The 57671-nt window shown below is 64.6% G+C and carries 29 protein-coding genes (1 of these 29 running past the window's edge); 20 read left to right on the forward strand and 9 right to left on the reverse strand.

The genetic code is table 11. The features are described from left to right. The first annotated feature begins 289 nt into the window (after positions 1-289). The 9 genes from ACNQPL_RS13000 (at position 290) to ACNQPL_RS13040 (ending at position 36007) form a co-directional block, all read left to right on the forward strand. Positions 290-973, forward strand: a complete 684-nt coding sequence (locus ACNQPL_RS13000) for a response regulator transcription factor (protein WP_346615606.1) — start codon at positions 290-292, stop codon at positions 971-973. Next, positions 970-2292, forward strand: a complete 1323-nt coding sequence (locus ACNQPL_RS13005; RefSeq protein ID WP_346615607.1) for an ATP-binding protein — start codon at positions 970-972, stop codon at positions 2290-2292. Before ACNQPL_RS13000 ends, ACNQPL_RS13005 begins: the two co-directional genes overlap by 4 nt. A gap of 185 nt (positions 2293-2477) precedes the next feature. Continuing rightward, positions 2478-3872 (forward strand): aspartate aminotransferase family protein, encoded by a 1395-nt coding sequence (locus ACNQPL_RS13010; RefSeq protein ID WP_416466967.1) that lies wholly within the window; start codon positions 2478-2480, stop codon positions 3870-3872. Between the two features lie 12 nt (positions 3873-3884). Further along, complete coding sequence (locus ACNQPL_RS13015; RefSeq protein ID WP_346615609.1) at positions 3885-4541, forward strand: thioesterase II family protein; 657 nt, start codon at positions 3885-3887, stop codon at positions 4539-4541. Positions 4542-4784: 243 nt separating this feature from the next. After that, positions 4785-16907 carry an amino acid adenylation domain-containing protein gene (locus tag ACNQPL_RS13020; RefSeq protein ID WP_416466968.1) on the forward strand — a complete coding sequence of 4041 codons (12123 nt, stop codon included), beginning with the start codon at positions 4785-4787 and terminating at the stop codon, positions 16905-16907. Further along, on the forward strand, positions 16904-20098 hold the full coding sequence (locus tag ACNQPL_RS13025; protein WP_416466969.1) for an amino acid adenylation domain-containing protein: 3195 nt from the start codon (positions 16904-16906) through the stop codon (positions 20096-20098). Before ACNQPL_RS13020 ends, ACNQPL_RS13025 begins: the two co-directional genes overlap by 4 nt. A 195-nt stretch (positions 20099-20293) precedes the next feature. Further along, complete coding sequence (locus tag ACNQPL_RS13030; RefSeq protein ID WP_346615612.1) at positions 20294-22795, forward strand: TonB-dependent siderophore receptor; 2502 nt, start codon at positions 20294-20296, stop codon at positions 22793-22795. 253 nt (positions 22796-23048) lie between these two features. Then, positions 23049-34877: an amino acid adenylation domain-containing protein gene (locus tag ACNQPL_RS13035; protein ID WP_416466970.1), complete on the forward strand. Its 11829-nt coding sequence runs from the start codon at positions 23049-23051 to the stop codon at positions 34875-34877. Positions 34878-35047: 170 nt separating this feature from the next. Then, a complete protein-coding gene (locus ACNQPL_RS13040; protein WP_416466971.1) occupies positions 35048-36007 on the forward strand; it encodes an alpha/beta hydrolase in 960 nt (319 codons plus the stop codon). A gap of 44 nt (positions 36008-36051) precedes the next feature. Here ACNQPL_RS13040 and ACNQPL_RS13045 read toward each other — a convergent pair whose 3' ends face one another. The 4 genes from ACNQPL_RS13045 to ACNQPL_RS13060 form a co-directional block, all read right to left on the reverse strand. Next, positions 36052-37701, reverse strand: a complete 1650-nt coding sequence (locus tag ACNQPL_RS13045) for a cyclic peptide export ABC transporter (protein ID WP_346615615.1) — start codon at positions 37699-37701, stop codon at positions 36052-36054. A 105-nt stretch (positions 37702-37806) separates the two neighbouring features. Then, positions 37807-38916: an aminotransferase class I/II-fold pyridoxal phosphate-dependent enzyme gene (locus ACNQPL_RS13050; protein ID WP_346615616.1), complete on the reverse strand. Its 1110-nt coding sequence runs from the start codon at positions 38914-38916 to the stop codon at positions 37807-37809. 17 nt (positions 38917-38933) lie between these two features. Further along, complete coding sequence (locus ACNQPL_RS13055; RefSeq protein ID WP_346615617.1) at positions 38934-39812, reverse strand: formylglycine-generating enzyme family protein; 879 nt, start codon at positions 39810-39812, stop codon at positions 38934-38936. Further along, on the reverse strand, positions 39809-41185 hold the full coding sequence (locus ACNQPL_RS13060; protein WP_346615618.1) for a dipeptidase: 1377 nt from the start codon (positions 41183-41185) through the stop codon (positions 39809-39811). The genes ACNQPL_RS13055 and ACNQPL_RS13060 overlap by 4 nt, the downstream gene beginning before the upstream one ends. Before the next feature lie 147 nt (positions 41186-41332). On the opposite strand from ACNQPL_RS13060, the gene ACNQPL_RS13065 reads away from it, so the two are divergent. Next, on the forward strand, positions 41333-42940 hold the full coding sequence (locus tag ACNQPL_RS13065; RefSeq protein WP_416466972.1) for a PvdJ/PvdD/PvdP-like protein: 1608 nt from the start codon (positions 41333-41335) through the stop codon (positions 42938-42940). Positions 42941-42981: 41 nt separating this feature from the next. On the opposite strand, the gene ACNQPL_RS13070 is transcribed toward ACNQPL_RS13065, so the two are convergent. From ACNQPL_RS13070 to azu, 4 genes are all read right to left on the reverse strand, one after another. Next, entirely contained in the window at positions 42982-44385 is a 1404-nt protein-coding gene (locus ACNQPL_RS13070; protein WP_416466973.1) for an efflux transporter outer membrane subunit, read from the reverse strand. Positions 44386-44388: 3 nt separating this feature from the next. Then, complete coding sequence (locus ACNQPL_RS13075; protein WP_346615621.1) at positions 44389-46356, reverse strand: MacB family efflux pump subunit; 1968 nt, start codon at positions 46354-46356, stop codon at positions 44389-44391. A 2-nt stretch (positions 46357-46358) separates the two neighbouring features. Continuing rightward, positions 46359-47546: an efflux RND transporter periplasmic adaptor subunit gene (locus tag ACNQPL_RS13080; protein ID WP_416466974.1), complete on the reverse strand. Its 1188-nt coding sequence runs from the start codon at positions 47544-47546 to the stop codon at positions 46359-46361. Positions 47547-47702: 156 nt separating this feature from the next. Continuing rightward, the gene (gene azu / locus ACNQPL_RS13085; RefSeq protein ID WP_416466975.1) at positions 47703-48152 is read right to left on the reverse strand and encodes an azurin; all 450 of its coding nucleotides are present in this window, start codon (positions 48150-48152) and stop codon (positions 47703-47705) included. A 211-nt stretch (positions 48153-48363) separates the two neighbouring features. Between azu and ACNQPL_RS13090 the strand changes: the two genes are divergently transcribed. The 5 genes from ACNQPL_RS13090 (at position 48364) to ACNQPL_RS13110 (ending at position 51662) form a co-directional block, all read left to right on the forward strand. Continuing rightward, on the forward strand, positions 48364-48852 hold the full coding sequence (locus ACNQPL_RS13090; RefSeq protein ID WP_346615624.1) for a sigma-70 family RNA polymerase sigma factor: 489 nt from the start codon (positions 48364-48366) through the stop codon (positions 48850-48852). 172 nt (positions 48853-49024) lie between these two features. Beyond that, complete coding sequence (locus ACNQPL_RS13095) at positions 49025-49504, forward strand: histidine kinase (protein ID WP_346615625.1); 480 nt, start codon at positions 49025-49027, stop codon at positions 49502-49504. Positions 49505-49570: 66 nt separating this feature from the next. Further along, positions 49571-50896 (forward strand): MFS transporter, encoded by a 1326-nt coding sequence (locus ACNQPL_RS13100; protein WP_416466976.1) that lies wholly within the window; start codon positions 49571-49573, stop codon positions 50894-50896. 92 nt (positions 50897-50988) lie between these two features. Further along, complete coding sequence (locus ACNQPL_RS13105; RefSeq protein ID WP_346615627.1) at positions 50989-51258, forward strand: type II toxin-antitoxin system MqsR family toxin; 270 nt, start codon at positions 50989-50991, stop codon at positions 51256-51258. A 2-nt stretch (positions 51259-51260) separates the two neighbouring features. Further along, entirely contained in the window at positions 51261-51662 is a 402-nt protein-coding gene (locus ACNQPL_RS13110; protein WP_346615628.1) for a type II toxin-antitoxin system MqsA family antitoxin, read from the forward strand. Positions 51663-51730: 68 nt separating this feature from the next. Here ACNQPL_RS13110 and ACNQPL_RS13115 read toward each other — a convergent pair whose 3' ends face one another. Beyond that, on the reverse strand, positions 51731-53395 hold the full coding sequence (locus ACNQPL_RS13115) for an electron transfer flavoprotein-ubiquinone oxidoreductase (RefSeq protein ID WP_346615629.1): 1665 nt from the start codon (positions 53393-53395) through the stop codon (positions 51731-51733). A 556-nt stretch (positions 53396-53951) separates the two neighbouring features. Between ACNQPL_RS13115 and ACNQPL_RS13120 the strand changes: the two genes are divergently transcribed. From ACNQPL_RS13120 to ACNQPL_RS13140, 5 genes are all read left to right on the forward strand, one after another. Next, positions 53952-54701, forward strand: a complete 750-nt coding sequence (locus ACNQPL_RS13120; RefSeq protein WP_346615630.1) for an electron transfer flavoprotein subunit beta/FixA family protein — start codon at positions 53952-53954, stop codon at positions 54699-54701. Beyond that, positions 54702-55646 carry an electron transfer flavoprotein subunit alpha/FixB family protein gene (locus ACNQPL_RS13125; protein WP_416466977.1) on the forward strand — a complete coding sequence of 315 codons (945 nt, stop codon included), beginning with the start codon at positions 54702-54704 and terminating at the stop codon, positions 55644-55646. Positions 55647-55724: 78 nt separating this feature from the next. Then, positions 55725-56546, forward strand: a complete 822-nt coding sequence (locus tag ACNQPL_RS13130; protein ID WP_416466978.1) for a substrate-binding periplasmic protein — start codon at positions 55725-55727, stop codon at positions 56544-56546. A gap of 9 nt (positions 56547-56555) precedes the next feature. Beyond that, positions 56556-56909, forward strand: coding sequence for a DUF4398 domain-containing protein (locus tag ACNQPL_RS13135; RefSeq protein WP_416466979.1), 354 nt, complete (start codon positions 56556-56558; stop codon positions 56907-56909). After that, on the forward strand, positions 56906-57671 hold the 5' portion of the coding sequence (locus ACNQPL_RS13140; RefSeq protein WP_346615634.1) for an OmpA family protein. It continues 47 nt past the right edge of the window; the window shows 766 of its 813 coding nt (coding positions 1-766); it begins with the start codon at positions 56906-56908; the stop codon falls past the right edge of the window. Before ACNQPL_RS13135 ends, ACNQPL_RS13140 begins: the two co-directional genes overlap by 4 nt.

Genomic DNA, 57671 nt, shown 5'->3' on the forward strand with positions numbered 1-57671 from the left:
ACCAAGGCTAACAACTATGGCCTATCAGGCCATGGCACGTTGCAACAAATGTAGGAGCGGGCTTGCCCGCGATGCGCCGCGCGGGCGGCGCTCGATCTCAAGGGCGCTGAAGATCCCAAGGCAAGCGCCCCGCGAAGCGCCGCCCGCGCGGCGCTCGATTTCATGAACGCCAAAAACCTCACATCATGCACCCGGATCCCCACCTCCCATCCCCCCAAAAAAAGCCCATAATCCCCCCTTAATCCCCCCATAGTGCAATGCCAGCCACACCACTCCGGGAGCTCCAACCATGCACGTTCTGCTCTGCGAGGACGACGACCTGATCGCCAGCGGCATCTGCGCCGGCCTCACCGCACAGGGCCTGACCGTGGACCGCGTGGCCAACGCCGCCAGCGCCCGGGCCATTCTCCAGGCCGCGCAGTTCGACGTGATGATCCTCGACCTGGGCCTGCCCGACGAAGACGGCCTCAAGCTGCTGCGCCGCCTGCGCCAGCAAGGGGTGGACCTGCCAGTGCTGGTGCTGACGGCACGCGATGCGGTCACCGACCGGGTGGATGGCCTGCAGGCCGGCGCCGACGACTACCTGCTCAAGCCTTTCGACCTGCGCGAGCTGGCCGCGCGCCTGCATACCCTGCTGCGCCGGGTGGCCGGGCGGGCGGTCAACGTGATCGAGCATGGGCCGCTGCGCTATGACCCCAGCAGCTGCGAAGCAAGCCTGGCCGGCCAACCCGTCGACCTGTCGCGCCGCGAGCAGGCCTTGCTCCAGGCGCTGCTGCAAAACCCCGGCCGCGTGCTCTCCAGCGAGCAGCTCAAGGACTGCGTGTACGGCTTCAGCGACGAAGTCGAAAGCAATGCCCTCAACGTGCACATCCACCACCTGCGCCGCAAACTTGGCAACAGCATCGTCGAGACCGTGCGCGGCCTGGGCTACCGCCTTGGCCCGGCGCAGGCACCGGAGGAAGCGGCATCATGAGCTTGCGGGTACGCCTGAGCCTGATCCTTGGCAGCGCCTTCATCATCATCTGGGTGCTGGCCGCCGCGTGGATGCTGCGCGACCTGCGCCAGCAGATGATGTTCTCGCTCGACCAACGCCTGGTGGCTTCGGCGCGCATGGTCGCCGGGTTGATCGACCAGTTGCCGCAGCCGCTGGCCGCCAAGGGTGAAGATGCGCACTTTTCCGCCGACCAGTTCAGCGTGCCCGACGGCATGGCCTGCCAGGTGAGTTCGCTGCGGGGTGAAATCCTTGCCAGCAACCACAAGCACGATGGCGCCATGGACGACCAGCGCAGCGGCTTTCGCGACCAGACCATCGACGGCGCGTCGTGGCGTACCTTCACCTACAACCATGGCGATGTACGCATTACTACCGCCGACCGCCACATGGAACGCGAGGCGCTGAACCAGTCGATACTGCTGGCGGCCTCGGCACCGGTACTGATGGCCTTGCTCGGCAGCCTGGGGCTGGTGTGGATCGGCCTGGGCAAAGGCCTGGAGCCGCTCAACCGCATGCGCGATGCCCTGCGCAGGCGGCGTGCCGACAGCGTCGAGCCGCTGCAGGTGGCAGGCTTGCCCAGTGAGCTGCAGCCGCTGCTCGATACCCAGAACCAGCTGTTCCTGCGTATCGCCCAGACCCTTGAGCGCGAACGCCGCCTGACTGACGACGCTGCCCACGAACTGCGTAGCCCGCTGACCGCGATCAAGACCCACCTGCAGGTGGCACGCATGACCGACGGCGCAGTGCGCGAGCAGGCGCTGGAACATGCCGAGCAGGGTACTGACCGTATGCACCGCACCCTGGAGCAACTGCTGATGCTGGCGCGTGTCGAGGGCAGCTTGTCGTTCGAGGATGGCCTGCAGTGCAGCGCCGAGCAGGTCGCCCGCCAGGCGGTGCAGGATGCCGGTGGCGGTGACAACCGGCGCATCGTCGTCCGCCTGCCTGAGGACGCCACCCGCATCTACCTGGGTATGCCCGCACCCCTGGCAGTGGCTGCCTTGCGCAACCTGCTGGACAACGCCCTGCGCCATGGCGGTGACACCGAGGTGGAGCTGGAGGTGCAGATGGCCGATGGGCAGGTGGGCTTCATGGTCCGCGACCACGGGCCGGGCATTGCTGCAGACGACCTGCAACACCTCACCGAGCGTTTCTGGCGGCATGGACAGAGCGGTGGTTGTGGGCTGGGGCTGGCGATCGTGCAGGCGATCGTGCAGCGCTGTGCCGGCAGCTTGCGCTTCGACAGCCAGGGCGATGGCCTAAGGGTGTTGCTGCAAGTGCCGGCGCGCTCGGGCGCCTGATCTTCTTAGCCTGTACCGGCTCCCACAGAAGAGCAGCGCTGCGGTCGGCGTGGGAGCCGGCTTGCCGGCGATGGGGCCGGCAACGACCACAAAAAATCCCACAACAACCGCTAAATCCCCCCCGCAGCCAAGCGTTTCCCAAGCGACAACTACCCGCACATTCGCTTGCTTGCGAGGATCTACCCATGTCGACCGCTTCCAGCCTTGCCCAAGTCCCGCCGGCCAGCGCGCCGCAACCGCTGTACGAGTTCAACGACTCGCCCTTGCTGCAACGCCAGCAGCAACAGGAATCCAACGCCCGCAGTTACCCCCGGCGCATCCCGCTGGCGCTCAAGCGCGCCCGTGGCATTCATGTCGAGGATGTCGAAGGCCGCCAGTTCATCGACTGCCTGGCCGGGGCCGGTACCCTGGCGCTAGGCCACAATCACCCGGTGGTGATCGAGGCGATACAGCGGGTACTGGCCGATGAAATACCCCTGCACACCCTCGACCTGACCACGCCGGTCAAGGACCGCTTTGTCCAGGACCTGTTCGGCATCCTGCCCGAAGCGCTGCGCCGCGAAGCCCGGGTGCAGTTCTGCGGCCCCACCGGTACCGATGCTGTCGAGGCGGCACTGAAACTGGTGCGCAGCGCCACCGGGCGTAGCACCGTGCTGGCCTTCCAGGGTGCCTACCATGGCATGAGCCAGGGCGCGCTGAGCCTGATGGGCAGCCATGGCCCCAAGCAGCCGTTGGGTGCGTTGCTGGGTAATGGTGTGCAGTTCATGCCGTACCCCTACGATTACCGTTGCCCATTCGGCCTGGGTGGCGAAGCCGGGGTCAAGGCCAACCTGCATTACCTGGAAAACCTGCTGCTCGACCCGGAAAGCGGCGTGCCGTTGCCCGCTGCCGTGATACTGGAAGTGGTGCAGGGCGAGGGTGGCGTGGTGCCTGCCGATATCGAGTGGCTAAAGGGTGTGCGCCGTATTACCGAACAGGCCGGCGTGGCGCTGATCGTCGATGAGATCCAGAGCGGCTTCGCCCGCACCGGGCGGATGTTCGCTTTCGAGCACGCCGGCATCGTGCCGGATGTAGTCACCCTGTCCAAAGCCATCGGTGGCAGCCTGCCGCTGGCGGTGGTGGTCTACCGCGACTGGCTCGACACCTGGAAACCCGGCGCCCATGCCGGCACCTTCCGCGGCAACCAGATGGCCATGGCCGCAGGGTCTGCGGTCATCAACTACCTGGTCGAACACCGCCTGGCCGAGCATGCCGAGGCCATGGGCCAGCGCCTGCGTGGTCATCTGCAATTGTTGCAGAAGGACTATCCGCAGCTGGGTGATATCCGTGGTCGTGGCCTGATGCTCGGGGTCGAACTGGTCGACCCGCAAGGCCCGTGCGACGCGTTGGGCCATCCGCTGGCACATCGTGAACTGGCACCCAAGGTGCAACGAGAATGCCTCAAGCGCGGCCTCATCCTGGAGCTGGGTGGGCGCCATGGCGCGGTGGTGCGCTTCCTGCCGCCGCTGATCATCAGCGCGCCGCAGATCGATGACGTGGCGCAGCGCTTTGCCGAGGCGCTGGCTGCCGCTCACCACTGAGGAGTACCACCCATGACCTCGGTATTCGACCGCCCAGGCGGTCCAATGCGGGTGCTGGACATGGCCAATGTGCAGCTGTTCTGCCTGCCTTATTCGGGGGCCAGCGCCAGGGTGTACTTGCACTGGCGCAACACCCTGCCCGCATGGCTGAGCGTGCTGCCGGTGGAGCTGCCTGGCCGCGCAGGGCGTATCGGCGAGCCCCCGCAGACGGACATGGTGGCCTTGGCAGGTCAGCTGGCGGGCGAAATCCTGCCCAGGATCACCGGGCCGTATGCGTTGTTCGGGCATGGCTTGGGGGCATTGCTGGCGTTCGAGATGGCCCATGCATTGCGCGGCGCCGATGCCCCCGCGCCGTTGGCATTGATTGCCTCGGGCGCGGCGGCGCCGTCGCGGGCCGATACCCTGCTGTGCGAAGGCTACCGGTACACGCTGCGCGAACCCCTGGAATGCCCGATTCACGTGCTGGGTGGTGCGAGCGACACGGTAACCCAGGCGCAGTTGATCGATTGGCAGTTGGAGGGCGCCTCAGGCTTCTCTCTGGATGTCTTGCCAGGTGGCCACCTGTTCATTCATCAGCATGAGGCCAAGGTGCTGCGCATGCTCAGGGCCTGCCTGGAGCGCGATGGGCGCCGCCTGTCTTGGCCGGCTCTGAGGCAAGCCTCGGCTTGAGGCGCGTTTCAGGCGCCACTACCCACCCATGTCAACGCACGCCAGAAGACCTCGCTCACTCGAGGCCTTCTGGCGCGCTCTTGCTTGAGCCCTTGCCTTGGCTTGAACAGCCCAACGCTTGAGCCCAGTCACATTTGCCGGGCATCGCCCGCGCCTGCGGGGCTAAATCGGACCTTCGCTGTTTCGTCCTTGTGGGATGACTGGGTCCTGTGGTCCCGCTTCCTATTGCTAAGGACGCATCGCATGAATGCCGAAGATTCGTTGAAACTCGCTCGCCGCTTCATTGAGCTGCCGCCGGAAAAACGCCCATTGTTCCTTGCCGCGCTGCAGAAAGAGGGGGTGGATTTCGCCGTGTTTCCAATCCCGGCCAATGTCGCCACTGCGGGCCGTGACCGACTCTCCTATGCACAGCGGCGTATGGCGTTTCTCTGGCAACTGGACCCGCAGGGCGCGGCCTACAACCTGCCTATGGCGGTGCGACTCAAAGGGGACCTCGATGTAGCGGCGCTGCAAAGCGCGTTCGATCAGTTGGTTGCACGTCATGAAAGCTTGCGTACCCGCCTGCGCGCTGACGCCGATGAATGGCTGCAGGAGGTGCTGGAGCCTGCGGCCGTGGCCATCACCCGCCATGACCTGAGCCTTTTGGAGGCGGGCGAACGCGAGCAGCAGGTCACGGCGCTCGGCGCAGCCGAGGCACAGGCGCCATTCGACCTGGCCCGCGGGCCGTTGCTGCGGGTACAGCTGGTCAAGCTGCAAACCTGCGAGCACGTGCTGTTGCTGACGCTGCATCACATCGTCGCCGACGGCTGGTCGCTCAATGTACTGGTCGATGAATTCGTGCGGCTGTATGACGCTGCCTGTAAGCAAGTGCCGCTCTCGTTGCCGGCCTTGCCCATTCAATATCGCGATTACGCGGTGTGGCAGCGCAGTTGGCTGGAAGCGGGCGAGCAGGCGCGGCAACTGGCGTATTGGCGTGCTCAGCTGGGCGACGACCACACGGCGCTCGATCTGCCGTTCGATCACCCGCTACGCGCAGTACCCAGCTTGCGTGGCAAGCGTGTGGAACTGCAGGTTGAACCGGCCCTGGCCGCACGCCTGGGTATCCTCGCCAAAGCCCAGGGCGTGACCTTGTTCATGGTGCTGCTGGCCTCGTTCAAGCTGCTGCTGCAGCGCTATAGCGGTCAGCGAGCGATCCGTGTCGGCGTACCGGTTGCCAACCGCCACCGCAGCGAAGTGGAAGGCTTGATCGGCTGCTTCATCAACACCCAAGTGTTGCACACCGAGCTCGATCCGCTGATGGACGTGGCGCAGCTGCTGAGCCGCGTCAAGGACACCGCGCTGGGTGCCCAGGCACACCAGGATCTGCCCTTCGAGCAGTTGGTGGAGGCTTTGGGCGTTGAGCGCAGCGCCAGCCACAGCCCCCTGTTCCAGGTGCTGTTCAATCATCAGTCGGCCATCGCCGATGCGGGGCAGATTCAACTGGCGAGTGGGTTGACCCTGGAAAAGGTCGCCCTGGACAAGCACAGTGCGCGTTTCGACCTGGCGCTGGACACCTACGAAAGTGCCGGCCGCCTGCACGCGGTGTTCACCTATGCGGCGGACCGTTTCGAGCACTCGACGTTGGTGACCTTAAGCCAGCACTGGTTGCAACTGCTGCAGGGCCTGGCCGAGGGGGTGCAGGGCCCGGTGGGCGAGCTGCCATTGGGTGATGCACCGGCCTTGGTGGCGCCGAGTGTGGTCGAAGCGACAGGCTGCATCCATGACCTGATCGACGCCGCTACTGCCCGTGATCCACACCATGTGGCGGCGGTCAGTGGCGCCCGCCAGATCAGCTATGGTGCGTTGCAAGCCCGTGCTGACGGCCTTGCCCGCGTGCTGCTCGACGCTGGCGTGCAACCAGATGAGCGCGTGGCAGTGCTGGCCGATCGTTCCCTCGACATGCTGGTCGCCATCCTGGCAGTGCTCAAGGCCGGCGCCGCTTATTTGCCTGTGGAGCCGGAGCAGCCGCAGGCGCGGTTGGATTTCATGTTGGCCGACAGCCAGGTCAAGCGGGTGCTGGCGCCGGCCGGGCAGCTCAAGCTGGCGCCAGGCATCGAGCGCATCGACCCGGCGCGCGATTACCCTGAGGCGCCGTCGCCGTGTGTGCCGGTCAGCGCCGACAACCTCGCGTATGTGATTTACACCTCGGGTACCACCGGCACGCCCAAGGGCGTCGCCATCAGCCACGGCGCCCTGGCCAACTATGTGCGTGGCGTGGGCGAGCGCATGCAGGTGCATGAACTGCACAGCCTGGCGATGGTCACCACGCCGGCGGCAGACCTGGGGCACACCATGTTTTACGGGGCACTGTGCAATGGCAAGACCCTGCACATGCTGCCCAGGGATACGGTGTTGGACGCCCAGGCCTTCGCGGGTTATCTGCGCCTGCATGCCATCGACGCGGTGAAGATGGTGCCGTCGCACCTGCAGGCGATGCTCGCTGCTGGCCGCGATGCCCTGCCTGGGCGCTGCCTGGTGGTGGGGGGGGAAGCCATCGCCCCGGCATTGATTGCCCGCATCGCCACGCTGGCACCGGGCCTGCGTTTGATCAACCACTATGGCCCCACCGAAACCACGGTGGGTGTGCTGACGCATGAAATCCAGGGGCAGGCATTGCTCGGGCGCCCTCTGGCCAACCTGAGTGCCCATGTATTCGACGCTTGCCTGCTGCCCGTCCCCAATGGAGCGCGTGGTGAACTGTTCCTTGGCGGGGCGGGCCTGGCCAGGGGCTACCTGGCGCAGCCAGCACTGACCGCCGAGCGGTTTGTACCAGACCCAGCGGGCCAAGGCGCTCGCCTGTACCGCAGCGGCGACTGGGTGCGGCGCGACGGCCAAGGCCAGCTGTCGTTTGCCGGGCGCATGGACGGCCAGCTCAAGATTCGTGGCTATCGCGTGGAAACAGCGGAAATCGACAGTTGCCTGCGCCAGCTGCCAGAGCTGGACAATGTGGTGGTGCGGGTGGTCGGCGAGCAGGACAACCGGCAATTGGCAGCGTATCTGGTGCCGCGCGCATGGCCCTCGAACGAGGCCGGCTGCCAGGCCTTCACCGACAACGTACGCCTGGCTCTGCGCCAGGCGCTGCCCGAGCACATGGTGCCGCAGTACCTGATGCTCTTGCCGCACCTGCCCGTGACTGCCAACGGCAAGGTCGATCTGGGCGCACTGCCGCAACCCGTGGCCACCCAGGTGGATTACCGCGCCCCGGTGACAGGGCTGCAAACCCAGGTGGCGGCGATCTGGGGGCAGGTGTTGCAGGTGGAGCAGGTAGGGCTGGACGACAACTTCTTCGCGCTGGGCGGCCATTCGTTGCTGGCCACGCAGGTGGTGTCGCGCATTCGCCAGCAACTGCAGTTGGAAGTGCCCTTGCGTGTGCTATTCGATACCCGCGACCTGCACGCATTCACGCAGGCGCTCGAAGGCCTGGAGCAAACCGGCGGCGACGAGATCCAGGTGCTGGACAGGGGCGAGCGCTTGCCTGTTTCGCATGCGCAATACCGGCAGTGGATGTTCTGGAAGCTCAACCCCGCCAGCACTGCCTACAATACGCCCCTGGCAGTGACGTTGCAGGGGGCGCTCGACCTGGTCGCGCTGCAGGCAGCATTCGACGCGCTGGTCGCTCGGCACGAAACCCTGCGCACCGTGTTCTGCGAAGAAGATGGGCTGCCCTGGCAGGTGGTGATGCCTGCAGCGCCAGTGCTCATAGAGACCCGGGACTTGACGGGCCTGACCGCTGATGGGGTAAAGCCGCACCTGGATCAGTTGTTCGCCAGCCCCTTCGACCTTGGCCAAGGGCCGTTGCTGCGCGTCGCGCTGTTGCGCACGGCTGCGGCCGAGCACCTGCTGGCCGTGTCGTTGCACCACATCGTTTCCGACGGCTGGTCGATGAGCGTCATGGTGCGTGAACTGGCCGCAGTGTACAACGCTGGCCCCGGGGGGCACCCCGTTCAGCGCCCGGCGCTAGCCGTGCAGTATGCCGACTACGCCGCCTGGCAGCGCCAGCGCCTGGCCGATGGCCAATTGCAGGCGCAGCTGGCGTTCTGGAAAGCGAAACTGGAAGACGACTTTGCGGTACTGGAACTGCCGGCCGACCGCTTGCGCCCGCAGCAGCAGAGCTATCGGGGTGGGCGCATCGACGTGCATCTGCCTGGCGAACTGACGTGCCAACTGCGGCGCCTGGCCGTAGCCGCCAATGCCACGCTGTTCCATGTGTTCCTGGCATCGTTCGCGCTGCTGTTGTCCCGTTACAGCGGGCGCCAGACGCTGAACATCGGCATTCCCGTCACCAATCGCAACCGTGTGGAGCTGGAAGGCCTGATCGGCTTTTTCGTCAATACCATCATCGCCCGGGTGGGCATCGCGCCTGCGCAGACCTTCGGCCAACTGCTGGCGGCGGTCAAGGAAACGACCCTGCAGGCCCAGGCCAACAAGGACATCCCCTTCGACGTGCTGGTCGAGCAGCTCAAGCCCGAGCGCGGGCTTGGGCACAATCCATTGTTCCAGGTGATGTACAACCACCTGCTGGATGTGGGCGAGAAGGTCTCCGGCGACAGCGTACAGGGCTTGCACGTGGAGGAAGTGCAGTGGCTGGAACAGACCACGCAGTTCGATTTGTCGCTGGATACCCTTGAGCGCTCGGATGGCGTGACCGCGTCGTTCAGCTACGCCTCCGACCTGTTCGATGCTGATCGCATCCAGCGCCTTGTGGGTCACTGGCTGACGCTGCTGGCGAGCCTCGGCCAGCCCGAGTTGGCCGTCGCCGAACTGCCGCTGGTCGATGCTGCGCAGTACCGCCAGCTGGTAAACGACTGCAACCCGCTGCCCAACGCCGCCGCGCTGGCGCCCAACGCCATGCAACTGATCGAAGAGCAGGCCCGGGCACGGCCGCAGGCCACCGCGCTGGTGCTGGACGACCAGTGCATGAGCTACGACGAGCTGAACCGGCGAGCCAACCGCCTGGCGCACGCGTTGCGCGAACAGGGCGTGGGCCCGGATGTGCGTGTGGGCATCGCGGCGCAGCGCGGCCTTGACCTGATCGTCGGCCTGTTGGCGATTCTCAAGGCGGGTGGCGCCTACGTTCCGCTGGACCCGTCCTACCCGCATGAGCGGCTGGAGCACATGCTGCAGGACAGTGGTATCGAACTGCTGCTGAGCCAACCTCACCTGGCGTCGAACCTGCCGGCCCTGGCCGGCGTTCGGCGCATGGACCTGGGCGCAACCCCTGAAACGCTGCTGGGCTACAGCGACAGCAATCCGCTGCCGTTGACTGTGCCGACCAACCTCGCCTACGTGATCTATACCTCCGGTTCCACCGGCAAGCCCAAGGGCGTGGCCATCGCCCACGGCGAGCTGTCGGCGTTTTGCCAGGTGGCCGCGGACTATTCGCGACTCACCCCCGAAGACAAGGTCCTGCAGTTCGCCACCGTCAGTTTCGACGGCTTCGTCGAGCAGCTATACCCGGCGCTGTGCCAGGGTGCACAGGTGGTGATGCGGGGTGAGCAGCGATGGGATATCGAGACGCTGACCGACACCATCATCCGCCACGGCGTGACCGTGGCCGACCTGCCCACTGCGTACTGGCGGCTGTTCGCCGCGCACATGCGTGGTGCGTCCTCCTGTGGGGCGTTGCGCCAAGTGCATGTGGGTGGCGAAGCCATGCCGCCCGAAGGGCTGAACGACTGGTTTGCTTCCTGCCTCAAGGACGTGCGCCTGCTCAATACCTACGGGCCTACCGAAGCCACGGTAGTGTCGACGGTGTTCGATTGTTCATTCAGCGCACAGCAGCCGTTGCCCAAGGCCAGCGTGCCGATCGGTACGGCCATCGATGGGCGTGCCACCTACCTGTGCGACAGCGGCTTCGCGCTGGCGCCTGTGGGGGTTGTGGCAGAGCTGTTGATCGGCGGCAATGGCTGCCTGGCGCGGGGTTACTTCAACCGGCCGGCGCTGACTGCCGAGCGTTTCGTGCCGGACCCGTTCGATTCCAGTGTGGCGGGGGGCGGGCGCCTGTACCGCACCGGTGACCTGGCCCGCTACCGTACCGACGGGGTGCTGGAATACAGCGGGCGAATCGACCACCAGGTCAAGGTCCGAGGTTTCCGCGTGGAAATGGGCGAGATCGAAGGTCATCTGCTGGGCCACGCCTTGGTGCGCGAGGCCGTGGTACTGGCGCAACCGACACCCAGTGGCCTGCAGTTGGTGGGTTACGTGGTGCCTGTCGAGGGCGTGCAGGCCGGCGACCTTCAGAGCGAAGCGGTGCTGCGTGACACCTTGCGCGATGCGCTCAAGGCAAGCCTGCCCGAGCACATGGTTCCGGCCTTCCTGCTGTTCCTCCCGGCAATGCCGTTGTCGCCCAACGGTAAGCTGGACCGCAAGGCCCTGCCACAGGCCGACGCCAGCCTGCTGCAACAGCGCTATCAAGCACCGCAGAATGCCCTGGAGGCGCAGGTCGCAGAAGTATGGGCACAAGTGCTGAAACTGGACCGCGTCGGCCGCGGCGACCACTTCTTCGAACTGGGCGGCCACTCGTTGCTGGCCACGCAGATGATCTCCCGGGTGCGCCAAGCCCTGGGCCTCGACCTGCCGCTGCGCAGCGTGTTCGAGGCGCCAGTGCTGGCTGATTTCGCCGCGCTGGCCGTGGTCGCGCCACAGGCCAGCCGGGGCGGTATCCCCAAGGTCGCCCGGGATCAGCCATTGACGTTGTCCTACGGCCAGCAACGTCACTGGTTCCTCTGGCAGTTGCAACCTGACAGCGCGGCATACCATGTGCCGGCGGTCCTGCGTTTGACCGGGGCACTGGATGTCGCAGCCCTGAAGCGCAGTTTCAACGACCTGATTGCCCGTCACGAACCATTGCGCACGACCTTCAGCCAGCACGGTGATCAGGTCTACCAGGTCATTCACCCCAGCCTGCCGCTGGCTTGCACCGTGGATATTCTGCAGGGCCGGGATGATGCAGGCGTGCAGGCCTGCATCGACGCGGAAATTCAGCGCCCGTTCGACCTGGAGCACGGGCCGCTGTTGCGCGTACGGTTGTTGCAGCTGCGTGAGGACGAGCATGTACTGATCGTCACCCAGCACCACATCGTCACCGATGGCTGGTCCATACCGATCATGGTCGATGAGTGGGTGCAGCTGTACGAGGGGCACCGTCAGGGTCAGCCTGTCACACTGCCAGCGCTGGCTGTCCAGTATGCTGATTTCGCTCAATGGCAGCGCCAATGGCTGGAGGCAGGCGAGCGCGACCGCCAGTTGGCCTACTGGCGGGCCCAGCTTGGCGCCGAGCAACCGTTGCTGGAGCTGCCTGTGGACCGGCCACGGCCCAGCGTGCAGAGCCACGCTGGCGCGCGCCTGGAGCTGGTGCTCGATGAGCCTCTGACACGCTCGCTGCGGGCCCTGGCCAGCTCGGCGGATGCCACGCTGTTCATGGTGTTGTTGGCCAGCTGGCAGAGCGTGCTGCGGCGTTACTCGGGGCAAACCGATATTCGAGTGGGCGTACCCATCGCCAACCGTACGCAGGTCGATACGGAGCAGTTGATCGGTTTCTTCGTCAATACCCAAGTGATGAAAGCCGAATTCGCGCCTGACACGACGTTTGCCAGCTTGCTGCAGCAAGTGAAACAGGCGGCATTGGGCGCACAGATGCACCAGGACCTGCCGTTCGAGCAGCTGGTAGAGGCGTTGCAACCTGAGCGCAGCCAAAGCCATAGCCCGCTGTTCCAGGTCATGTTCAACCATCAAGGCCAGGGCCGACGCGCCGTTCACAGCTTGCCGGGGCTGAGCCTGGAGCCGTGGCCGCACGCCCATGGCTCTGCGCAGTTCGACCTGACCTTGGACACCGTCGACAACGGCGCCACGCTGGCGGCGTCGCTGACCTACGCAACCGAGCTGTTCGATGGCGCGACCATCGAACGCCTGGCCCGGCACTGGCTGCGTTTGCTGCATGGGGTGGCTCAAGCGCCGCACCTGGCCATTGCCCGGGTGGCCTTGCTCGATGCCCAAGAGCAGCGGCAGGTCATGCAAGCCTGGAACCCTCGGTCCGCCCACTACCCGCAAAGCCAATGCCTGCACCAGCTGATCGAGCAGCGAGTGGCGCAGGACCCGCAGGCCATTGCCGTGACCCTGGACCGCCAGCACCTGAGCTACGGCCAGCTCAACCGCCGTGCCAACCGCCTGGCGCACCGCCTGCGCGAGCTTGGGGTGGGGCCGGATGTGCGGGTAGGGGTGGCGCTGGAGCGTAGCCTGGAAATGGTGGTCAGCCTGCTGGCCATCCTCAAGGCCGGGGGCGCCTACCTGCCTCTGGACCCGCATTACCCTAGCGAACGCTTGGCGTACATGCTGCAGGACAGCGGCGTGCAATGGGTGCTGACCCAGCCGCATCTGCAGCAGCGGCTGTCGGCACCCCAGGCGGTGCATTGCCTGGATGTGGGCACTGGCGATGGCGCCTGGGCCAGCTACAGCGATGCCAACCCCGACAGCGGGGTGCAACCGCAGAACCTGGCTTATGTGATCTACACCTCAGGCTCCACCGGTAAACCCAAGGGTACCCTGCTGGCGCACGACAACGTCACCCGCCTGTTCGAGGCGACCCAGGACGATTTCGGCTTCAACGCCGAGGATGTCTGGACGGTGTTCCATTCCTACGCCTTCGATTTCTCGGTTTGGGAACTGTTCGGCGCCTTGCTGTACGGCGGGCGGGCGGTGATCGTGCCGCAGGACGTGGCGCGCTCGGCTGAAGACTTCCATGAGTTGCTGGTGCAAGAGCGCGTCACCGTGCTCAACCAGACCCCATCGGCGTTCAAGCCGCTCATTCGCGCCGCCTGCGCCGGAGCGCAGGGCGGGCAGGTGCTTGCATTGCGCTACGTGGTGTTTGGCGGTGAAGCACTGGATGTGGCAAGCCTTGCGCCTTGGTTCGAGCAGTTCGGCGATGCCCGGCCACGCTTGATCAACATGTACGGCATCACCGAGACCACGGTGCACGTCACTTACCGTCCGGTCACCCGCCAAGACTTGCAGGGCGTTGTAACCAGCCCCTTGGGCAGGGTCATTGGCGATTTGTCCTGGTACTTGCTGGACGACCAGTTCGAGCTCGCGCCCCAGGGCTGTCGTGGCGAACTGCACGTCGGCCAGGCCGGCCTGGCGCGGGGTTACTTCAACCGCCCTGGGCTGACGGCCGAACGTTTCGTGCCCAACCCCTTCGATACCAGCGAGCAAGGCGGCGGGCGGCTTTACCGCACCGGTGACCTTGCACGGTGTGGAGCCAACGGCATCATCGAATACAACGGACGTATCGATCACCAGGTCAAGGTGCGTGGTTTCCGTATCGAGCTGGGGGAAATCGAAGCCCGGCTGGTGGAGCAACCGGCTGTACGCGAGGCGACGGTGCTGGCCCAGGAAGGGCCTGGCGGCACGCAACTGGTGGCCTACCTGGTCCCCGCCGAGTCGGCGCTGCTGGACAGCCCCCAGGCTCAACAGGGCCTGCGTGACACCTTGCGTGCGGCGCTCAAGGCGGTGCTGGCCGAGCATATGGTGCCGGCCCATCTTTCGTTCCTCGCCGGGCTCCCGCTGACGGCCAATGGCAAGCTTGACCGCAAGGCCCTGCCGCAACCGCAGTTGGAGCAACTGGCGCATACCTATGTCGCACCCCAAGGCGAGCACGAGCTACAGGTGGCGGCAATCTGGGCCGAAGTGCTGGATGTCGAGCGGGTAGGGCGCAGCGACGACTTCTTTGCGCTGGGCGGGCATTCGTTGTTGGCGACCCAGGTGGTTGCGCGTGTGCGTCAGCAATTGGCGCCAGGCCTCAAGCTGCGTGCGCTGTTCGACCATCCGCGGCTGGACGACTTCGTTGCCTGCCTCGGCTGCGAGGAGCTTGCACGGCCAGCGCTGCCGGTGTTGCACGCCCGTGCGGGCACTACGCGCGCGCCGCTGGCGCTGGTGCAACGCAGGTTGTGGGTGGTGGAACAGCTATCACCAGGCAGTGCTGCCTACGGTATGCCCATGGCGTTGCGCCTGCGCGGCGAACTGTCGGTCGAGCTGCTTCATGCCAGCTTGCAGGCCGTGGTCGAGCGCCACGAGGTGTTGCGCACCACCTATGGTCAGGACAGCGAAGGTGAACCCATTGCCTTGATTGCGCCGCAGTTGGCCGTCGAGTTGCCGGTTTACGACTGGTCGGGCCTGAGCCGGGCCGAGCAGGAAGCCCAGGTGGCGAACCAGGCGCTGGCCAACGAAGCCTACCCCTTCGTACTCGATCAAGGGCCGCTGCTGCGGATGCAGGTTGCGCGGCTGGGGCCGTTGGAACACGTGCTGTTCTATTCCATGCACCACATCATCTCCGATGGCTGGTCGATGGCAGTCATGGCCAATGAGCTGGTGCAGATCTATGCAAGATTGCGCGCGGGCGACCACTCGCCACTGCCGGCTCTGGCGCTGCAGTACTCGGACTTTGCCCATTGGCAGCAAGCGTTGCAGGACGCCGGTGTGCTGCAGCGACAGGCGCAGTACTGGGCCGGCACGCTCGCCGGCTACTCCGGGCGGCTGCCGTTGCCGCTGCGCCAGCCGCGGCCGGCACACGCCAGCCATGAAGGCGGCAGCGTCTCGTTCCGCCTTCGCGATGGGTTGACCGCAGCGCTGAACGAATTGGCGGCACAGGCCCACGTCACGCTGTACAGCGTGATCCTGGCCGCGTTCCAGGCCTATTTGCACCGTTTGACCCGCAGTGACGATGTGGTGGTGGGCGTCGACTACGCCGGTCGTCAGCAGGCTGAGCTGGAAGGCTTGATCGGCTTCTTCGTCAACGTGCTACCGGTGCGCTCACGCCAGGTGCCAGGCAGCACGTTCGCCCAGTTCCTGGCCCAGGGTCGCGAGCAGCTGCTCAACGCATTCGAGCATCAGGACTTGCCGCTGGACATGATCGTGGAGGCCGCACGGGTGCCACGGCACAAGGGCATCAGCCCGCTGGTGCAGGTGTTGTTCGTGATGAACGACTTGCCCCTGCCTACTGCGGGTATCGAGGGGTTGAGCGTTGAAGCGCTGCCCAGTGTGTCGCAGCAATCGAAATTCGACATGGCGCTGTTCGTCGAGCAGGGCCAGCAGGCCGAACTCAGTGGCCATTGGCAATACGCCTCAGCGTTGTTCGAGCAGGCTGAGATCCAGGGGTTCGTGGACGGCTGGATAGCCGTTCTCGAGCAGATCACATGTGACCAGAGCGTGAGAGTGGAAGACATGACCATGCCAATTCAAGACGCGGCGGCCAGCCCAGCACCTGCCGGTAAAGCCAACAAGCTGGACAAGTTCCTGAAAAAGAACCAGACCCGCCCTGCAGCAGGGGCACAACGTCCGATTCGCGAGTCCCTGCTGGTGCCGGACCAGGTGTTCCCACTGCTGCTGGAGCCGACCGACCCTGGGCTGGACGTAACGGGCTGGATCGCGGCCAATCGTGCCTGGGTCGAAGAAAAACTGTTGCATCACGGCGGCATTCTGTTCCGAGGCTTCAGCGTGCCTGACAGCCAGGCGTTCGAGGCATTCGCCGAGGCGGTACAGCCAGGTTTGTACGGCAATTACGGCGACCTGCCGAAGAAGGAGGGCGGGCAGAACACCTATCGGTCCACGCCCTATCCCGAGAAGAAGATGATCCTCTTCCACAACGAAAGCGCCCACCAGGACAGCTGGCCACGTAAGCAACTGTTCTTCTGCGAACTGCCATCGCCGGTCGGCGGCGCCACCCCGGTGGTGGACTGCCGGCAAATGTACCGGCGTCTGCCTGCCGCGCTGCGTGAGACCTTCGAGCGCAAGGGCCTGCTGTATGTGCGCACGTTCACCGGCAAGCTCGACGTGTCCTGGCAGCATTTCTTCAAGACCGAGCAGCGCGCCGAAGTCGAGGCCCGCTGCCAGGCTGCCGGTATTCAGTGGCAATGGCTGGCCGACGATGAATTGCAGATCCGTACTCCGTGCCCCGCCATCATCACTCACCCGGGGAGTGGCGTGCGCTCGTTCTTCAACCAAGTGCAACTGCACCACCCTTATTGCCTGGATGACGATGTGCGCGAAGACCTGCTGACACTGTTTGGCAATGAGCGTATGCCGCGCAACGTGTACTACGGCGATGGCTCGCCGATCGAGGACGAAGTGATGCAGCTGATCGGCGAACTGTATGAACAATGCGCGGTGCGTTTCGACTGGCGCAAGGGCGACGTGATTCTGCTGGACAACATGCTGATTGCTCACGCCCGTGACCCCTTCGAGGGGCCGCGCAAGATTGTCGTGGCCATGGGCGACATGCTCGACCGGGCCAGCCTGGCTGCGATGCAGCCGCACCCACAGGAGGTGGATGCATGAGCACCATGATGGTTGAAAGCGTTGCGCTTTGCCCACAACAGCACTGGGCTTTGCAGGCCCTGAAGCGCGCCACGACCTTCGCTGAAGCAACCCGGCGCGTCACCCTGGATATCCAAGGGGAGCTGGATGTGCCCCGGCTCCAACGTGCCGTGGCAGCGCTGCCTGAGTTGCACCCTGAACTGACGGCGCGCCTGCAGGCAGTGACGGGCTTTCACGGGCTGCGCTGGTGCCCTGTAGCCGACTGCACTTCGCTGCCGCTGACGTCGCACCTGGCGCTGGTGTCAGGGTCGCAGGCCCAGTTGCAGCGCGAGGCCTGGTTGGGCCAGGCCTTCTCCCTGGCTGGCGGCCCCTGGGCGCAGGCCTTGCTGCTGCGCTTGGGCCAGACGCACTGGCAACTGACGCTGGCGGTGGCCAGCGTACTGGTCGATGGTCCCGGCATGGGCCTGCTGGCCGAAGGGCTGATCACCTTGTATGGAGCACCTGAGACACGCCTGTCGGAAGAGGCCGGGTGTTTTGAGCAGTACCTGGAATGGCGTGCGGAAACGGCGATCGATGAGGATGCCGAGCAGGCTCAGCGCTACTGGCGCGACCACCTTCAAGGTGAGTCGAGCGGCCGCGCCAGGCTGCCCTATCGCCTGGGCGACAGCCAGGGTAGCGCCATGGAACGTGTGCACGCCGAGGTGGCCCCGGCGCTGCTGGCCGGCCTGCAGGCGCAGGCTGCCGCGTTGCAGGTCGCACCGTTGACTGTGGTGCAGGCAGCCTGGTGGGTGCTGCTGGGCCGGGTCAGCGAGCAACCCGGATTCCTCGCGCAATGGCGGCATGACAGCCGTGAAGACTATGACTATTTTGCCCACAGCGCTGGGGTGCTGGAAAAGTCCCTGCCGCTGAAGCTGCGCATTGACGATGCCCAGCCTTTCGATGAGTGGGTGGCCCAGCTTGCCACGTTGGCGGCACAGCACGTGACCTGGCAGGAATACTGGGCGGCAGCCCCCGACGAGGCGCCGCCTGCCCTGGGTTTTGCAGCGGCGCGTGAGCACTGTGCCAGTGCGCCGCAGGGCTGGCGCCTGGAGCAAGCGCCGCGTGGCGGCGAGCCCTGTGAGTTGATGCTGCAGGTGCAGCTGTCTGCCGAAGGCGACTGCAAAGCCCTTTGGCTCGACTTTCTGCCCGACTGCTACGACGCCTCCAGCGTGCAGCGCCTGCTTGAGCAGTTGCTGATGCTGCTGCAGGGGATTGTCGATGACGCCACGCAGGCCGTGGGTGCCTTCAACCTGGTCGACCAGGCAGAGCAGGCGCGCTTGCTGGCCCTCAACCCGGCGCTGCCGGCATCGCCTGCGCCGCTGTTGATGGCGCGGCTGGCGCAGTGGCTGGCGCACGATTGCACGCGGGACGTCGTGGTTCACGGCGACCAGCGTTTGAGCTACGGCACGTTGGGACAACGCGTACAACGCCTGGCGGCGAGCCTTGCTGCCCAGGGCGTGGGGCCAGGTGCGCGGGTGGCCGTCGCCTTGCCGCGTTCGAGCGCGTTGGTGGAGTCGATCCTCGCCACCTGGTGGCTGGGTGCGGCCTATGTGCCATTGGACCCGCAGTGGCCACAGGCCCGTCAGGCCAACATTGTCAGCCGAGCGGGCGCAGCCTGGGTGATTGGCCAGGCCGCGCAGTCGGCCCCCTGGCAAATGCAGGGCGTGCAGCTGCTTGATCCGGCAATGCTGGTGGAGCAACCCCTGGGCCAATGCACGCAGCCTTACCCGCTGCAGGGCGATGAGGCGGCCTACATCCTGTTCACCTCCGGGTCCACCGGGGAGCCCAAGGGCGTGATCATCGAGCATCGCCAGTTGGCCAATTACCTGGCCGGCGCCACTCAGGTGATGGGCCTGGCGCAATGTTCGCAGTTTGCCTTCACCAGCGGCGTGGCGGCGGACCTGGGCAATACCACCTTGTTCGGCGCGCTGTACAACGGTGCCTGCCTGCAGGTGGCCGATGAAGAGACCCTGCGCGATCCTGAGCGCTTCATGGGCTACCTGAGGGGTGGCAATGTCGATTGCCTGAAGATCGTCCCCTCGCACCTGTCGGCTTTGCTGGAGGCCGAGCACCCCTGTCTGCCGGCCACCCTGGTGCTGGGTGGGGAAGCGCCGGCCCCCAGCCTGCTCGAGCGGATTTTCCAAGTGCGCGCCGATTGTCGCGTGTTCAACCACTATGGCCCCACCGAGGCCACGGTCGGGGTGATGGTGCAAGCGCTGTCGCCCGCTTCGGCCGGGTGTGGGCCCGTGGGGCTTGGCAGCGTGCTGCCGGGCAACCAGGTGTATGTGCTGGACGGTCAGCAACGCCTGGTGCCTCCGGGTGTGCTGGGCGAGCTGTACATCAGCGGCCGCCAGCTGTGCCGAGGCTACCTGAGCAGCGCTACCGACGTTTTCGTCGACAACCCGTTCGCAGCGGGAGAGCGGCTCTATCGCACGGGTGACCTGGCCCGTTATCGGGTCGATGGCAGTCTGGCCTTGCACGGGCGCAAAGACCAGCAGGTAAAACTCAATGGCTTCCGGGTCGAGCTCGGCGAGCTGGAAGCCGAGCTGCTGCAGGTGCCCTGTGTGCGCGAGGCGGCGGTTGTCGCGGTGCCTGCCGAGGACGCTCAGGCGGGGCTGCAACCGGCAGCCTTTGTCGTTGTGCACGCCGATGAGCAGGACCCCCTGGCCAGCATCCGGCGCGACCTGGCCTTGCAACTGCCTGGGCCTTTGCTGCCACGGCGTATCCAGGTGGTTGCGCAATTGCCACGGTTGGCCAATGGCAAGGTCGACCGCCAGGCCTTGGCCAGCCTGGCACCCCAGCCGCCAGAGGCTGAACTGCAGCCGGCCCGCACGGCGTTCGAGCAGTTGCTGGCCAAGCGCATGGGCCAATTGCTGGACCAGCCAGCCCTGGGCTTGCACCAGGACTTCTTTGCCGCCGGGGGGCACTCGTTGCTCGCCATCAAGCTGGTCGCGGGCATCCGCAAGGTACTGCGCCGTGATATCAGCCCGGCCATGGTGTTCGACAACCCGACAGTGGCACAGCTTGCCCAAGCGCTGGGTGAATTGCCCGACGCGGACCCGCAAGCGCTTGAAGCCCTGGCGCGTGCCCACCTGCAACTGGAGGCATTGCCGCCTGAACAGCGCGCGGCGCTGGAAGAAAAGGCCCGTCGCCTGCGCGAAGCGCAAAGCTGATTGCAAGGGCGCGTGCCCCGCGCGCCCGCGTCAGTTCACAAAAATGAAAAAATCATTAATTTTCGCTGAATGTCGCTCGTCTCATCTACGCCTTCAACCAAGGCGTAGGTGCCGACGCAGATCGGGAAGGGGTTCTGCGGGGCGTTTTTCAATACGCCAACCATTAGAAAAGACCATCACGACAAGGGGATTACAATGGGTTCCGTAGTACGGCAAGGGCGGCGCAGGACGTCTTCACTGCATAAGCGCGCGGGCATTCTGTGCCTGTCCGTATCGGCGCTGCTGCTGGCGATGGGGGATGCGGCATTTGCCAAAGAGGTCAAGATCGATATCCCCAAGCAGCCGCTGGGCAGCGCCTTGCGCGAGTTTGGCGAGCAGACCGGCCTGCAGCTCCTTTATTCCCCCGAACTGATCGGCAACGCGCAATCGTCGCGCGTGTCCGGCAACATGGAATCGGAAACCGCGCTGCATCTGTTGCTCGAAGGTACCGGCTACAACTTCCAGATCGAAAACGGCGCAGTGATCCTGCTGCCCGCCACCAGCAGTAGCAACGGTGTCACGCTGCAGTCGACCGCCATCACCAGCCAGGGCATGGGCGAGATGACCGAGAACAGTGGGTCTTATACCACCGGTGCGGTGAGCGTGGGCTCCAAGACCCCGACCAGCTTGCGCGACACGCCGCAGTCGGTGTCGGTGTTGTCCAGCCAGTTGATCGAAGACCGAAGTGTCACCAGCCTGCAGGACGCGCTGAAAATGGCCCCGGGGGTCACGGTGCAGAAAACCACCAGCGACACCTACGAGTTCTACTCGCGCGGCTTCAACATCGACAGCATCCAGATCGACGGCGCCGCGCCCATGGCGTTGTCGTCGGTGGCCACCAGTTTCTATTCGCGCCGCTTGTACAACCTGGCCGAATTCGACCACGTGGAAGTGTTGCGTGGTTCGGGTGCGCTGTTTGGCGGTGTCGGTGACCCTGGTGGGGTCATCAACCTGGTGCGCAAGCGCCCGTTGTCGGACTTCCAGTTGAAGTTCGAGGCCGCCGCCGGCTCCTGGGACAACTACCGTTCGCAAGTCGACCTGACCGGCCCGTTGACCGACAGCGGCAACGTACGCGGCCGACTGGTGACCGCCTACACCGACCGCCAGTACTTCACGGATAAACTGGCCACGCAGAAACCCACCGTCTATGGGGTGTTCGAGGTCGACCTGGGCCCGCAGACCATCTTTACCCTGGGTGGCATGTATGAGAGCACCCACTCCAACTCGTCGTTGGGCCTGCCACGCTATACCACAGGCGCTGACATCGGGCTGGCGCGTCACACCAACCTGGGGCAGAACTGGTCCTACATGGACAACATTTCCCAGGAGATCTTCACCAAGGTCGACCACTACTTCGACAACGACTGGAAACTGAACGTCTCCTACACCAATACCCGCGACGCCGGCAAGGCGCTGGCAGCGGTATCGGGCAACGCCGTCAACCCGGTGACCCTGGCCGGGCCGGTCTGGCGCGCCAGCTACAACGTCTACTCCACCAGCCAGGACCTGCTCGACAGCAACCTTTCTGGCAGCTTCGATGCCTTTGGCCGCGAGCATGAGTTCGTGCTGGGGGCCGACTATCAACGCGTGACCAGCCGCTGGCAGGGTTCAGGGGTGTTCACCGGCACCGGTGTGCCCATCGACGTGTTCGACCCCGGTTACTGGAAGCCGACCACCACCTCGCTGGTGACCCCGCGTGACTACAGCCCCAACACTCAGGAACAGTACGGTTTGTATGGTCGCCTGACGTTGCAGGTGAGCGATCCGATGAAGGTCATCCTGGGAGGCCGGGCAGCCCGTTACCACTTCCAGCAGGTGTACACCAACGCCGGTGTGGTGCAGAGCGACATCGACATGCGCGAACCGACGCGTTTCGTGCCGTACTTCGGTGCCATCTACGACCTCGATGACCAATGGTCGCTGTATGGCAGCTACTCGAAGATCTACAAGCCTCAACAAAGCTACCTTCGCGGGCCAATCGGCAGTAACGACGTGCTGGAGCCGCTGGAGGGCAAGACCTCCGAGGTGGGCATCAAGGGTGAACTGTTCGAGGGCCGTTTGAACACCAGCCTTGCCGTGTTCTACACCAAGCGCAAGAACGGCGCGGTGCAGGACACCAACTATCCGCAGGCGTCGGTGTTGTATGGCGGCAGTTGCTGCTACGTGAACCAGGGCGAGGTGGTCAGCAAGGGTATCGAGCTGGAAGCAACGGGCGAAATCCTCAAGGATTGGAACCTGATGGCCAGCTACGTGTACAACTACAACAAGAACGAGACTGACAGCACGGCGTTGAGCACTATCACGCCCAAGCATCAATTCAAGGTGTGGTCGACCTACCAGCTGCCTGGAGAGTTTTCCGACTGGACCGTGGGCGGCGGGGTCGATCTGCAAAGCGCCACCTACGTCAGCGGTACCACGGTGCGAGTGGATGGCAATGGCAACGTTGTGGAGTCGAACATCCCGTTCGATTACAAGCAAAGTGGCTACGCGGTGTGGAACGCGCTGCTGCGCTACCGCGTGGATGACCACTGGACAGTGTCGCTCAACGCCAACAACCTGTTCGACAAATCGTACTACCAGACTGTTTCCAGCGCGGCGAACGGCAACTTCTACGGTGACCCGCGCAACTACATGCTGACGCTGCGTGGCGACTTCTAAGCTCTGTACGACAAGTCTCAAGGCTTTTCGTACAGAGCCTAAGCCCTCACTCGGCCGAGCTGCACAGCCCTGCACCGCCTGACAACAGGCGTCGACGCCGGCCAATTCCTGCCCAGGGATTGGCCGGCTTTGTTTTGCCCGGCCGGTCGGCTGCGGGCCCGCCACGGCTGGCCGGGTGTGTAAATTTCACCACAGGCCTTTCGTCATCTGAGGACGATCCAATTCCCGCTCCTTCGAAACGAGGCCGACACTGATGTCTTCCACCCCCCTGACCGATGATGATCTGCTGGCGCTGTTGATGGCTGACGACAGGGACGATCCAGGGGTCATTCGGCCTTTGGGTCGGCCGTTGACGTGTCAGGCGTCTTTCGCTCAGCAACGTCTGTGGGTGCTGCAGCAGCTGGACCCTGCCAGTTCGGCCTACCACCTGGCGCGCGCGCTGCGGCTGACGGGGCCCTTGCAAGTGCCTGTGCTGGAGGCGGCGCTGGAGCGGGTGGTGGCGCGTCATGAAATCCTGCGGACCGGTTTCGAAGCGGTCGATGGCCAGCCTATGCAGGTCGTGGCAACGGTGCGCCCGGTGCTGCAGGTCGAGCGCCTGGCCGCATCGAGCGAAGTCGAGCGCCGCCAGGCATTGGCCGAGCGCCTGCAAGCGTTGACCCTTCAGCCCTTCGAGCTGAGCCAGGCGCCGTTGCTGCGTTGTGTGCTTTTCGAGCTCGGGCCCGAGGAGCATGTGCTGTTCCTGAACATGCACCATATTGTCTCCGATGCCTGGTCCAACCCCATCCTGCTGCGTGACCTGACCCTGGCGTATGCCCAGGCCCTGCAGGGTGATACCGCGCCCTTGCCGGCACTGCCTGTGCAATACGCGGACTATGCCCACTGGCAACGCCATGTGTACCCCGGCACTGCCGACTACGCACGGGCTCAGGCCTACTGGCAGGACTACCTGGCAGGGGACATCGCGCCCTTGGCCTTGCCGTCGGATCGCCCGCTTCAGGTTGCGCAGCCGAGCGTCGCGGCCTTGCAGCGCATCAGCGTGCCCCAGGCACTGCTGGCACGTCTGCACGCGCAATGCGAAGTGCTCGGGCTGACACCCTTCGCCTTCGTACTGGGCGCCTGGCAGCTGTTGCTGGCGCGCTACAGCGGCCAGTCCGATTTCTGCGTAGGGGTGCCTAATGCCGCGCGCAACCGCGCGCAGATCCAGGAGCTGGTGGGTTACTTCGTCAACACCCAGCTGTACCGGGTGCAGGTCGACGGCGCGATGACCGGGCTGGCGTTCCTGCAGGCCATCCGCCGCCACTCCCTGGCCCTGCTGGAGCATGCCGACTGGCCGATCGAGATGCTCGAGCAACAGGGGCAGGCTGCTGCCACATTCGAGACCTTGTTCAACTGGCGAGTGGACGGCGACGGGCCGACGGCGCTGCGGCTGGGGGAAGTGGCCGTCGACTTCCTGCCGACGGGCCCGCAGCGGGCCAAGTTCGCCTTGTCACTGGATGTCGACTATGCCCCCGAGGCCATCAGCGGGACAGTCGAATATGACCCAGGGCAGTTCAGCCCTGAGACCATCGAGCGTCTGGGGCGCTATTGGCTGCAGGTGCTGGACGGTCTGCTTCAGGCGCCCGAGCGGCCCCTTGCCGAGCTGACGCTGCTGGATGCCGAGGAGCAGCGCCGCGTCATTGCCCAGTGGAACCCCGCGCTGACGGATTACCCGGCCGAACGCTGCCTGCATACCTGCATCGAGGCGCAAGTGGCCAGGGCGCCCCACGCCATCGCCGTCGTGGCGGGCGAGCAGCGGGTGACCTACGACGTGCTCAACCGCCGAGCCAACCGCCTTGCGCACCAGCTGCGGGCCTCGGGGGTAGGGCCGGACGTGCGCGTGGGGGTCGCGCTGGAGCGTGGCGTGGACATGGTGGTAGGCCTGTTGGCCATTCTCAAGGCGGGCGGCGCCTACGTGCCGATGGACCCTGAGTACCCGCAGGAGCGGCTGGCCTATATGCTGGCCGACAGCGCCATCACCTTGCTGGTGACACATAGCCAATCGCGCGGCCAGTTGCCCGAGGTCGAAGGGGTAAGGTGCATCGAGCTCGATCAGATACCGGCGCTGGATGGCTACCCTGACACCAACCTTGCCAATATCACCCATCCGGGCAACCTGGCTTACGTCATCTACACCTCGGGTTCCACGGGCAAGCCCAAGGGCACTTTGCTGCCCCATCAGAACGTGACACGCCTGTTCCAGGCGACACAGGCAGATTTTCATTTCGATGAGAACGACGTCTGGAGCGTGTTCCATTCCTATGCATTCGATTTCTCCGTGTGGGAGCTGTTCGGCGCCCTGTTGCATGGCGCCACCGCAGTGATCGTGCCGCGGGATGTGGCGCGGTCGGCCGAGGACTTTCATGCCTTGCTGGTACGTGAACGGGTCACGGTGCTTAACCAGACGCCGTCGGCCTTCGCCCCATTGATTGCGGTCGCCTGCGCGCCCGCCAACCGTCATCTGGCCTTGGCGCTGCGCTACGTGGTGTTTGGCGGCGAGGCCCTGGACGTCAGCAGCCTTGCCCCCTGGTTCGAGCATTTCGGCGACCAGCATCCGCAGTTGATCAACATGTACGGCATTACCGAAACCACGGTGCATGTCACGTACCGAGCGTTGAGCCGCGCCGACCTGGCGTTGCAAGGCGCCAGCCCGATTGGCGAGGTCATCGATGACCTCTCCTGGTACCTGCTGGACCACGATTTCAACCTGGTCGCACCCGGTTGCCAGGGGGAATTGCATGTCGGCCGCGCCGGCCTGGCGCGCGGTTACCATGGGCGCCCGGGTTTGACCGCCGAGCGATTCGTCCCCGACCCGTTCGATGACAGCCCGCTGGGCGGTGGGCGCCTGTACCGTACGGGTGACCTTGCCGGCTACCGGATCGATGGCGTCATCGACTACCGGGGACGTATCGATCACCAGGTCAAGATTCGTGGTTTCCGCGTCGAGCTGGGCGAAATCGAAGCCAAACTGCAAAACCATGAAGCCATTGCCAAGGCAGTGGTGCTCGACAGGGATGGGCCGGGCGGCAAGCAATTGGTCGCCTACCTGCTGACCGAAGGTGAGCGCGCCGCTGACGCCCCGCAACAGGACACGCTGCGCAACGCACTGCGCGATTACCTGCGGGGGCTGCTGCCGGATCACATGGTCCCTGCGCACCTGATCTTCCTGCAGGCGTTGCCATTGACGGTCAATGGCAAGCTCGATCGCAAGGCGCTGCCCGCCCCGCAGGCCACCCTTGGTGCCGGGTACGTGGCACCCGAAGGCGGTCACGAGCACGCTATCGCCAGCCTTTGGGCCCAGGTGCTCAAGGTGCAGCGCGTAGGGCGTTACGACAACTTCTTCGAGCTGGGTGGGCATTCGCTGCTGGCTACCCAGGTGATTTCGCGGTTGCGCCAGGTGCTGAACATCGACCTGCCCTTGCGCACCTTGTTCGAGACGCCGGTACTGGCAAGCTTTGCGGCGTTGGCAGGGCAGGGCAGCCTGGACAGTGCGCCGCCCTTCACAACCGTGGATCGTACCCTGCCGCTGAGCCTGTCCTATGCGCAGCACCGGCAATGGTTCCTGTGGCAACTGGAGCCCGAAAGCTGCGCGTACAACATCCCGGCGGCGTTGCGCCTGCGGGGGCAGTTGGACGTCGCGGCGCTGGCCCGCAGTTTCGACGCGCTGGTAGTGCGCCATGAAACCTTGCGCACGAGCTTCCAGATCGAGGCCGGGCAGGCGGTGCAAGTGGTGCATGCGCACATGCCATTCGCACTGCAGGCCGAGCCGGTCGCCCCGCCAGCGGGCGAGGCGCTGGAGGGGTGGCTCAAGGGCCAGATCGAAAGGGAAACCCAACGCCCCTTCGACCTCGCGCAAGCCCCGCTCTTGCGGGTGAAACTGCTGCGCCTGGCGGATGACGACCATGTGCTGATACTCACCTTGCACCATATCGTTACCGATGGCTGGTCGATGCCCATCCTGGTCGAAGAGCTGGAGCATTACTACGCCGGTTTCTGCACTGGCCAGGTGGTGCCACTGCCTGAGCTGGCGGTGCAATACGCCGACTACGCAGCATGGCAGCGGCAGTGGATGCAAGCCGGTGAGCAGGATCGCCAGCTGGCGTATTGGAAACAGCAGTTGGGCGGCGAGCAGCCGGTGCTGGAGCTGCCCACCGACCGCCCGCGCCCGGCCGTGCAGAGCCTGGTCGGGGCCAACCATGAGATCGTGCTGGATGAGGCGCTTGCCGAAGCGCTCAAGGCGCTGGCCAGGCAGCACAATGCAACGTTGTTCATGGTCCTGCTGGCCAGTTTTCAGGTGTTGCTGCACCGCTACTCAGGGCAACGGGACATCCGCGTGGGAGTGCCGATCGCCAACCGCAATCGAGCGCAGATCGAGCGCCTGATCGGCTTTTTCGTCAATACCCAGGTGCTGCGCGCCGACTGCGATCCGCAGGTGTCCTTCAGCGCGCTGCTGGGGCAGGTCAAGGACACTGCCCTGGCGGCCCAGGCCCATCAGGACCTGCCGTTCGAGCAACTGGTGGAAGCGCTGCAGCCAGAACGCAGCCTGAGCCACAGCCCGTTGTTCCAGGTGATGCTCAATCACCAGACCCAGGTGCGTGGCGAAACCCAAGCGCTGCCGGGCCTTACACTGCAGCGGCTGTCGTGGGAGCGCCACAGTGCGCAGTTCGACCTGACCTTGAACACCTTCGAGCATGAGCACGGCCTGGGCGCCTCGTTGAGCTACGCCACCGCGCTGTTCGACCGGCAGACCGTGCAGGCCTTGGCCGATAACTGGCGCGTACTGCTGCAAAGCATCGTCGAGCAGCCTGAAGCGCGTATCGCCGACCTGGCGCTGCTTGATGCACAAGCCCGCCAGCAGGTCATCAAGGCCTGGAACCCGGCGCCGGCGCAGCAGCAGGTCGAGCAGTGCTTGCACCAGGCTATCGAGGCCCATGCCGCCCGTTCGCCGCAGGCGGTAGCTGTGACGTGCGAGGGCCGACAACTGACCTACCGCCAGCTCAATCAGCGCGCCAACCGCTTGGCTCGCCAGTTGCGGGGCCTGGGCGTAGGCCCGGACGTGCGGGTGGGCGTTGCCATGGCGCGCAGCCTGGACATGGTGGTTGGGCTGCTGGGGATTCTCAAGGCCGGTGGTGCCTATGTGCCCCTGGACCCCGAATACCCCGAGGACCGCCTGGCCTACATGATCGAAGACAGTGGGATCACCTTGCTGCTGACGCAGCCCGACCTCTCGGGGCAGCTGCCCTTGGCCCCGGGGGTGCAGAGCCTGGTGCTGGGGCAGGACGAACCCGCGCTCGACGCTGACGACCTCCATGACCTGGACAACCAGACGTCGCCTGAGAACCTGGCCTATGTGATCTATACGTCGGGCTCCACCGGCAGGCCCAAGGGGACGTTGCTGCCGCATGCCAATGTGATGCGTCTGTTCCAGGCCACCCAGGGCTGGTTCCAGTTCAATGCCGAGGATGTCTGGAGCGTCTTCCACTCCTATGCCTTCGACTTTTCCGTGTGGGAGCTGTTCGGCGCGCTGCTGCATGGCGCCCGGGCGGTCATCGTCCCGCGCGACGTGGCGCGCTCGCCGGAGGACTTTCATGCCCTGCTGGTACATGAGCAAGTTACGGTACTCAATCAGACACCGTCGGCGTTCAAGCAACTGGCTGCCATTGCCTGCCAGCCGGTACATGACCCGGCGGCGCTGGCCTTGCGCTACGTCGTGTTTGGCGGCGAGGCGCTGGATATCGCCAGCCTCAGGCCGTGGTTCGAGCGCTTCGGTGACCAGCGCCCCCAGTTGATCAACATGTACGGCATCACCGAAACCACGGTGCACGTCACCTACCGCCCGTTGCGGCTGGCCGATGTGCAGCGCGAAGGCCTGAGCCCGATCGGCGAGGTCATTCCCGATTTGTCCTGGTACCTGCTGGACGCCAACCTCAACCTGGCCGTGGCCGGCAGCCATGGCGAACTGCACATCGGCCAGGCGGGGCTTGCGCGTGGCTATCATCAGCGCCCGGCGCTGACCGCGGAACGCTTCATTCCCGACCCGTTCGACCGCAGCCCTCAGGGCGGCGGCCGGCTGTACCGTACCGGTGACCTGGCGCGCTACCGCGCCGAAGGCGGCATCGACTATGTGGGCCGTATCGATCATCAAGTGAAGATCCGCGGCTTCCGGATCGAGTTGGGTGAAATCGAAGCGCGCCTGCAGGCGCACCCTCGCGTTGGCGAGGCGGTGGTGCTGGCTGTCGACGGCCCTGGCGGCAAGCAGCTGGTTGCCTACCTGATCACCAATGAGGCGCAGCCGCTGCAGCTGGCCGCTGAGCATCAATTGCGCAGCGAACTGCGGGATTACCTGCTGGCCGGCCTGCCGGACCATATGGTGCCCGCGCACCAGGTGTTCTTGACTGCCTGGCCACTCACCACAAACGGCAAACTCGACCGCAAGGCACTGCCGGCACCTGATTCCACACACGTGCGGCAAACCTTCGTGGCCCCGGAAACGCCCTTGCAACAACAGATTGCAGCGGTATGGGCCGATGTGTTGAAACTGGACCGCGTGGGGCTTGCAGATAACTTCTTTGAATTGGGTGGCGACTCGATCATCTCGATCCAGGTAGTCAGCCGAGCGCGCCAGGCGGGCATCCGTTTCACGCCCAAGCAGCTGTTCCAGCACCAGACCGTGCAGGGGCTGGCCACGGTGGCCAGGCAGGGCGAGCAGGGTGAAATGCTGATCGACCAGGGACCTGTCACAGGCCGGGCCCTGCTACTGCCGATCCATCAGTATTTCTTCGATGAGTCGATCCCGGAGCGGCATCACTGGAACCAGGCCCTGTTACTGCAGCCGGTCGAGGCCTTGGACGCTCAGGTACTGGAGGGTGCGCTGCAGGCGTTGATCGCCCACCACGATGCCTTGCGCTTGAGTTTCACCCAGGCCGATAACGGTGGTTGGCAGGGCCATTACCAGGACGTCGCGCAGCAACCGTCGTGCTTCTGGCACGAGACGGTGGCCGATGTCACGGCGCTGGAAGCCTTGTGCGAGCGCGCCCAGCGCAGCCTCGACCTGGCCCAGGGGCCATTGCTGCGCGCGGTGTTCGCCACCTTGCCCGATGGCGGCCAACGGCTGTTGCTGGCGATTCACCACCTGACGGTGGACGGGGTGTCCTGGCGCATCCTGCTGGAAGACCTGCAGACCGCGTATGGCCAACTGCGGGCAGGGCAGCCCGTCAGTCTGCCGGCCAAGACCAGTTCTACCCGTGCATGGGCCGAAAACCTGCGCGATTATGCCCAAGGCATCGGGCTCGAGCAGTTGCCGTACTGGCAAGCCCTGTTGACGGATGTGCAGGCCGATCTGCCTTGCGACAACCCTTCAGGGTCGCTGCAAGGGGTACACATGGCGGTCGCCCATACCCGCTTGAATGCCGAGGATACCCGCGCCCTGTTGCAACAGGCGCCGGCGGCCTATCGCACCCAGGTCAACGACCTGTTGCTGACCGCCCTGGCTCGAGTGATTGCGCGCTGGACTGCGGCCGAGCATGTGCTGGTGCAGTTGGAGGGGCATGGCCGCGAGGACCTGTTCGACAGCGTGGACCTGACCCGTACCGTGGGTTGGTTTACCAGTATGTTCCCGGTCAAGCTCAGCCCTGCGCCATCGCTCGCGCATTCGCTCAAGTGCATCAAGGAGCAGCTGCGGGCTATCCCCGACAAAGGGGTGGGCTTTGGTGCGTTGCGCTACCTTGCCGATGAGCCCACCCGTCAGGCCTTGGCCGCCTTGCCGGTGCCGCGCATCACGTTCAACTACCTGGGGCAATTCGACGGCAGCTTCGCCGAGCCCACGGGCGAGGGCGGCCAAGGGGCCGGGCTGCTGACCCCGGCAGCAGAAAGCAGCGGCGCCAGCCTGAGCAGCGAAGCGCCTCTGGGTAACTGGCTGTCCATCAATGGTCGCGTCTATGGGGGGGAGCTGAGCCTGGGCTGGAGCTTCAGCCGGGAGATGTTCAAGCCGGAATCGGTGCAGCAGCTGGCGGATGAATACGCCGCCGAGCTCAAGGCCCTGATCGCCCATTGCGTCAGCGGCGAAGTGGCGGGCATCACCCCATCGGACGTGCCGCTGTCTGGCCTCGATCAAGTGCAACTGGACAGCCTGCCCGTTGCGGCAGCGCACATCGAAGACATCTACCCGCTGTCGCCCATGCAACAGGGCATGCTGTTCCATGCCAGCGAAGACGATCAGGCAGACCTGTACATCAACCAGACCAGCGTGCCGGTCACCGGGCTGGATGCCACGCGTTTCATCGACGCCTGGCAACAAGTGGTTGCCCATCATCCGATCCTGCGCACAAGCTTCCATCAAGGGGCACCTTTGGTTGAACCGGTGCAGCTGGTGCAGCGCCAGGCGCAGCTGGACATTCGCCTGCTGGACTGGTCGTCCAGAGCAGTGAGCGACGATGAGTTGGCGCAACAGGTGCTGGATGATCGTCGCCGTGGTTTCGACCTGGCCCAGGCGCCACTGATGCGGCTGACCCTGATAAGCCTGGCGGACCGTCATCATCTGATCTGGACCAGCCATCACCTGTTGATGGACGGTTGGAGCGCCTCACGGTTGATTGCCGATGTGCTGGCCAGCTACGCAGGCCAGGCCCTCGAGGCCCAAACGTGCCGTTACCGTGACTATATCGACTGGTTGCAGCGCCAGGACCTGCAGGCCGCCCAGCGCTTCTGGGAAGAAAAACTGGACGGGGAGGGTGCCGCGACGCTGCTCGCCGACGCATTGCCGCAGCCTGCGGCGCCATTGCCCGGGCATGCCGCGCTCTACCTGAAGTGGGACCAGGCGCGAACCCAGGCGCTGCAGGACTTCGCCCAACGCCAGCGGATCACGCCCAACACCTTGATCCAGGCCGTGTGGTTGCTGCTGCTGCAACGCTACACCGGCCAGGACCGCGTGTGCTTCGGCGCCACCGTGGCCGGCCGACCGGCAGACGTGGTCGGTGCCGACAAACTGCTGGGCCTGTTCATCAATACCATCCCGGTGATTCAGCGCCCCGTTGTTACCCAGCCTGTTTCGCAGTGGTTGCAGGCGCTGCAGACCTACAACCTGGAGGCCCGCGACTTCGAGCACACCTCGCTGGCCGACATCCAGCGCTGGAGCGGCCGCAGTGGCTTGCCCCTGTTCGACAGCATCATCGTGTTCGAGAACTACCCGATCGATGACCGCTTGCAGCAAGGCGTAGGCGGCCCTTTGAGCTTCGGGCAGGTGCAAACGCGGGATGTTACCAACTACGCCATGGACCTGGCGGTGAACCTGGGCAACACCCTGAGCATCGAGTTCCTCTACCTGCGCAACCGCTTCAGTGAGCCGGTGGTTGCGAACATCGTCGCCGCGTTCGACACCCTGCTCGACGCCATCCTGGCCAACCCCGAGGCATGCCTGGGCAACTTGCCCCTGTGCGCCCCTGGGTTGCCGGCGGCGGCCACCGCCCTGCCGGCGCGCACCTCGGTGGCCGAGCTGATTGCCGCCCAAGCGCAGCGCTCAGGCGATGCCATAGCGGTGGTCTGCGCGGAGCAATCCCTGAGCTATGGAGCATTGGAGCAGCGTGCCAACCAGCTGGCGCACGTGCTGGTAGCGCGGGGTATCGGGCCGGAAAGCCGGGTTGGAGTGGCCCTGGAACGTTCGGTGGACAGCATCGTGGCGTTCTATGCCGTGCTCAAGGCCGGCGCGGCCTACGTGCCGCTGGACATCGACTACCCTCGTGAACGCCTGGAATGGATCATCCAGGATTCGGGCATGGCGCTGCTGCTGACCCACTCGGCGCTGCTGGCACGTCTGCCCGTCACGCCGGGGTCCGGATGCCTGGTCCTGGAAGGCCTGGACCTGGCGGCCCAGCCCGGCAGCGCACTGCAGGTACGGGTAAACGAGCAGAACCTGGCCTACATGATCTACACCTCGGGTTCCACCGGCCAGCCCAAGGGCGTGGCGGTGAGCCATGGGCCGTTGAGCATGCACTGCCAGGCGATCATCGAACGCTACGGCATGGACCGTGACACCCGCGAGCTGCTGTTCATGTCCTTCGCCTTCGACGGCGCCCAAGAGCGCTGGCTGTCGACGATGCTGGCCGGAGGGCGGCTGGTAATGCGTGACAGCCAGCTATGGACCGCCGAGCAGACCCTGCAGGTGCTGCGCGACCAGGCGATCACCATCGCCTGTTTCCCGCCGGCCTACCTGCAGCAACTGGCCGAGCAGGCTGCCACAGAGGTGTTGCCGCCGCCCGCAGTGCACACTTACTGCTTCGGCGGCGACGCGGTGGCGCAGGCGACTTTCGAGTTGGTCAAGGCCAGCCTGCAACCGCGCTACCTGACCAATGGCTATGGCCCGACCGAAACCGTGGTGACCCCGCTGCTGTGGAAGGTCGCTGGTGATCAGCCTTGCGGCGGCCCGATCGCGCCGATTGGTGAAGCCGTGGGCGCGCGTGAGTTGTACGTACTGGACGATCAGCTGAACCTGTTGCCCGATGGCGTGGCCGGTGAGTTGTACATCGGCGGCGAGGGCCTGGCGCGGGGTTATCACCAGCGTCCGGGGCTCACCGCCGAGCGTTTCGTGGCCAACCCGTTCCAGGCCGGTGGCCGGTTGTACCGCAGTGGCGACCTGGTGCGCCGGCGCGCCGACGGCATCTACGACTATCTGGGGCGTCTGGACCAGCAGGTTAAGATTCGCGGCTTCCGTATCGAGCTTGGCGAAATCGAGGCGCGCCTGCGTGCCTGCGAAAGCGTGCGCGATGCGGTCGTGAGCGTGTTGGGCGAGGGCGCCGACAAGCGCCTGGTGGGGTATGTCACCAGCTCCGCCAGCGAGGACATCGGCGAGTCGCTGCGCGAGCAGCTGCGTGCGCTGCTGCCCGATTACATGGTGCCCGCCCGTGTTCTGGTGCTGGACGCCCTGCCGCTCAACCCGAACGGCAAGGTGGACCGCAAGGCGCTGCCCGACCCGGACTTCAGCGAGCCTGCGGCGCGTCATGTTGCGCCGCGCAACCTGTTCGAGGAGCAATTGGCACAGATATGGGCCGATGTGCTGGGCGTGGAAAGGGTGGGGGTGACGGACAACTTCTTCGAACGGGGCGGCGACTCGCTGCGCAGCCTGAAAGTGATATCGCGCGTGCGCAGCCTTCAACGTGAAGGGTTTGAACTCAAACTGCGTGACCTCATGACCCGGCCGACGATCGCTGAACTGTCCGGTTACAGCGAGCCGACGGCCGGGGCACTGGACCCGCTGCTGTTGCTCAATGAGCCGGTGAGCGGCGTACCGCCGCTGTTCTGCCTGCATGCAGGGTTCGGCACGGTGTTCGACTACGAGCCTTTGGCACGTCGCCTGACGGGCGAGTGCAGCGTTTACGGCGTGCAGTGCCGGATGCTGCTGGACCCGGGCTGGCAGGACGAGTCATTGCCCGCCATGGCCATCGACTATGCCCAGTACATTCGCCAGAAGCAGCCCAGCGGCCCTTATCGCTTGCTGGGGTGGTCGCTGGGCGGCGTCCTTGCGGTGTTGGTGGCCGCTGAATTGCAGCAGCAGGGGCAGGTTGTGGAGCATGTATCGCTGGTGGACAGCTTCATCCCGGGTGAGGCCGAGCCTGCCGCAGCATCCGAGGCCTTTGACTGGCGCCAGGAACTGGCCGGTTTCTGTCAGGTAATGAATGTCGTCAAGCCTGCCGGTGCGTTGCCTTCGACCCACCAGGCCTCAACCTTGCCGTCGTTGCCACAGCTCACGGCGTACTTCGCCACAGGCGCTGACGCAGGGACGGGGTTCGATGCCGAAGACCTGGCCCAGGCGTTCATTGTCGGGTTGCGGTTGCGCGCCTTGTCGTTGCAAGCACTGACGTTGCCGATGCTGTCCGGGGCGGTGGGCTTCTGGTGGGCACAGGCCGCGGTTGGGCAGGTGCTCACAGATTTCGAACGGCAAGTGGCTGTCGCGTCGACCCAGGTAGCGCTGGACACCGATCATTACAGCATTCTCAGGCATTCGCGCTTGCTGGATGGGGTGGCCCACGCTCTGGCCAACGAGGTGTCTGCCTAACCACCCAGCGCACGGAGCGGCGGCTGTCGGGCGCTGCTCCGACTGCGTCAGACCTTCGATATGACTGTGCCCCATCGCACCCCGGACCGGCCGCTTCATGGCCGCGCTGTCGGCGCGTGGGGCTTCTTGCTTTCACGTGTATGAAGTCCGTTCTTCAAGGAGAATCAAAGATGTCGCTGCATCCCGATCTGGAAGCTTTTCTGGAATTGGTGGAGCTTGGCAGGGCTACCGGTAAAAGCCTGCCCATGCATGAGCAGAGTGTCGAGCAGGCGCGCGAGGAGTTCGAGCTGAGTGCCCTGTTGCTCGACCCCGCCCCGCCGCAAGATACCGCGGTCACCCCGCTGCAGATTCCCACCCGCGACGGCGCACGGTTGCCGGCGCGGCTGTACCGTGCTCCTGCCTGTCAGAACCAGGGGCCGGTGATCCTCTATTTCCATGGCGGCGGTTACGTGGTCGGTAGCCTGGACTCCCATGACATGGTCTGTCGTCGCCTGTCGCAAGCCACTGGCTATGCGGTGCTGGCCCCCGCCTATCGCCTGGCGCCCGAACATCGCTTTCCGGCCGCAGTGCACGACGCCCACGACAGCGCCTGTTGGCTGGCCGACAATGCCGCACAACTGGGCCTGGACGCGAGGCGGATCGTGGCGGCGGGGGATAGCGCTGGCGCCACCCTGGCCACGTTGCTGGCGCGCACCGCTGCCCTGCAAGGTGCTGACGCCGGCTTCGCGCTGGCGGCGCAGGTGCTGTTCTACCCGGTCTGCGACGCCTCGGTCACGTACCCGTCAAGCCGCGCTTACGCCGAGGGTTACCTGCTGGAGCACAAGACCATGGACTGGTTCTACCAGCACTACCTCGACACGCTGGGCAAGCGCGAGGATTGGCAGGTGTCGCCGCTGTTGGCTGCTGATATGCCGCCCTTGGCGCCCGCTTACGTCAGCGTGGCGCAATACGACCCGCTGCGCGATGAAGGGCTGGCCTATGCCGCGTTCCTGCAGCGGGGTGGTACGCCGGTGCACCTGAGGGAGGAAAAGGGGCTGACCCACGACTACCTGAGGATGTCGGGGGTGATCAATGGCGGGGTAGAAACGCTGTACCAGGCTGCAGCCCACTGGTTGCGGCAGCAGGGCTGAAATGCAAACCGCCGGCAGCGCAAGGCTGCCGGCGGCTTCGGCAATCACGCAACGTTCAGCTCGCAGAGCACCTTGCCTGCTTCCATGCGCACCAACTGGTCGGCCACGTCGAAATAGCGGTCGTCATGGCTGATGACGATGATGGTCTTGCCCAGTTTTTTCAGTTCCGGCAGCAGTTCGGTGTAGAACACACGGCGGAATGTAGGGTCCTGGTCTGCCGCCCATTCATCGAACACCAGCACCGGGCGCTCTTCCAGCCAGGCATTGATCAGCGCAAGGCGCTTGCGTTGCCCGGTGGACAGATCGGTGGTGCTGAACACGCCATCGCGGATACTCACCTTGTGTGCGATCTCCAGGCGCTTGAGGTAAGTCTGGGCACTTTCCGGCACTTGCTGCGATCCCATGGCAGGGTCGTCGAACAGGTAGTAGTCGGCAAAAATAGTGGTGAACAGCTGGCGGTAGTCATCGCGGTGTTTTGCGTCGATGGCCTGACCATCGATGCGGATCTCCCCCTGCTGCGGCGCATACAGCCCCAGCAGCAGCTTGATCAGGGTGGTTTTGCCGCAGCCGTTCTCGCCGACGATGAAAACGATGTCGCCCTGCTTGATCTCGAGGTTCACCGGGCCCAGCACGAAGGGCGCGCTACCCTCCACAGGCGGGAACGCATAGCGTACATCACGCATCTGCAGCGTGTTGAGGCCGGTCAGTTGGCTCTTGCGATCCTCCAGCAGCAGGTGCGGCTCGGGCGAAGAAAACTGTTCGGACAGCTCGGCGATGCGGCGGAAGGCGATCTGCGCGCGGCTGACGATGGGCAAGGTGCCTACCAGGTGTTCCAGTGGGCCCTTCATGTACAGCAGCACCAGCACGAAGCCGCTCATCACCGAGGCATCTGCGGCCGGCCACAGGGACTGCAGCACCAGCGCCGCGCCGATCACCACGAAGAACAGCATGGAGCCAAAGCTTTTGGCCACGACGAAGGTATTGATCGAGCGAATCTGAGTGTCGCGGATGCGGTCGGCAGTGCCTTGGATGTGGCGGCTGAACATGCGTTGCCGACGTGGCCGGTGGATGCGTAGCTCCTTGGCGCCTGCGGCGATGGCGTTGTAATGCTTCTGCAGCTCGTCCTCGGCATCGCGCGCCGCCAGGAAGCCCTTCATGCCTTTGGCCCGGGCCAGGTACTGCGCGGCGGTGCCCAGAGCGATGGCCACCAGCATCAACAGGAACATCGGCCATGACAGCAGCGCGAGGTAGCCCAGGCAGCCCAGCGTCACGGTCATGGAGATCGCCAGCGGGGCGAAGGCGAAGGCGAAGTCGCTGATGGTGTCCACGTCATGGGTCAGTACCGGGATCAGGCGGTGACTGCGATAACGCTCGATCTGCTCGATGGGTGCGGACAGCACCTTTTCGCCCAGTTCCTTGCGCAACGTGGCGATGATGTACTGGCCCACGCGGTTGGTGCCCAGGTCGGAAAAGATCGAGCTGGACAACGCCACCAGGCACAACCCGGCGAACAGCCATACCACCCCCTGGCCCAGGCCGCTCTGGGCATGCAGCGAGCGATTGATGGTGGCCAGCAGGACGGTAATGCTCAAACCGCCGATCACGCCCAGCAGGACTGACCCCAGCACGGTGTACTTGAACGGACGCAGCAGGATGAACAACTCCCGCAGCGCGCTTTTAGGTTGCGGTGACATGGTGTACTCCTTGTGAGGCATCGGGCGCAGGTTAAGTGCACACATGCGCGAATAGAGAGGTCAGGCGCGGCACGAGCGCCAGGATCCAGCGGCGGCGCGTGCCCGTCATCGAGCCTTCATGACCTGGTCAAAGGCCGCCAGAAACGCCTGCATCTGCTGCGGGGTACCCACGGTCACGCGCATCCAGTCAGGCCACGCATCGAACACGCGTCCCACCCGGACCTTGCGCTCGGCCAGTGCCTCGATCACCGGTTGCGCAGGGCGCCCGAGCGCTATCATGAAGCAGTTCGCCTGGGCGTCCGTGCAGCGGTAGCCGGCGGCGCGCAGGCGCTGGGTGGTGTCCAGCAGCACCTGCTGGTTGGTGCGCTTGCGTTCGCTGACCAGATCTGCCTGTTCGAGGCAGGCGATGCCCCCCAGGGAGGCCGCCAGCGAAATGAAGTTGCGCCCATTGAGCCGCTGCAGGTCGTTCAGCACTGCAGGCCTGGCGATGGCCAGCCCCAGGCGTGCGCCTGCCATGCCATACAGCTTGGAGAAGGTGCGCAGGACCATGACATCATCGTGCTGCACGGCCAGGTCCAGGCACGGTGGGGCGTCGCTGAAATGGATATAAGCTTCATCGATGATCGCCAGGCAGCCGGCGGGTTTGTGCTTGACCACATGCTCGATGTCGGCGCGTGGGGTGAGCGTGCCTGTGGGGTTGTTGGGGTTGCACAGGTAGATAACCCCGGGGTTGCTGTCGACGGCCAACATACCGCGCACATCATGGGCGTGGCGGGCATCGAGCGGCACCTCGTGCACTGCCGCGCCCACGCTCCTGGCGCCGGCAGCCACCGAGTCGTAGGTGGGCGCGGCCGTGACTACAGAGCGTTGGCCAGCGTACCGCGCCAGCGCGTACTGCAGGGGTGATCGCGACCCGCAGAACACGGCCACGTGGTCGCGGGGTACTTGATTCTGCCGGGCGAACAGTTCGATCAGGCGCACCTGTTGTTCGTAGTAGTAACGCCCGCTCTGGCGGGCGCCGAGCTCGAGCGCCTTGACCGCTGACGGGCACGGACCATACGGGCTTTCGTTGTAGTCCAGGCGCACGATGTCATCGCCAAAGATCGGGTCTATGCCAGTGCTGGCAGGCGCTTGCGTTGCCCAGGCAGGCAGGGCAGGGGCGACGCTGGCCAGCGCGGCGGTGGTGACGAAGCGTCGTCGACTCAAAGCACTCATGGTGGTTCTCCCTGTGGTCAGTGCTGGCCGTTGGCGTCGAGCTCGCGGGCTACGCGAAAGCCCAGCCAGTCACCGCGGACGTCCGGTTCGCGCTCGTTGCGGTTGCCCGAACGCGAGAAAATCGCCGGTTCGCTGTAGTCGTTGCCGCGGATCTGGCGATGTTCGCAACTGCCGCCGGTGGTCCAGGCGCTGCCGTCGGTAGGGGCGCCGACGTAGTCGGTGTGCCAGCAGTCTTCCACCCACTCGTAGACATTGCCGTGCATGTCGTACATGCCGAAGGCGTTGGGCGGGAAGCTGCCGACTGGCGAGGTGAACGAGAAGCCGTCGGTTGGCCCGTAGACGTTGGCATGTTTGCTGATCGTATATTCCCCTTCCTTGTCGAACGGGAAGGGGAACGAACCCTTGGAGCCGGCGCGGGCAGCGTATTCACGTTGCGCTTCGCTGAGCATGCGGTAGGGCTTGCCGGTGGTTTTGGCCAGCCAGGCGATGTAGTCGCGGGCCTCGAACCACGTCATGCACACCGCCGGCTGGCGCGGGCCCTGGGCGTAGTGCGGCTTGCCGTTCTGGCACAGGCGGCCGGGGCGGTGGTCGCCGTCGGGCAGTACAGTGCCGGTGGCTTTGGCATACGCTTGCCATTGCTCGGCGGTGATGGTGAAGCGGCTGACCGCGAAGGGGCGCGCAAAGGTCACTGTGTGCAGCGGGTTTTCGTCGTCCTGCTTGCCCACCTCGTCATCGGGGGTGCCCATCACGAAGCTGCCGGCGGGCAGCACCACCATTTCCGGGCAGTTCTTCTGGCAGTCGGTGAATACCTTGCCGGGTTCGCTCGGGTCGGCGGCGAATGAGTGGGCCGACAGCGAAAGGCAACCTAGGGCAAGTAGCAGGTCAAGGCGTTTCATGGGTGTCCTTGTAGTTGAGCGACAGGAGAGTTGGCCGGCTTGGCGGCCTTCTGGACGGTGTCCCACACGCGCAGGAAGTTGCCGCCCCATAGTTTGGCGATGTCTTCATCGGAGTAGCCGCGCTGTATCAGCTCAGCGGTGACGTTGCGGCTCTCGCCCACGTTCTGGTAGCCGATCACGCCGCCACCGTCGTTGAAGTCCGAGCTGATACCGACGTGGTCGATGCCAATCTTCTTCACCGCGTAGTCGATGGAATCGACGTATTCAGCCAGGGTGGCTTCGGGTTCCTGGCCCAGGATGTCGTAGAAGGGGGTCAGGAATTCGCCGAACTTCTTCTCTGACCAGATCGAGAACACCGGGTCGGTGGTGGTGCCCATCTGGGTCTGGTTCTGCACGTCGGGCAACCCGTAGCGTTCACGCAGGGCGTTCATCCTGGCGATGGCATCGCGCGAGAAAGGCTTGAGGTATTTGGAATAGGCGACGATGTTGACCAGGCCGTCGGTGGCTTTGATGTGGGCCAGGTCGGCGTCGCTGAGGTTGCGGCGGATGTCCATCATGCCCTGCACGCCGGTGTGCGAGGCGATCACCGGTGCGCGGCTCAGCTGGGTGACCTGGGAGAGGGCCTGGCTGGACATCTGCGAGACGTCGATGACCACGCCCAGGTCGTTGAGCTTGGCTACCGCGCGGCGGCCCAGCGGCGACAGACCACCCAGCGGGTCGAGCGAGTCACCCAGGAAGGGTAGCGGGCGTGCCGAATCCACCCAGCTGTTGTTGCCTACGTAGCCGGGGCCGAATACCCGTACGCCGCGCGCGGCCCACAGGTCGAGTTTGTCGACGTCGTCGCCCAGCGGTGCGGCGTTGAGCATGCTGATGACGATGGCAAACTTGCCTTCGTCGGCCAGGCGGCGGAAGTCTGCCGGGGTGTAGGCAATGCCGGCCTGATTGGGGAAGTCCCGGGCGATGCCGGTGATGATCTTGTAGCGCACCTCCAGTTCATTGGCCATGGCGGCCTGGAAGCCGGCGGTGGGGCGGTGCGGCCAGTTGGGCCCGCTCCAGAACTCGGGCCATGACCAGATGGCGATCGAGGCGCCGCGCAGGCGCGCCTTGCCGGCCTTGACCAGATCGAACTGGGTAGGCCCGTCACGGTTGGCTTCGCGGCCGTCGGTGCCATAGCTCAGGGGGACGTCCAGGTGGGCGTCAAGCGCCAGGATGCGCTCCTGCAGGGCGTTGGCCCGCTGCACGATGTCCCGGCTGTAGGGATGCGCCGGCAGGTACACCCAGTACCACCAGGCGCCGGCACCCGCAGTGGCCAGCAACAAGGCCAGGGCCAACAGCCAGGGCCACTTGCGCGATAGAAGAAGGTGTTTCGTCATTGCCATTTCGACCCGACTGGACGACGGCCCCATGCCGTTCGAACTTGTTGGGTGATACGAGTCGATGGCGGAAGAATTTACCAAACGCCTAAATCGTCCTTGTGACCGTTCGTTTCCGCTGGAGTAGTCACGTCATGAGTACAGTGGATGAAGGTGTCACGCCGAGGAATGCTGGCAGGGCTTGTGGCCGCCGGTGTAGCGCTGCCTGCGGGTTATTACGCCTGGCAGAAATGGGACGAGGCCCAGGAGGCCGAGCTCAGTTCCGACGAGCCGGCGGTGCCGGTGGACGATGTACCCAATGCACTGCTGGGTGAGCGCCTGGCGGGGATCTGGGAGTGGCACCTGGTGGAGGGCGAATCGGCGCTGCGTGAACTCGCCCAGCCGTTGGAGCTGCTGCTGGACGTAGGGCAGGGCGCGCGGGCCGTGCGCGGCTACCTGGGGCGACCGCCCTACGGCGACGGTTTTCAGGTATACGGGCCGTTGGCTGCCGAGCGGCTGCCGCACCTGCGCTTGCAACTGGTCTCGGCCGGTGGCCAGCGTTATGACTGCGAAGCGGTGCTGGATGAGATCTGGGAGGGCTGGAGCCAAGGTGGTGGCGGCGCGACCATCAGCGGCCAGGTGCGCCCTGCAGGTACCCAGCCCGGTTTCTCCGGGCCCAAGGGGCGGTTCGTCGCCAGTCGTCGGCCCTTCGTGCCTGCGCGTGAACGGCTCGCCTATGCGCCTGAGCTGCACGAGCAGCTGATTTCGCCGGGCTGGCGCTACTTTCATCAGTTGTGGCACGCCACCCGCGACCGCTGGCACCGTATCGACGAGTCACGGCGCCAGGCCGTGCGTGCACTGGGCTGGCAGGCCGGGCCCCTGGGCAAGGAACGCAATGCCCGCGGTCATGATCGTCACCGCAACGGTTCGGGCGAGGATTTCCTGTTCATGCATCGGCACATGCTGCAGGGTGTGCGCCAGGTGCAGGACCTGCGCTCGTGGGCGAGCCTGCCAACCCCGCGCCCCTACGTGGGCGAGAACGTGCAGGCGTTTGCCGACTACATGAACAACCTTACTGGCTACAGTGTGCCGCCGTGCTGGCAGGCTGACGACGATGACGCGTTCAATCAGTGGCTGTACTACATCAAGAGCCGTGAGGGCCTGTACGCCAACTTCCAGCTGTGGGAGTCGCAATTGCATGACCCTGCATACCTCAGCACGCTGTGCCTTGGGGAGCTGGGCTCGCGTATCGAGTTGGGTATTCACGACTGGCTGCACATGCGCTGGGCGGCCATGGGCCAGGACCCGAACACGGGCTGGCCAATGGCCTATGCGCGACGTAACTATGATTTTTCCGAGCGTTGGTTCGGGGCCGGCAACGACTTTCTCGGCGACCCGTTTTCCTCCCATGTGAACCCGGTGTTCTGGGCGTTCCATGGCTGGATCGACGACCGTCTAGATGACTGGTTCCTGGCCCATGAGCAGGCGCACCCAGGGGAGGTGCGACGCTTGACCGTCAACGGCATTCCCTGGTTCGCGCCAGGGCGTTGGGTGCGCGTGGCGCAGCCGTGGCTGGGGCCATCCAGCCAGGGTTGTGGTGCCTGGGGCAAAGGCAATGGTGGCGGTAGCGAGCTGGATATCGAAACCATGAAGCTGGCGTTACAAGTGATCTTCAGCCCCGAGCAGGAGGCTGATCGCTTGATGAAGCGCGTGCCGCCGAGCCGGCCATGGTTTGCCCAGTATCTGGCGCCAGGGCCGCGCAAGGATGGGCTGTAGCCGCAACACGCGCGATGCCAGCCGCTGCTACGCCAGGGGCGTCACAGGCGCTGGGTGGCCCAGCCGCCGCCCAGGGCTTTGTAAAGCGCCACGCTGGCCTGCAGGCGATCCCTGCGCAGCAACACCCGCTCGGCCTGGGCATTGAACAGGCTGCTTTGTGCCTGCAGCACGCTGAGCAGGTCTTCTGCACCTGCACGGTAGCGGCTTTCGGCAAGGTCGAAGGCGCGTTGCGCCTGCTGCAGTTCTTGTTGTTGCCAGCGGGCCTGACGGTCCAGGCCATCGACGCTGTTGAGCGCTTTTTCGACCTCGCCGAAGCTGGTGATCAACACCCCACGGTAGGCTTCCAGTAGTTCTTCCTGGCGCGCCTGAGCTTTGTCGCGTTCGGCGCGCAATTGGCCGTTGTTGAAGATTGGCGCGGTCAGGCCCGCCCCCAGATTGAGCACCGGGTTACGCAACAGGTCAGCGACCTGGCGGTCGCCGGTGGCCACGCTGGCGCTCAGGGTCAGGCTTGGAAAGAGCGCGGCACGTGCCACGCGCACGTCGGCCTGGGCGGCGGCCAGGCGTGCCTCCGCAGCGGCGATGTCGGGGCGGCGTGTCAGCAGCTGGCTGGGGATGCCGGCATCGATCGCGGGCCCCTGCATCTGCTCGAAAGGCAAGTCTTCCAATTGCAGGTTTTGTACGGGCTCGCCCAGCAAGGTGGCGAGGGTGATCAGCGCGTCGCGGGCTTGCTGGTGGTAAAGCGGCAACTGCCGTTGCTGGCCAGCAACCAGGCTTTGCTGCTGGGCCAGCTCCAGTGCGGTGGCGGAGCCGGCCTGGTGGCGGGCGCGCACCACGTCGAGGACTTTCTGCGCATTGCCCAGGTTCATCGTGGCAATTCGGGTTTGTTCGCGCGCGGCCAGGGCTGCAAGGTAGGTGTCGGCCACCTGGCCTGCCAGGCTCAGTTCGAGGGTATCGCGATCCCGTTCGCTGGCCTGGAGGCTGTGCCGGGCGCTGTCGCGAGCCGCGGCGTTGCGCCCCCAGAAGTCCACTTCATAGCTGGCCGTGAGTGCCGTACTGAAATAGTGGTAGGTACGCTCGCTGCTGGAGGCGTCCAGTTCGCTGTAGCCCTGGCCCTTCAACAAGCGCTGGCGATAAGCGTCGGCGCTTGCATCGAGCCGGGGCAGCAGCGTGCCGCCGGCGACCCGCACATCGGCACCTGCCTGGCGTACCCGCGCCATGGCCGCTTTGAGGTCGTAGCTGCCACTGCGGCTCTGGTCTATCAGCCGTGCCAGCTGCGGGCTGTTGAAGCTCGCCCACCATCGTTCGAAATGTGCGGCCTGCGCCTGGGGCGCGGCTGGGCTTTGCCAGCTGGACGGTGGCGCGATAGCGCTGTCCACGGGCGTGTTCTGGGTGCAGGCGCCGAGCAGTGCCAGCAGGGGGATCAGGGCATATGGGGCTTTGGTCATGGGTCATTCACTGGACAGGGCGGCAACCGGGTCGAGCCCGGCGGCCTTGCGGGCTGGCATGAAACCGAAGATCACACCGGTGGCGACCGAGCAGGCGAAGGCGCCGAACATGGCCAGGGTGGAAAAGGCCACGGCTACCTTCGCCAGGTTCAGGCCGGCGCCGATCAACAGTGCCAGGGCCACGCCTGTCAGGCCACCGACCAACGACAGCACCACGGCTTCAGTCAGAAACTGGCGCATTATGTCGCGCTGACGAGCCCCGGTGGCCACGCGAATGCCGATCTCGCGAGTGCGTTCGCGCACCGTCATCAGCATCACGTTCATCACGCCGATGCCGCCCACCAGCAGCGAGATGGCGGCGATGGCTCCGAGCATGAGCGACAGGCCGTTGCGCGTCTGGGCCTCGGCCTGGATCAAGGCGGCGCTGTTGTCTATCTCGAAGTCCTGCACACCATCATGCAGGGTGGTCATCAGGCTGCGGATGGCCTGTTCCGCCTCCTGGACCAGGGTGCTGTCGGTGGCGGCGATGATCACGTACTCGGGGTGCTCGACACCGGACAGGCGAATACGTGCAGCCGAGTAGGGGATGGCGATGCGCAGATCGTTGCGCTGGTTGGCGCCGCTGGAGCCTTTGCTGGCGAGCACGCCAATGACCTGAAAGGGCACGTTCTCCACCAGAATGTAGCGGCCGATCGGGTCCTGACCGTCGCTGAAGAGTCTTTTGCGAACCTCGGAACCTATGACTGCGACGGCGGCGCCGGACGCCATGTCGTTGTCGTCGAAAAAGCTGCCTTCGGCCACCGGCCAGTTCAGGATCGCCGGAAAAGCCGGGCTGTAGCCGCCGATGGTCGAGGTCATTTCACTGTTGCCGTGGCGCACCTCGGCCTGCAGGGTGGTCGCGGCCATGATCGATTTGACCTGGGGCAGTTCAGCCAGCGCCTGTACGTCGCTGAGGCGGATATTGCCTGGCGGTGCACGCGGGGTGGCGGGAGCACCGTTCATGAACATGATGTTGGAGCCGAAGGCGCCGATTTGCGCCATTACCTGGCGTTTGCTGCCTTCGCCCACCGCCAGCATTACCACTACCGACGCCACGCCGATGATGATGCCCAGCAGCGTCAAGGCGGTGCGCATACGGTTGGTCCACATCATCCGCCAAGCGGCTACCAGGGCATCGCGGGTTTCGGCAAGCCATGGGCTGCGCGCCTGGTGGGCGTGCGCCAGGCGCTGGCGCAGCGTGTCGGCCTGCAGGGCGCCGGGGTTGGCAGGTGGGGGCGGATTGCCGGCAGCACTGTCGCTGACCACCTCGCCATCGCGTACCTCGATGATGCGTTGTGCGCGGGCGGCGACCTCTCGGTCGTGGGTAATCAGGATCACCACGTGGCCTTGCCGGGCCAACTCATCGAGCAGGGCCATGACCTCGGTGCCGCTGTGGCTGTCCAGCGCGCCGGTGGGCTCGTCGGCGAGTATGATGTGCCCGCCGTTCATCAGTGCCCGGGCAATCGACACGCGCTGCTGCTGGCCACCGGACAACTGCCGTGGGCGGTTGCCAATGCGCTCGCCCAGCCCCAGGCGCTGCAGCAAGGCCTTGGCGCGGGCGGCGCGTTCAGCAGCGGGGGTGCCAGCGTAGATGGCCGGCATCTCGACGTTTTCCTGGGCAGAAGCCGAAGGGATCAGGTGGTAGCCCTGGAATACAAAACCAAAGGCTTCACGGCGTAGCCAGGCCAACTCATCGTCGTTGAACCCGGCCACATCTTCGCCAGCGAAACGGTACAGGCCGGCGCTTGGCCGGTCCAGGCAGCCAAGGATGTTCATCAGGGTCGACTTGCCGGACCCCGAGGTGCCGATGATGGCGATGAATTCCCCGGCATGAATGGCCAGATCGATGCCACGCAGTACCTCCACGGTGGGGCTGTCGCCACCGCCATAGGCCTTGCGGATGCCGCACAGCTGAATCAGCGGTGTGCTCATGGTCAGCCTCCGCTGCCAGTGGGGCCGATCAGCAGCCGATCGCCTTCCTTCAAGCCGTCAATGATCTGCACCCGCAGGCGGTCACTGAGCCCGGTGCGCACGGCGCGCTGCTGTACCTGGCCGTTGTCGGCCAGGACCTGGGCAGTGCGCTGGCCAGGTTCATCGGGCTTGCCTTGCAGCGCGGCGACCGGCGCGGTCAGGACGCCCTGGGCGCTGCCGGCGACGAAGAAGATCTGCGCGGTCATGTCGGCCATCAGTGTGTTGTCGGTGTTGTCGACATCCAGCAGTACGGTGTACAGCACCACGCGCCCGGCACCACTGCCGGTGCCGCTGTTTGCACCGGCTGCCGCCGGGCTGCCGCCGCCCTGGCTGAGCTGGTCCAGCGGCTTGGGCGGGATGGGCAGAATTTGCCGTACCGTGCTCGGCCAGCGCCGATCGCCGCCACTGAGGGTAGTGAAGTAGGCTTGCATGCCCACCCTGACCTGGCCGATATCGGCTTCCGACACCTCGGCCCATACAGTCATCGGCGATAGCCGTGCAATACGCAGGATCAGCGGTGTGCGCTGTTGGGCGTTGAGCGTCTGGCCCTCACGGGCGTCGAGCGCCACCACGGTGCCGCTCATGGGCGCATAGATGCGCGTATAGCCCAGTTCGGCCTGGGCACTGCGCAGGGTGGCTTGGGCCTGGAGGATTTGCGCCTGGTACATGTGGACGCGGGCCTGGGTTGTCAGCACCTTGGCCTGAGCGGTCTGCACGTCCTCGTCGCGGGTGGCGCCATCGGCGGCCATGCGTTGTTGGCGCTGCAGTTGCTGCTTGGCGAGCAGGTGTTCGGCCTGCTGTTCCTTGACCTGGGCCTTCAGGGTTTCGATTGCGTACCGTTCGGCGTCCAGTTGCGCCTGTTGCGTAGACGGGTCGATTTCCACCAACAGTTGGCCCTGCCTGACCACGTCGCCCACTTGCACGTGCAGCGTGCGGATTTGCCCGGAGGCTTGGGCACCGACATCCACATACTGACGCGGTTGCAGGGTGCCCAGAGCGGTAACGCTGGACTCGATATTGCCGCGCGCTACGCGCACGAAGGGGCGCTGGTCCGCCTCACCGGGCAGTAGATGCCAGGCCGCCGTGGCAGCCAGCGGAACGAGGCAAAGCATGACGATTGCAGCACGGCGGGTGAGGCGAAGGTGGATCATGCAGGGGTCCGGCCAGTTGGGGAGACTGCCGGTTAAACGAGGGTGAAGAGGCGAAATTTAGCCCGGTACGATTCAAGTGGATGGGCGCCTCGCGCAGCTTGCAAAGCGCGTGCCCCGTACCCGTAGCAGAATGCCCTTCGGGTGGTTCGCTGCGGGTCAGTCGCTGACGGTCAGGGTGCCTTTCATCACTGTGGCATGGAAGGGGTAGGAGCAGAAGAACACGTAGTCATCGCCCTGTTTCAACGCCTTGGTGTCGAATGTAACCGATGCCTCTTCATTGCCGCCTATCAGCTTGGTGTGTGCAATCACCCGGGCATCCCCCGGCTGGATGTAGTCATTGCTTTGGCCTGCCTTGGCGCCGTCGTCGGCGACGGCCTTGAGGTCATCCTTCCTGGTCAACACCCAGTTATGCCCCATGACGTTTTTCGGCAGGGTGCCTGGGTGTTTCAGGTTGACCGTGAAATGCTCGCAACTGGCAGGCACGGTGATGGTCTTGAGGTCGTAGGTCATCTGGTCGGTGCCGTGAATGGTCACCGAGCATTGCGGGTCAGCGTAAACAACACCTGAAAGCGTCAGTGCAGCCAGGGCTGCGGCAGTGCGAAGCATGGTCTATCTCCATGAATGAACGGACGGCGCCACGCGTGGGCGCCAGCCTGAAAGGCGGGCACCCATGCAGGTCACAAATAGACGAAGGCGAAGGCAGTCGATTTAGCCGCGACCACGCCAGTGCCTCAAGTTGCTGAGAATCATTGTAATTTGTAAGATTGCGCGCTGATATCATCCCCAGTACGACGCGCTTCACCGCTGGCAGGAGGCCTTGGGTACCCTCATGGAACACTACTATCGCGAACTGGTGAGGTTTCTGTCTGCACGCATGGGGAGCCGCGAGGCGGCCGAGGACGTGGCCCACGATACCTATCTGCGGGTGCTGGAGCGTGCCGGCGGCGAGCAGATCGCACACCCGCGGGCGTTTCTGTACCGTATTGCGCTTAACCTCGTCGTTGACCGTCACCGCCGCCACCAGGTGCGTATGGCCGCGCCGTTGGAGGCAGTTGATGTGCAAGAGGCGGATGTCACTCAGCAGTTGCAGCATGACCTGCAACGCGACCAGCGCCTTGCATTGATGCAGAAGGCCCTGGACGAACTGAGCAAGCCCTGCCGCGACAGCTTCCTGTTACGCAAGCTCGACGGCCTGTCACACCAGCAGATTGCCGATCACCTGGGCATCTCCCGCAGCCTGGTGGAAAAGCACATCGTCAACGCCATGAAGCATTGCCGCGTGCGCATGCGCCAATGGGAATCCTGAAAAAGCGGTGAAAGGCCGGTGAAAATTCTGTGTGCTGGCAACTTGATTTCTAGATGTTTCACGACAACTATCTAACTTGACCCCTCCAAGTGTTCAGCCTTGGTGGTTGCCTGTTGCCGGCGCAGTTTGGTCAGGGAGCGTGCCCTATCTACCTGACTGCCCAGGTCCGCCAATGACCAACAAGACCCTGCGCATCCTGATTGCCGACGAGCACCCGTCCCAGCGCTTGCAGCTGGAAAGGCTGCTCAATGGCCTGGGCTATTACCGGATCGCTCCGGTCGAGTGCTTCGATGAGTTGCAGCGCCTGGTGCACTGCGCGCTGCAGCCATTCAACCTGCTGGTTGGCAATATCGAGCTGGCCAGCCATGCCGGTGTCGACCTGGCACGATTTTGCCGGGTCAGCACGCAGATCCAGCATGCCCTGCTGTACCACTCCCGCCAGTTGAAGGTGCCTGCCGTGCCGCAGACCGAGCGCCAGGCGGTGAACGTCAGCCTGCCGCAGGTGCCGGACAACGAGGCCCTGGAGGCCTTCATGGCGATCATCGACGCGCCGGTCGTGGTCGGCAAGCTGGCCTTGCCGCCCGGCCTCGCCAGCGGCGGGCCACCGGCCTACCCGCGCAGGAACTTCGCCCACACCGTGTTCAGCCGATAGCGGGGGCGGGCAGGGCGGCGAGTATTTGCTATCCTCCTGCCCTTTGCCGATTTGCGGACCCTTGTCATGACTGCCATCGATACCGCTCGCCCGCCCCGGTTCAGCCGCGGCGACCACCGGACCCTGGGCCTGGCGGCGCTGGGCGGCGCGCTGGAAATCTACGATTTCATCATCTTCGTATTCTTCGCCCTGACCCTCAGCCAGCTGTTCTTCCCGCCAGAAATGCCCGAGTGGCTGCGCCTGCTGCAGAGCTTCGGGATTTTTGTCACCGGCTACCTGGCGCGGCCGCTGGGCGGCATTCTCATGGCGCACTTCGCCGACCACCTGGGGCGCAAGCGGGTGTTCAGCCTCAGCATCCTGATGATGGCCCTGCCGTGCCTGCTGATCGGGGTGATGCCGACCTATGCCGACATCGGCTACGCGGCGCCGCTGATCCTGCTGGGGCTGCGCATTCTGCAGGGCGCCGCAGTCGGGGGGGAGGTGCCAAGCGCCTGGACCTTCGTTGCCGAACATGCCCCGCACGGGCGGCGCGGCTATGCCCTGGGCTTCCTGCAAGCCGGCTTGACCTTCGGCTATCTGCTGGGTGCGCTGACCGCCACATTGCTGGCGCAGGCCTTTACCGCGCAGGAGATTCTCGATTACGCCTGGCGTTATCCCTTCCTGCTGGGCGGGGTGTTCGGTGTGATCGGCGTGTGGTTGCGCCGTTGGTTGAGTGAAACACCGGTGTTTCTGGCCTTGCGCGAGCGTCAGCAGCAGCCGGTGAAGTTCCCGTTGCGGCGCGTGCTGGGGGGGCACCGTCGGGCGCTGATCCCGGCAGCGCTGCTGACCTGCGTGCTGACCTCGGCAGTCGTGGTGCTGGTGGTGATCACCCCGACGGTGATGCAGCAGCGCTTCGGCATGACCGCCGGGCATACCTTCGCCCTGAGCAGCGTCGGCATTGTCTTCCTGAACATTGGCTGCGTGCTGGCCGGGCTGCTGGTCGATCGCCTGGGCGCCTGGCGTGCGCTGATGATTTACAGCCTGCTGCTGCCGCTGGGCATCGGCGCCTTGTATGCGAGCCTGGTGGGGCAGTGGGGCCTGACCTGGCTGGCGTATGCGCTGGCGGGGCTTTCTTGTGGTGTGGTGGGTGTGGTGCCGTCGGTGATGGTCGGGCTGTTCCCGGCCGAGATCCGGGTGTCGGGTATTTCCTTCACCTATAACGTCGCCTATGCCCTGTGGGCCAGCACCACGCCGTTGGCGTTGATTGCACTGATGCCGTGGAGCCCGTGGGTGTGTGTCGGGTTCTGTCTGATCATGGGGACTGTCGGGTTGCTGACAGCGGTGTATTTCGGGCGCCGCGAGCCATTGGCGTTCGCGGCGGAACCCATGCCGATCATGTGTGGTGACAAATGACCCACTAAGTGTTTGCGGGTGGTGAGGCAGACTTTCAGGTGGAGGCTATTGGATAACCTATTAGCCAAATTTACCTAGAAGGTTAATTTCTCATGGAAAAGAGAACGCCTCATTGCCCGCTGGAGCGGGTATGGGCATTGATTGCGGCGCGGCGCATTCGCACGACTAGCACCGCATTGCAGGGTGCTCAGGCTTCTGGAGTGGATTACCCATGCATGCTCGAGGTCATCATGAGTTTTAAGCGCACGGATTTCCACAAGAGCATGACCAGCCATGTCGATCGTCGAATTTGGCAGGAAAGCGTCTACCTCAAGCTGTCCGTAATCGACGACGTGCTCATCGTGTCTTTCAAGGAGCTGTGATCATGAGATGTCCTATTTGCGGTGGTGCGGAGCTCGCACCTGACACCCAGGATATGCCGTATTGCTACAAGGGTGAGACGACGCTGATCCCTGATGTCAGTGGCGATTATTGTTCTGTCTGTGGCGAGTCTGTACTGGGCCATGATGAGGCCATGCGTGTCAGTAACCTGATGTCGGCTTTCAACCGTCAAGTGAATGCTATGGCGGTCGATCCTGGATTCATTACCTCGGTGCGCAAGAAATTCGATCTGGACCAGCGCGAGGCTGGGGAAATTTTCGGCGGAGGGGTGAATGCCTTCTCACGTTACGAAAATGGCAAAACCAGGCCGCCAGTGGCTTTGGTCAAACTGTTCAAACTGCTGGATCGTCACCCCGAGCTGTTCGAGGAAGTCAGGACTGCCTGACACTGCACATACGAAAAAGCCCCCTTACCGCGAGGTCAGGGGGCTTTTTGCTGCCGCATCGGCAGGGCTTACATGTTCGGGTAATTCGGCCCACCTGCGCCTTCAGGGGTAACCCAGGTGATGTTCTGGGCCGGGTCCTTGATGTCGCAGGTCTTGCAGTGCACGCAGTTCTGCGCGTTGATCTGGAAGCGCTTGTTGCCGTCTTCCTGGGTGACCACTTCGTACACGCCCGCCGGGCAGTAACGCTGCGCCGGCTCGTCGTACAGCGGCAGGTTGCTGGCGATTGGGATACTCGGGTCGGTCAGCTTCAGGTGGCAGGGTTGTTCCTCTTCGTGGTTGGTGCTGGAGAGGAATACCGAGCTGAGCTTGTCGAAGCTGAGCTTGCCGTCCGGTTTCGGGTAGTCGATCTTTTTCGAATCCGCGGCCAGCTTGAGGCAGGCGTAGTCCGGCTTGGTATCGTGCAGGGTGAACGGCAGCTTGCCGCCGAACCAGTTCTGGTCCACATAGTTGAACGCGGCGCCCAGCAGCGGGCCGAACTTGTGCATGGCAGGGCCGAAGTTGCGGCTGGCGAACAGTTCTTCGTACAGCCAGCTGGCCTTGAAGGCGCTGACGTAGCTGTTCAGCTGGTCACCACCTTCGCTGCCGGCGATCAGGGCGTCGGCCACCGCTTCGGCGGCGAGCATGCCGGACTTCATGGCGGTGTGGCTGCCCTTGATCTTGGCCACGTTCATGGTGCCCAGGTCGCAACCGATCAGTGCGCCACCATTGAAGACCATTTTCGGCAGCGAGTTGATACCGCCCTTGGCCAGGGCACGGGCACCGTAGCTGATGCGCTTGCCGCCTTCGAGGTACTGGCTGATCACCGGGTGGTGCTTGAGGCGCTGGAATTCATCGAACGGCGACAGGTACGGGTTGGCGTAGGACAGGTCGACGATCAGCCCGACCACCACCTGGTTGTTTTCCAGGTGATAGAGGAACGAGCCACCGGTGTTGTCCTTGGCCACCACGTCCAGCGGCCAGCCAGCGGTGTGCACCACCAGGCCCTGCTCGTGCTTGGCCGGGTCGATTTCCCAGATTTCCTTCAGGCCGATGCCGTAGTGCTGGACGTCGGACTCGCTGTCGAGGTTGAAACGCTTGATCAGCTGCTTGCCGATGTGGCCGCGGCAACCTTCGGCGAACAGGGTGTACTTGGCGCGCAGTTCCATGCCGGGGGTGTACAGGCCGTCCTTCGGGTTGCCTTCACGGTCGACGCCCAGGTCACCGGTGACGATGCCGCGAACCACGCCGTTGTCATCGATCAGCGCTTCCTGGGCGGCGAAGCCCGGGTAGATTTCCACGCCCAGGTTTTCCGCCTGCTGGGCCAGCCAGCGGCACAGGTTGCCCAGCGAAATGATGTAGTTGCCCTGGTTGTGCATGGTCTTGGGCACGAACAGGTCAGGCACCTTGGTCGAACTGCCGGCATCCTTGAGCACGTAGATGTCGTCGCGCTTGACCTCGGTGTTCAGCGGCGCGCCGAGTTCCTTCCAGTCGGGGAACAGTTCGTTCAGGGCGCGCGGCTCGAACACCGCGCCGGAGAGAATGTGGGCGCCGACTTCGGAGCCTTTCTCGACCACGCAGACGCTGATTTCGCTACCGGCTTCGGCGGCCTTCTGCTTCAGGCGGCAGGCGGCTGACAGGCCTGCCGGGCCAGCGCCGACGATGACCACGTCGAATTCCATGTATTCGCGTTCCACTGGTTCTCTCCTACTCATCAAGGCTGGTGCTGTTGCTTTGTCTTATGGGTGTGGGGTGATCATGCGCACCGCGCTTCACGGGAGCGGAGCTGTAGCAGCGCAGAGGATGGACTACACCGTTTTGTCTTGGCCGCGCATTATATCTACACCACTTGGCGGGTCCAATACAAACGTTTGTTTGAATTTGCCGCAGGCCAGTAAAATCACAGGAACGCGGCTGGAGGGTGACCGATTTGCCGTATTGACCGGATTGGGTGTTGCGGTCAAGATACGAGCGGTTTTACGTTCGCCGTAGGCTTATCGCCGGGCGCAGGTACACCTCTAAAAACCAGGTGTGGAGCAGGGCTTTCGGGCCAGATCACGGTTTGTAGTGGAGTTTACACGCCACCACAGAAAATGACCCGCAGCTATTTGCCGCAATGGTCTGAACAAGACTGATTGGTCACGCTGAAGTTTGCGCCCCCCGGCACGTTTTTAGAGGTGCCCTTGTACCCACGCGCATCGCCGGGCATAGCCCCAGGCGACTATCTATTCACCGGAGAGTAACGAGGAATCCATGAAGGTTCTTGTAGCTGTCAAACGAGTGGTCGACTACAACGTCAAGGTTCGCGTCAAGGCGGACAACTCCGGCGTCGACCTTGCTAACGTCAAGATGTCCATGAACCCCTTCTGCGAAATCGCCGTGGAAGAAGCCGTACGCCTGAAAGAGAAGGGCGTGGCGAGCGAGATCGTCGTCGTCTCCGTCGGCCCGACCACTGCCCAGGAGCAGCTGCGTACTGCGCTGGCACTGGGTGCCGATCGTGCCATCCTGGTCGAAGCCGCCGATGAGCTGAATTCGCTGGCCGTGGCCAAGGCGCTGAAAGCCGTTGTCGACAAAGAGCAGCCGCAGCTGGTCATTCTCGGCAAACAGGCCATCGACAGTGACAACAACCAGACCGGCCAGATGCTGGCCGCGCTGACCGGCTACGCCCAGGGCACCTTCGCCTCCAAGGTCGAGGTGGCTGGCGACAAGCTGAACGTCACCCGTGAAATCGATGGCGGCCTGCAGACCGTATCGCTGAACCTGCCAGCGATCGTCACCACCGACCTGCGCCTGAACGAGCCGCGCTACGCGTCGCTGCCGAACATCATGAAGGCCAAGAAGAAGCCGCTGGAGACCGTCAAGCCTGACGATCTGGGCGTTTCCCTCGCCTCCACCAACAAGACCCTGAAAGTCGAAGCGCCGGCTGCACGCAGCGCGGGTATCAAGGTCAAGTCGGTGGCCGAACTGGTCGAGAAGCTGAAGAACGAAGCGAAGGTAATCTAAATGACTATCCTGGTTGTCGCTGAATACGAGAACGGTGCCGTAGCCCCGTCCACCCTGAACACTGTCGCCGCAGCCGCCAAGATCGGTGGTGATGTGCACGTGCTGGTCGCAGGCCAGAACGTCGGTGGCGTTGCCGAATCCGCTGCCAAGATCGCTGGCGTTGCCAAGGTGCTGGTGGCTGATAACGCCGCCTACGCCCACGTCCTGCCGGAAAACGTCGCGCCGCTGATCGTTGCTCTTGTTGAACAAGGCGGTGCCAACGGTTACAGCCACGTGCTGGCCCCGGCCACCACCAACGGCAAGAACATCCTGCCACGCGTTGCCGCGCTGCTGGACGTCGACCAGATCTCCGAGATCATCTCGGTCGAATCCGCCGACACGTTCAAGCGCCCGATCTATGCCGGTAACGCCATTGCCACCGTGCAATCGAGCGCTGCGGTCAAGGTCATCACCGTGCGTACCACTGGCTTCGACGCCGTGGCCGCCGAAGGTGGCTCGGCCGCTGTCGAGGCCGTTGGCGCTGCGCACAACGCCGGTATCTCCACCTTCGTCGGTGAAGAACTGGCCAAGTCCGACCGCCCAGAGCTGACCGCTGCCAAAATCGTCGTTTCCGGCGGCCGCGGCATGGGCAACGGTGACAACTTCAAGCACCTGTACAGCCTGGCCGACAAGCTCGGCGCCGCCGTGGGTGCCTCGCGCGCTGCGGTCGACGCAGGCTTTGTGCCCAACGACATGCAGGTCGGCCAGACCGGCAAGATCGTTGCGCCGCAGCTGTACATCGCCGTCGGTATCTCCGGCGCGATCCAGCACCTGGCCGGCATGAAAGACTCCAAGGTGATCGTTGCGATCAACAAGGATGAAGAAGCGCCGATCTTCCAGGTGGCCGACTACGGCCTGGTCGCTGACCTGTTCGAAGCGGTTCCAGAGCTGGAAAAGCTGGTCTGATCCGCCTGCTTCACTTATAAAGAAGCCCGGCCCTTGTAACGAGGGCCGGGCTTTTTTTATGCGGGCAAGGAGTAAGGGATGGCGTTTCGCGAAGCAGGCAAGGTGCTGGCATGCACGGTGGCGATGCTGTCGCCGCTGGCAATGGCGGCAGGCAAATGTGAGCGCCTGGTGGCTACCGGCAGCCCGGATGCCCCGCCTTATTCCTGGCAAGACCCGAAAGACCCTGAACACCTCATCGGCGCCAACGTCGACCTGTTGCGCCAGGTGGCCGGCGAGCTGGGCGTGAAGGTGGAGGTGTTGAATGCCGGCAGGCGCGACCAGGCGCTGGAAGAGGTGCGCAGCGGGCGCATGGACCTGCTGCTCGATACGCCCATGCAAGTGGAGCAGCTGACTGCACTGGACTACATTCACCCGCCCTTGCAGCTCAACGAATACCTGGTCTGGACGCGACATGACGCCGAGGTCGACTTCGACGGCCCAGCGGACCTGGCGAAATACCAGGGCACGCTGTCGGAGCGCGCCCGCCTGACCCCCGCCTTCAGCGCCTTTGCCAAGGCGCAGCTGAAGCTGGTGCCCGCGCAGAACCTGACCCAGGCGTTTCAAAAACTGGTGCTGGGCCAGGTCGATTATGTGCTGGCCGGACGCTACTCGGGCATGGCCATGACCCAGAGCCTGGGCATGAGCAACGACCTTATCGCGCGCGGCCTGCCGGTGGATCGCCCAGGGCTGTACCTGGCCGTCTCGCACAACTCGGCGTGCAATGACGCGTGGTTGCGTGGGCAACTGGCAAAAAAACTGACAGAATTGCCGATCTCCGGTGCGTCTGAAGCCGTGCTGCAACGCAATGTCGAGCGCTGGAAAGCGCAGATGCACGTGCAGGCGGATGCCCCCAAACAGTAGGAAGAGTGCGTGAGAACCCAATCACTGATCCTTGCCGTGGCCATGCTCGGCCTGGCCGGCTGCGCCAATGACCCGGCGCCCAACGAGCAGATGCGTATTTCCGAGCAGGCGCTGGAACAGGCCAAGGCGGTCGGTGCCACCGACCAGGTCGAGGAGCTGAAGCTGGCCGAAGACAAGCTTGCCCGGGCCAAGACCAATATGCTGACCGAAGACTACCGCGACGCCCGCATGCGGGCCGAGCAGGCCGAGCTGGATGCGCGGCTGGCCGAAGCCCGTGTGCTTAACCAGAAGAGCGACGAGCAACTCGACGCGCTGCAGGCTCGGGTCAAGCGCTTGCGCAAGCAGCTGGAGGTGCAGCCATGATGCGCTACAAGCCAATGGCCGCTCTGGCCCTGCTGGCACTGACCGCCGGGCTGCAAGGTTGCGCCAGCCAGCGCAGCGAGTCCGCGCTGGATGACGCCGCCACGGCGTTCCAGAAGGTCAAGGATGATTCCGATGTGCTGCGCAGCGCGCCGCGTGACGTGATCCGTGCCGGTGAATCGCTGGCCCGCGCCGAACGCCTGTCCAGCTACATCGGTACAGGCACCGACGTGCGCCACTATGCCTACTTGAGCCAGCGCTACAGCGAGATCGCCAGCGAGCACGCCAAGCTGGCGCTGAATCAGGAGCGCCTGGCCAAGCTCGACCTCGAACGCCAGCGCCTGCAACTGGCCCTGCGCGAGGCCAAATTGGCCAGCGTGCAGCAGCAAGGCAAGTGGGTCGAGACGCAAATCGCCGCGTTGGCCTCGGAGCAGGCTGACCGCGGGTTGGTGATGACGCTGGGCGATGTGCTGTTCGACACCGGCCGCGCCGACCTGAAGAACTCGGCCAGCCGCACCGTGCTGAAGCTGGTGCAGTTCCTGCAGCTCAACCCTCGTCGCGTGGTACGGATCGAAGGTTACGCCGACAACACGGGCGCGCCGGAGGACAACCTCAAGCTATCGCGTGATCGGGCGCAAGCGGTGGCCGATATGCTGGTCGATCTGGGCATCAACGAAAAACGTCTGCAGGTTGAGGGGTATGGCGATCAGTATCCGATCGAGGCCAATGCCTCCGAGCGGGGCAGGGCGCAGAACCGCCGGGTCG

Source organism: Pseudomonas sp. LFS044, from assembly GCF_047978245.1.
Taxonomy (GTDB): domain Bacteria; phylum Pseudomonadota; class Gammaproteobacteria; order Pseudomonadales; family Pseudomonadaceae; genus Aquipseudomonas.

What these genes read in the sequence shown, in the direction of transcription:
- ACNQPL_RS13080 (WP_416466974.1), bottom strand. Translation starts at nt 47,546, where the DNA reads ATGATCCACCTTCGCCTCACCCGCCGTGCTGCAATCGTCATGCTTTGC.
- ACNQPL_RS13060 (WP_346615618.1), bottom strand. Translation starts at nt 41,185, where the DNA reads ATGACGAAACACCTTCTTCTATCGCGCAAGTGGCCCTGGCTGTTGGCC.
- ACNQPL_RS13025 (WP_416466969.1), top strand. Translation starts at nt 16,904, where the DNA reads ATGAGCACCATGATGGTTGAAAGCGTTGCGCTTTGCCCACAACAGCAC.
- ACNQPL_RS13010 (WP_416466967.1), top strand. Translation starts at nt 2,478, where the DNA reads ATGTCGACCGCTTCCAGCCTTGCCCAAGTCCCGCCGGCCAGCGCGCCG.
- ACNQPL_RS13075 (WP_346615621.1), bottom strand. Translation starts at nt 46,356, where the DNA reads ATGAGCACACCGCTGATTCAGCTGTGCGGCATCCGCAAGGCCTATGGC.
- ACNQPL_RS13035 (WP_416466970.1), top strand. Translation starts at nt 23,049, where the DNA reads ATGTCTTCCACCCCCCTGACCGATGATGATCTGCTGGCGCTGTTGATG.
- ACNQPL_RS13050 (WP_346615616.1), bottom strand. Translation starts at nt 38,916, where the DNA reads ATGAGTGCTTTGAGTCGACGACGCTTCGTCACCACCGCCGCGCTGGCC.
- ACNQPL_RS13065 (WP_416466972.1), top strand. Translation starts at nt 41,333, where the DNA reads ATGAAGGTGTCACGCCGAGGAATGCTGGCAGGGCTTGTGGCCGCCGGT.
- ACNQPL_RS13055 (WP_346615617.1), bottom strand. Translation starts at nt 39,812, where the DNA reads ATGAAACGCCTTGACCTGCTACTTGCCCTAGGTTGCCTTTCGCTGTCG.
- ACNQPL_RS13020 (WP_416466968.1), top strand. Translation starts at nt 4,785, where the DNA reads ATGAATGCCGAAGATTCGTTGAAACTCGCTCGCCGCTTCATTGAGCTG.
- ACNQPL_RS13130 (WP_416466978.1), top strand. Translation starts at nt 55,725, where the DNA reads ATGGCGTTTCGCGAAGCAGGCAAGGTGCTGGCATGCACGGTGGCGATG.
- azu (WP_416466975.1), bottom strand. Translation starts at nt 48,152, where the DNA reads ATGCTTCGCACTGCCGCAGCCCTGGCTGCACTGACGCTTTCAGGTGTT.
- ACNQPL_RS13125 (WP_416466977.1), top strand. Translation starts at nt 54,702, where the DNA reads ATGACTATCCTGGTTGTCGCTGAATACGAGAACGGTGCCGTAGCCCCG.
- ACNQPL_RS13070 (WP_416466973.1), bottom strand. Translation starts at nt 44,385, where the DNA reads ATGACCAAAGCCCCATATGCCCTGATCCCCCTGCTGGCACTGCTCGGC.
- ACNQPL_RS13100 (WP_416466976.1), top strand. Translation starts at nt 49,571, where the DNA reads ATGACTGCCATCGATACCGCTCGCCCGCCCCGGTTCAGCCGCGGCGAC.
- ACNQPL_RS13000 (WP_346615606.1), top strand. Translation starts at nt 290, where the DNA reads ATGCACGTTCTGCTCTGCGAGGACGACGACCTGATCGCCAGCGGCATC.
- ACNQPL_RS13105 (WP_346615627.1), top strand. Translation starts at nt 50,989, where the DNA reads ATGGAAAAGAGAACGCCTCATTGCCCGCTGGAGCGGGTATGGGCATTG.
- ACNQPL_RS13110 (WP_346615628.1), top strand. Translation starts at nt 51,261, where the DNA reads ATGAGATGTCCTATTTGCGGTGGTGCGGAGCTCGCACCTGACACCCAG.
- ACNQPL_RS13030 (WP_346615612.1), top strand. Translation starts at nt 20,294, where the DNA reads ATGGGTTCCGTAGTACGGCAAGGGCGGCGCAGGACGTCTTCACTGCAT.
- ACNQPL_RS13045 (WP_346615615.1), bottom strand. Translation starts at nt 37,701, where the DNA reads ATGTCACCGCAACCTAAAAGCGCGCTGCGGGAGTTGTTCATCCTGCTG.
- ACNQPL_RS13095 (WP_346615625.1), top strand. Translation starts at nt 49,025, where the DNA reads ATGACCAACAAGACCCTGCGCATCCTGATTGCCGACGAGCACCCGTCC.
- ACNQPL_RS13015 (WP_346615609.1), top strand. Translation starts at nt 3,885, where the DNA reads ATGACCTCGGTATTCGACCGCCCAGGCGGTCCAATGCGGGTGCTGGAC.
- ACNQPL_RS13120 (WP_346615630.1), top strand. Translation starts at nt 53,952, where the DNA reads ATGAAGGTTCTTGTAGCTGTCAAACGAGTGGTCGACTACAACGTCAAG.
- ACNQPL_RS13040 (WP_416466971.1), top strand. Translation starts at nt 35,048, where the DNA reads ATGTCGCTGCATCCCGATCTGGAAGCTTTTCTGGAATTGGTGGAGCTT.
- ACNQPL_RS13005 (WP_346615607.1), top strand. Translation starts at nt 970, where the DNA reads ATGAGCTTGCGGGTACGCCTGAGCCTGATCCTTGGCAGCGCCTTCATC.